The sequence below is a fragment of the Pseudonocardia sp. P1 genome, assembly GCF_000178675.2.
In the GTDB taxonomy this organism is placed as follows: Bacteria; Actinomycetota; Actinomycetes; order Mycobacteriales; family Pseudonocardiaceae; genus Pseudonocardia.
Genome location: NZ_ADUJ02000001.1, coordinates 4128516 through 4186186 on the forward strand (window position 1 = coordinate 4128516; position 57671 = coordinate 4186186).

Below are 57671 nucleotides of genomic sequence, written 5' to 3' on the forward strand. Positions count from 1 at the left end.
TCGTCTCGGGGGACGGCGGCCCCGGCCCTTTTACTGCCCGGGGTCGGTGGCGAGGCCCATGGCCTGCTGCCCGCCGTCCCGCGCGCTGCACCGCGCGCGTCGTCGAGCGGTCGATGGTGCCAGGCGCCCGGCCCGCAGAACGGTAGGGGGTCGTCCCGGCGTGTCCGGTCGTCCCGCCGGTCGTGCACGTCCGGTGCCCGCGTAGCGTGGCGATCCCCAACCGGAGCACCAGGAGCCGACGACCCGCCATGGCCGAAGGAACCGGCACCTCGCCGACCCACATCGCCCGACTGGTCCGGGACGCGATCCCGCCGATGCACCCCGGCGGGCGTCCGATCGTCGCGGGGGTCGCCCTCGCCGCCGCCGGTGTCCGCGCGCTCAGCGGCCGGGGAGCGCTCCCCGGGCTGCTGGCGACCGCGGCCACGGCGCTGTTCTTCCGGGAGCCGGCACGGACCCCGCCGCTGCGTACCGACGCCGTGCTCGCCCCGGCGGACGGCACGGTCGCGACCGTCGCCGAGGTCGTCCCGCCCGCGGAGCTGGACCTGCCGCGCGAGCCGCACACCCGGGTGTCGGTCTTCCTGACCGTGCTCGACGTCCACGTCCAGTGGGTGCCGGTGAACGGGCGCGTCGCCGCCGTCACGTACCTGCCGGGGAAGTTCCTCTCCGCTGACCTGGACAAGGCCAGCGAGGACAACGAGCGCAACGCGATCACCTTCGTCCGGGCCGACGGCACCGGGGTCGGGGTCGTGCAGATCGCCGGCCTGCTGGCCCGCCGGATCGTCTGCCCGCTGACCGGGGGCGAGGAGGTCGCGGCCGGCGAGCGCTTCGGCCTGATCCGGTTCGGGTCGCGGGTGGACACCTACCTGCCGCCGGGGACCGAGCCGCTCGTCCGGCCCGGCCAGCGCACCGTCGGCGCCGAGACGGTGCTGGGGTACGTGCCGGTGGAGGGCTGAGATGGGGATCGGGCGTCCGGCCAACGGGTATCCCGCCGGGGTCCGGCTCCTGCCCAACGCGGTCACCGTCCTCAACCTGTGCGCGGGCCTCTCGGCCGTCTACTTCGCGCTGGGGAACCGGTTCGACCTGGCCATCGGCGCCGTGCTCGCGGCCGCCCTGTGCGACGCGCTGGACGGCGGGCTGGCCCGGCTGCTCGACGCGTCCAGCCGGATCGGTGCCGAGCTCGACTCGCTGGCCGACCTGGTGTCGTTCGGTGTCGCCCCGGCGCTGGTGATCTACATCTGGGCGTTCGAGGACACCCGGGCCGGGTGGATCGTCGCCCTGGTGTTCGCGGTCTGCATGGCGCTGCGGCTGGCCCGGTTCAACACCCTGATCGACGACGACAGCGCCCCGCCGTTCGCCCGGGAGTTCTTCGTCGGCGTCCCGGCCCCGGCCGCCGCGATGACCGCCGGGATCCCCCTCTACCTCTGGCTCCACTTCGGCGACGGCTGGTGGTCGGCCGAGCCGCTGGTCGCGGGCTGGGCGCTGGTCACCGCCGGGCTCATGGTGAGCCGGATCCCGACCGTCTCGCTGAAGACGGTCAGGGTGCCACCGCGGGCGATCGCCCCGCTGCTGGTCGGGGTGACGGTGATCGTCGCCGTGCTGCTCACGGTGCCGTTCCTGGGCATCACGATCGCCGGCCTCGGCTATCTCCTGCTGCTGCCCTACACGGCCTACCGCTACCGCTGGCTGGCCCGCCACCCCGAGGCGTGGGACGTCCCGGTCCGCCAGCGCCGCGCCGTCGCCCGGGCGGCGCGTTCCGCCCGCCAGCTCGGTCTGCGCCCGCCGCTGCGCCGCCGGGTCGCCGGGCGGGCCGGGGCGGTCGCCCGCGGCGTGCGCCGCCGGCTGGACCCGGAGGGTGCCGCCCGCCGGGAGAACGGCACCGACCGCCGCGCCGCCGCCCGCGGCCCGGGGGTGGCCCCGGCCCCGCGCGGCTCCGGCCGCCGTCTCGGCCTGCGCCGCCGCTGACCCCGCTCCCGCCGGCCGGTGCCCGCCGACGGGATAGCGTGGCGGCGTGGGAGATCCCTCGCTGACCCTGGTCGCCCGCCTGGCCCCCGCGGCCACCGACGCCCGGCGCGGGGTGATCCGGCTGCACCCCGAGGTGCTGGCCGGGCTCGGCCTCCGCTCCTGGGACGCGGTGACGCTCACGGGGTCCCGGGTGACGGCTGCGCTGGCCGTCGCCGGTGACGCCGCAGGCCCGCACGGCCAGGCCCGGCTCGACGACGTGACGCTGTCCAACGCCGGACTCACCGACGGGGCCCAGGTCGTCGTCGCCCCGGCCACGGTGACCGCGGCCCGGGAGGTGCGGCTGCTCGGCTCGCGGCTCGCGACCGCCACGGTGAGCCCGGCGACGCTGCGGCTGGCGCTGATGGGGAAGATCGTGGTCCGTGGCGACGCGGTGTCGTTGCTGCCGCAGGACATCGAGCCGCCGCCCGGGTCCGACGTCGGGTCGGTGCGCCGCGCGCTGGCCGCCGCCGTCGGCGGGGCGTGGACCTCGGAGCTGCTCACCGTGGCCGTCGCCGGCCCGGACGGGGGACCGGTCGTCGTCGTGCCGTCGACCGTCGTCGGCTGGGAGGGCGGCGCCGACACCGGCACCGTGACCGTCTCGCCGGCACCGGGCACCGCCGTCGGCCGTCCCGCCCTGACGACGGCCGGTGGGCCCACCGCGACCGGGCGGTCCGGCGGGCCGGGCCCGGCCGGGCCCGCCGGCGGGTTCGTGGGCTCCCCCGGCGGACCGGCAGGCGGGACGGGCGACCGTGGCGCCCGCGACGGCGGTGCCGGCGCGGACACAGCGGCCCGGGACGGTGCCGCCCCGGACACAGCGGCCCGGGACGGTGCCGCCCTGGACACCGACCCGACGCCGTCGATCGACGACCTCGCGGCGAACGAGGCGGTCGCGCGGCGGCTGCTGGACTGGCTGGAGCTGATGTTCCGCCGCCCCGAGCTGCTCACCCGGCTCGGCGGGGACGCCCGGCTGGGGGTGCTCGTCTCCGGCCCGGAGGGCTCGGGCAAGGCCACGCTGGTGCGCAGCGCCGCCGCGGCCGCCGGGGCCCGCTGTGTCGAGCTCGTCGGGCCCGCCGTCGCCGCCGTCGAGCCCGCGGCCGCGGCCGAGCGGGTCCGCGCCGCGATCGCCGACGCCCGCAGCACCCCGGACGATCCCGCGGTCCTGCTGGTGCACGACGCACACGCCCTGCTGCCCGCCTCGTCACCACCGCCGCTGGCCACGCTGGTACTCGACGAGCTGCGGGCGGCGACCCGGCCCGGCGGGCCCGCGCTCGTCGTCACCAGCGCGGAGCCGGAGGGGCTCGACCCTCGGCTGCGCGCCCCGGACCTCGTCGACCGCGAGCTCGCCGTCGCGCTCCCGGACACGGCGACGCGGCGGGCGCTGCTGGAACGGCTGCTGTCCGGGGTGCCGCGGGCGGGTGACGTCGACCTGGGCGTGATCGCGGCGCGGACCCCCGGGTTCGTGGTGGCCGACCTGGCGGCCGTCCGGCGGGAGGCCGCCATCGCGGCCGCCCTGCACGGCGGCGCGGACGACGCCGAGGAGGTCCGCCAGCAGGACCTGCTCGACGCCGTCGGCTCGGTCCGGCCGATCTCGCTCTCCGACGGCGGCACGCTGAGCGCGGGGGGCCTGACCCTCGACGACGTCGGCGACATGACCGAGGTGAAGCGGTCCCTGACCGAGGCGGTCCTCTGGCCGCTGCGGCACCCGGACTCGTTCGCCCGGCTCGGGGTCGAGGCCCCGCGCGGTGTGCTCCTCTACGGTCCGCCCGGTGGAGGGAAGACCTTCCTGCTGCGGGCGCTGGCCGGGTCCGGGGATCTCAACGTGTTCGCGGTGAAGGGCGCCGAGCTGCTCGACAAGTACGTCGGCGAGTCCGAGCGGGCGGTCCGGGAGCTGTTCCGGCGGGCCGCGGAGGCCGCTCCGGCGCTGATCTTCCTGGACGAGGTGGACGCGCTCGCGCCGCGCCGTGGCGGGTCCACCGATGCGGGCGTCGCCGACCGGGTGGTGGCGGCGTTGCTCACCGAGCTGGACGGGGCGACGCCGCTGCGGGAGGTCGTCGTCGTGGGGGCGACGAACCGCCCGGAGCTGATCGACCCGGCCCTGCTGCGCCCGGGCCGGCTGGAGCGGCTGGTGTTCGTCCCGCCCCCGGACGCCGAGGCGCGGGCCGACATCCTGCGCGCGTCCGGCCGGGACGTCCCGCTGGCCGACGACGTGGACCTGGACGCGCTCGCGTCCGACCTGGACGGCTACTCGGCCGCGGACTGTGCGGCGCTGCTGCGCGAGGCGGCGCTCACCGCGATGCGGGAGTCGCTGGAGGCCGGCGAGGTGACGGCGGCGCACGTCGCGACCGCACGGGAGACCGTCCGGCCGTCGCTGGACCCCGCGCAGGTCGCCGACCTGGAGGCCTACGCCGAGCGCCGCAGCGGCTGACCACACACGACGGTCCCGGACGAGCGACTCGTCCGGGACCGTCCGTGCTGGGGAGCGGAAAGCCGGTGTCAGGCGGCCGAGAAGTCCCGGGTGACGATCACGATCACGCCGGGCGTCGCGTCCTGGATGCCGTCGAAGCGGGGCTCGGTACGCATGCCGAACTTCTGCGCGATCTCCTCCGCGGCGGCCTTCTCGCCCGTGCCCTGCCGGTAGTAGACCGTCGTCGTCGGGATGACGCCCTCGGAGTAGTTCTGGACCTGGGCGACGTCCCAGCCGTTGGTCCGGAACTGGCCGGCGGCCTTCTCGGCGAGCCCGCGGATCGTGGAGTTGTTGTAGATCCGCACGGCGGGCCGGGCCGCGGCGGACGATCCCTCGCCGGCCGCGGCGCCACCACCACCGGCGCCGCCGGCGCCACCGGCCGCGGCGGGCGGCGGGGCGACGGCCGGGCCGGGCCCGTCGTAGCCGGGGGAACCCGGCGTGCCGGGAGCGCCCGGGGTGAGCGGCGACGTGCCGCCGGGCGCGCCGGGGGCTCCGGGCCCGCCGGGGGTGCCCGGAGCTCCGGCGCCGTCGGCGCCGGGTGCGGCGCCGTCCTGGCCGGGGGCCGGTGCGCCGCCCTCCTCACCGGGTGCGGGTGCGGCGCCGTCGCCGCCCGGGGCGGGTTCGGCGCTCGCCGACGGCGGCGGGGCGGCCTGAGGGTTCTCCTCGCCACCTCCGCCGAGGCCGAACAGGCCGACCACCCCGGCGACCACACCGACACCGATCAGTGCGATTCCGGCGATCTTCAGCGGCGACTGCCCGCCGGACGCGGGTGCGGTCATGGTGACCTCCGGTCAGTGTCGATCACGGCTGTCGTCTGCGCCGCCGGCTCAGGGCTCGAGGCCGAGACGACGGGCGGCGCGGGTGCGCTGCCGGCTGGAGCGCAGCCGGCGCAGGCGCTTGACCAGCAGCGGGTCGACAGCCAGTGCCTCGGGCTTGTCGACCAGCGCGTTCAGCACCTGGTAGTAGCGGGTGGCGGACATGTCGAAGAGCTCGCGGATCGCCTGCTCCTTGGCTCCCGCGTACTTCCACCACTGGCCCTCGAACGCGAGGATCTCGCGCTCGCGGCGGTCGAGGTCGCGGGAGGGGGCGGCGGGGCGGCGGTGCGCTCCGCGGCTTTCCGGCAGGGACCCAGCGGACTCCATCACGCTCCTCGAGCGGCTGACGAACTCGGTCGGCGACGGCTCCGGAGAGACGCCGCCGGCACGAATGACACGTCTGTCATTCGCGGTCCGGATTGAACCACACGGCACCGACGCCGACCGGTCACGACGCGCCCCGCGGCGCGGAAACCCCCCGGTCGGGTCCACGGCGGGAGCAGGCGCGGAGGGGAGATCGCCGGACCGTACCCTGCGACGGTGACGGTTCTGCGCATCCGCATGGTCGGCGACCCCGTCCTGCACCGGCCCACCCGGCCCGTCGAGCAGGTGGACGACGGGATCCGGACGCTCGTCGACGACATGTTCGAGACGATGGCCGCCGCGAACGGGGTCGGCCTCGCCGCGAACCAGGTCGGGGTGGACCTGCGGCTGTTCGTCTACGACTGCCCGGACGAGGAGACGCGCACGATGCGGCGCGGCCTCGTCGTCAACCCGGTGCTCGAGACCAGCGAACGCCCGCAGGTCATGCCGGATCCGGACGACGACGAGGAGGGCTGCCTCTCGGTGCCGGGCGAGAGCTACCCGACCGGCCGGGCCGACTGGGCCCGGGTCACCGGCACCGACCTCGACGGCGAGCCGGTCGACGTCGAGGGCCGGGGCTTCTTCGCCCGCTGCCTGCAGCACGAGACGGACCACCTCGACGGCCACCTGTACCTGGACCGGCTGATGGGCCGGAACCAGAAGGCCGCGAAGAAGATGCTCAAGCAGAACGGGTGGGGCGCGCCCGACGACTCCTGGGACCCGGCGACGACCCCCGCCGAGGACGTTCCCCGCGGTTGAGGCGAGCCGGGCCTCCTCCCGTGGTCCGACTCCCGACCTGCGAGAACCGTACCTCCGGCCGATGCCGGGGGCGGCGTCCCGGGAGCACTGTGGAGCCATGGTGCTGACGATCCTGGCCGTGGCCCCCGTCCTCGCAGTCCTGCTCGTGATGGCGGCCCAGCCGCTGTTCGAACTCCTCGACGCCCGCGCGTCCGAACGCGACCGGGCGGCCGGTCGCACGGCGCCCGAGAGCTCGCCGGCGGCGCTGCCCGAGGACTACCCGCTGCCGCACGCGCCGGTCGCGTTCCCCGAAGCGCTCGGCGACGTCACGCCCGGCGTCCGGATCCCCGTGCAGCGCGGGCCGCTCCCGCGGGTCCACGCCGCCGGGTGAGCGGGGCTCAGCCGACCAGCCGGTTCTCCCAGGCCCACGCGGCGATCTCGACCCGGTTCCGGGCGTCCAGCTTGGACCCGATGTTGGTCAGGTGGGTCTTCACCGTGGACAGCGAGACGAACAGGTCGCCCGCGATCTCGTGGTTGGTCCGGCCGCGGGCGACCGCCCGGACGACGTCGAGCTCCCGCGCCGACAGCGCGACCGCAGGTTCCGCGCGGGGCGGCGGGGGCTCGGTGAGCTGCTCCAGCAGGCGCACCGTGACCGATGGCGACACCAGCGCGTCCCCGGCCGCTGCCGCCCGCACCGCCTCCACGAGCAGGCGCGGCCCGGCGTCCTTCAGCAGGAACCCGCACGCACCGGACCGCAGCGCACCGTAGACGTACTCGTCCAGGTCGAACGTCGTCACCACGACGATGCGCGGCGGTGCCGGGTCCGCGGCGAGCGTCCGGGTGGCCGCGATGCCGTCGATGCCGGGCATCCGGATGTCCATCAGGACCACGTCCGGGCGCAGCTCTCGGGCGACCGCGACGGCGTCGTCGCCGGTCCCGGCCTCGCCCAGCACCTCGATGTCGCTCTCCGCGGAGAGGATCAGCCGGAACCCGGTGCGCACCATCTCCTGGTCGTCGGCCAGGACGACGCCGATGCTCACCGGGCACCGTCCAGCGGCAGCTCGACCAGCACGGTCCAGGCCCCGGGTCCGTCCGGCCCGACCCGCAGCGTCCCGCCCAGCACCCCGACCCGCTCCGCCATCCCGGCCAGACCGAAACCGCCGCGTCCGAGCGCCTGCTGCGTGCGGTCGGGGGCGCCGCCGTCGTTGCGGACGGTCACCTCCAGCGACCCGTCGCGTCTCAGCAGCGCGACCCGGACTGACGTCGCGTCCGGCGCGTGCCGGTGCACGTTGGTCAGCGACTCCTGCACCACCCGGTACGCGGTCGCGCCGACGCCCGGGGGCAGCGCGCCGAGCGCGGCGTCGCGTTCCAGCACGGTGCGCGTGCGGTCCGGGTCGAACCGGTCGACGAGCTCGTCCACGTCGGACGGGCCGTGGGCGACGGTGCGGCCGGCGTCCTCGCCGCCGCGCAGCACCCCGACCATGCGCCGCATCCCGGCCAGCGCTTCGGCGCCGGCCCGCTCGATCGACTCCAGCGCCGGGCCTGCCTCCTCGGGCCGGGTCCTGGCGACCGTGACGGCGGCCTGCGCGGCCACCACGATCCCGGTGACGTGGTGCGCGACGACGTCGTGCAGTTCGCGGGCCAGCTCCAGCCGTTCCCCGGTGCGGGCCTCGGCCAGCCGGGCCTCGCGCCGCACCCGGACCTCGCGCAGCACGGCGGCGACCGCGACCGTGCTCGCCCAGCCCAGCCCGGTGACCGCCACGCTCATGTTCCAGTCGACACCGTCCGTGGCGAACCGCAGGGCCGGCATTCCGACGATCACCAGGAACGCGCCGGCGGCGGTCAGGACGGCCACCCCGCCCGCGGCGACGCGGACCGTCGAGACGGTGACGACCGCCAGCGCGAAGAGCTCGGCCAGCGACACCTCGGGGGGCCCACCGGTGACCACCGCCGCCAGCGAGAGCAGGGCGGAGAGCACCATCGCGACCGCCGCCGCAGCACTCCGGGACCAGCGGTACCGGGAGAGGGTGGCGGCGGCCACCAGCGCACCGGCGACCGGGCCCGAGTACGCGAAGGTCCCGGGGTCCGACAGGCGGGGGGAGGCGAGCACGTCGATCCCGAGCCAGAACAGGTAGGCGAACGCCTCGCACGTGAACAGCAGCGTCCGCGACCGGGCGCCGGGCCGGGCCGCGGGCGCCCCGTCCCGCGGGATGACGGCGGTCGGTCCGGACATGGCGCTCACCCTAGGGCGGAGATCGGCGGCCCGCCCTCGGCCGGAAGTACGACGCGCGGACGGCCGGAGACCGTCCCGTGGTCCGACGCGCCGGCCCCCTCCCGCACGGCACCGTCGTGACCATGCTCGACGTCCTGATGAACACCGCCGCCGTGATCGGCGGCGTCGTCCTGTTCCTGATGTTGCTGACCGTCGCGGCGCTGCCGTTCCTGCAGGAGTGGGGTGAGCAGCGGTGACGGCCCCACGGGCCGCCGCTGCGGCCATCGGCCTGGTCCGCGCCTACGGCGAGGGCCGCGGCGCCGTCCGGGCCCTGGACGGGATCACGATGTGGCTCCCGGCGGGCCGGTTCACCGCGGTGATGGGCCCGTCGGGATCCGGCAAGTCGACGCTCCTGCACTGCCTGGCCGGCCTCGACCGGCCGAGCGCCGGGCAGGTCCTGCTGGGCGACACCGACCTCGGTGCACTCGGCGACGCCGCCCTCACCGCCGTGCGGCGGGACCGGATCGGGTTCGTCTTCCAGGACGGCAACCTGCTGCCGCACCTCACCGCCGGGGAGAACATCGATCTCGCGGCGTCGCTGGCCGGTCGTCGCCCGGAGCGCGGGTGGCGGGCGGAGCTGGTGGAGCGGCTCGGGATCGGCGACCGGCTGCGGCACCTGCCCGCGGAGCTGTCCGGCGGGCAGCGCCAGCGCGTCGCGGTCGCGCGGGCCCTGCTCGGACGCCCCGAGCTCGTCGTGGCCGACGAGCCGACCGGCGCGCTGGACACCACGTCCGGGCGGGAGCTGCTGGGCCTGCTGCGCGGGTGCGTCGACGAGTACGGGCAGACCGTCGTCATGGTCACCCACGATCCGCTCGCCGCGTCGGTGTCGGACCAGGTGCTGCTGCTGCGGGACGGCGACGCGGCCGGACGCATCGACGACCCGACACCGGACGCCGTCCTCACCGCGCTCGGCGGGCTGTCGGCGCCGGCCGGGCCGACCGGGCCGATCCCCCGGACCGGTCCGGCACCGTGGCCGCGCCGCCGGTCCGCGGCGGTGGGGTCGTGACGGCGATCGGGAACCCGGCGACCCGCGCGGCCGTCGCCGGGATCCGCCGCAGTCCACGCCAGGCCCTGCTCACCGGGCTCGCGGTGCTGGTCGCGACGGTGTTCGCGGCCGCGTCGGTGCTGTTCACCGGGACCATGCGGGACGCGCTGCTGGGCGACGCGGTGCAGACCCCGCCCGCGGCGGCGTTCGTCGTCGACCGGCCCGCCGAGCCCGACAAGGGGGCGGCGGCGTTCGTCGACCGGATCGCGGGCGTGCCCGGGGTCACCGGTGTCGTGCCGGTGTACGAGGGGGCGTTGCCGGTGACCACCGGGGCGACGACGGCGCGGTGGCGGGTCGGCACCGACCCTGGCCCCGGCCCGATGTCGGTGCGGCCCGCGCCGGTGCGCGGGCACGTGCCCGGCCCGGGCGAGGTGCTGCTGGGCACCGCGACCGCGGACCGGGCGGGGCTCGTCCCCGGTGCCCCGATCACGGTCGGGGACCGGGCGTTCACCGTCGGCGGGATCGCGCCGCTCGGCACGGAGGCGACGGACACCGTCCTGCTCACCCCGGTCGACGCCACCGCGCTCGGTGCCGATCTCGGACTGTCCAGGATCGACGTCGCGGGCACCCCGGACCGGGCCGCGCTGGACGCCGCGGCGGGCGACGCCGCGGTCCTCACCGGCGACGAGGCGCGGGCCGCGGAGAGCGATGCCGCCTCCGCGTCGGTGACCGCCGTACTCGCCGGGCTGTCGGTGTTCGTCGGGATCGCCCTGGTCGCAGCCGTGATCGTGGTCGGTTCGACGTTCCGGATCGTGCTCGGCCGCCGGACCCGGGAGCTGGCGTTGCTGCGCTGCGTCGGGGCCGGGCGCGGGCAGCTGGTCCGCTCGGTGCTGGCCGAGGCCGCGGTGACCGGGCTCGTCGCGGGCCTCGCCGGGACCGCACTCGCCGCCGGGGGCGCCTCCGCGACGCTGGCCGTGCTGCGGGCGTCCGGCACGGAGGTCCCGGGGCTCGTGCTGCCGTGGTCACAGCTGGCCGGGTGCGTGCTGCTGGCGGTCGCCGCGACCGTGGCGGCGGCGGTGCCGCCCGCACTCACGGCCGGCCGGGTGCCGCCGGTGGTGGCCCTGGGCGCCGCGGACAGCACCGAGGCGCACGCGCCGCGCGCCGCGCGCCGGCTGCCCGCGGTGGCGGTGCTCGTCGTGCTCGCCGCGGGTGTCGCGGTGCTCGGCCTGTCCACGGGAGACTCCCTCGGCGCGCTGGCACTGGTCGCGCTGAGCGGGCTGATGCTGTTCGCCGCGCTGGTGGCAGCGGGCCCGTTCCTGGTCGCGGGCGCCGCCGCCGCGGTACGTCCGCTCGCCGGGCGGTCCGGCCCGGCCCGGCTGGCCGTCGCGAACGCCCGCCGCGTGTCACGCCGCACCGCGGCGACGACGACGGTGCTCGCGCTCGGTGTCGGGCTCACGGCCGCGCTGCTGGTCGGTATCGACGGCGCGTCGGCCGACGCCCGTGCCTCGATCGAGCGCAACTTCCCGGCCGAGGTACAGGTGGTGCCCGGCGACGACGGCCGGGACCCCGTGGCGGCCCGGCAGCTCGCCGAGCGGCCGGAGCTGCAGGTTCGCACCGACGGCACCGACGTGCTCGTCGACGGCGCGCCGGGTGCCGCCCCGGAGGCGGTGCGCACCGCGGTCGCCGAGGCCACGGGCGGCACCGGGGCGACGGTGATCTGGGCGGCCGACGTGCGCGCCGAGACCGAGGAGGTGTTCGGGACCGTGCGTGCCGTGGGAGCGGGCCTGGTCGGGGTGACGCTCGTCGTCGCGGTGGTCGGGGTCGGCGTCACGCTCGCGCTGTCGGTCGCCGAGCGGACCCGCGAGATCGCGCTGCAGCGGACGCTGGGCCTGACCCGGTCCGGGGCGCGGCGCACGGTCGCCGCGGAGGCGGCGCTGGCCGGGGCCGTGGGGGCGGTGCTCGGTGTCGCGCTCGGCGCGCTCTACGGGGCGCTCGGCCTGCAGGCCATGGACATGGACATGCCGGTGTCGGCGGTGCCGGCGGGCGAGCTGGCCGGGCTCGGTGCGGGCGTCGTCGCGGTGGCGGTGCTGGCGTCCGCGGCCTCGATGCGCCGCGCCGGACGGGTGGCACCCGCCCACGGCGTCGCCGCGGGCTGACCCCGGGGCCCGGTGGTCCGCCGCCCGGCCCCGCGGGGCCGGCGCGGCTCCGGACCGGTGCGCGCCCGCACGAGGGGGCGGGCGCGCACCGGAGCCGGTGTGCCGGGGATCAGCCCTTCGGCTCGAGCACGAACACCGGGATGACCCGGGAGGTCTTCTCCTGGTACTCGGCGTACGGCGGGTACGCCGCGACGGAGCGGTCCCACCACTCCTGGCGCTCGGTGCCGGACACCTCGCGCGCGACGAACGTCCCGGTCGCGGTGCCGTCCTGCACGGTGACCTCGGGGTTCGCCACCACGTTGTGGTACCAGGCCGGGTGCTCCGGGGTGCCGCCCTTCGAGGCGATCATCGCGTAGGACCCGTCGTGCTCGACGCGCATCACGGGGACGTAGCGCTGCTTCCCGGACTTCGCGCCGGTCGTCGTGACCAGGACGATCGGCCGGTCCATGACCGTCACGCCCTCGGTGGTGCCCTGCTCCAGGATCTTCTGGGTCTGTTCGCGGACCCAGTCGGTCGGGCTCAGCTCGGCATTCTGCGTCATACCGGTGGTGAACCCGGCACCCGTCGTGATCATTCCTCGCGGGCGGGTGAGAAGCGCCCGGGGGCTGGCCTTCCGCGCCGGACGGTGCCTACGGTGCCCGGGCACGATCAACTGAACACGCGGGAGCTCCGTCGCGCGGGGCTGAGAGGGCGACACACCGATCCACGGTCGCCGACCGCAGAACCAGCCGGGTAATGCCGGCGAGGGAGGACTGTCGTTCATGACGGCTGCACCGGAACACGCGCGTCCGCAGGTCACCACCGGCCCGATCACCGGGTCGGCCAAGGCCTGGGTCGAGGGCCCGGACGGGATCTCCGTCCCGGTCCGGCGGATCGCGCTCAGCAACGGCGAGCACCACGACGTCTACGACACCTCCGGCCCCTACACCGATCCGACGGCGGTGATCGACGTCGGCGCGGGACTCCCCGCGCTGCGCGCGCCGTGGATCGGGGGCCGGGAGGACGGCGGGACCCAGCTGTCGTACGCACGGGCGGGGGTGGTCACCGAGGAGATGCGCTGGATCGCGGTCCGCGAGCGGTGTGACGCCGAGCTGGTCCGCTCCGAGGTCGCCCGCGGCCGCGCGGTGATCCCGGCGAACGTGAACCATCCCGAGTCCGAGCCGATGATCATCGGGAAGCGTTTCCTCACGAAGGTCAACGCCAACATCGGCAACTCCGCGGTGTCGTCGTCGATCGCCGACGAGGTGGAGAAGATGGTGTGGGCGACCCGGTGGGGTGCCGACACCGTGATGGACCTGTCCACCGGCCGCGACATCCACACCACCCGCGAGCGGATCCTGCGCAACTCGCCGGTCCCGATCGGCACCGTCCCGATCTACCAGGCGCTGGAGAAGGTCGACTCGGACCCGGCGGAGCTGTCCTGGGAGGTCTACCGGGACACCGTGATCGAGCAGTGCGAGCAGGGCGTCGACTACATGACGGTGCACGCAGGCGTGCTGCTCCGGTACGTGCCGCTGACCGCGAAGCGGGTCACCGGGATCGTCTCCCGCGGGGGTTCGATCATGGCCGCGTGGTGCCTGGCCCACCACCGCGAGTCGTTCCTCTACACGCACTTCTCCGAGCTCTGCGAGATCCTGCGCCGCTACGACGTCACCTTCTCCCTCGGTGACGGCCTGCGCCCCGGCTCGATCGCCGACGCCAACGACACCGCGCAGCTCGCCGAGCTGGAGACCCTGGGCGAGCTGACCCGGATCGCGAAGAGCCACGACGTGCAGGTGATGATCGAGGGCCCCGGCCACGTCCCGATGGACAAGATCGTCGAGAACGTGCGGCTGGAGGAGGAGTGGTGCGACGAGGCGCCCTTCTACACGCTCGGCCCGCTGGCCACCGACATCGCGCCCGGCTACGACCACATCACCTCGGCGATCGGCGCCGCCCGGATCGCCGAGGCCGGTACCGCGATGCTCTGCTACGTCACGCCCAAGGAGCACCTGGGCCTGCCGAACCGCGACGACGTCAAGGTCGGGGTGATCAGCTACAAGATCGCCGCGCACGCCGCGGACCTGGCCAAGGGGCACCCACACGCCCAGGCCCGTGACGACGCCCTGTCCCAGGCCCGGTTCGAGTTCCGCTGGCGCGACCAGTTCGCGCTCTCGCTCGACCCGGACACCGCGCAGGCGTACCACGACGAGACGCTGCCGGCCGAGCCCGCGAAGTCGGCGCACTTCTGCTCGATGTGCGGCCCGAAGTTCTGCTCGATGAAGATCACCCAGGACGTCAGGGACTACGCCGAGGCGCACGGCCTGACCAGTGTCGAGGCGATCGAGGCCGGGATGGAGGAGAAGTCCGGGGAGTTCCGGGACGAGGGCGGCCGGGTGTACCTGCCGATCGCGTCGGCGGGGGACTGAGGAGTGGGTGCCCGGGGGACGGCGACCGTCCCCCGGGCGTCACGACACCCTGTGGGGTGAGCGACTACCGTCGTCGTCCGAGGAGCACGAGAAGTACGAGCACGATGCGGGAGCTCGCGGTGCGAGCGGGCTGAGAGGGCGGCTGGGTCCGGGACGGGCCGGCGCCGCCGACCGCGGGACCGGCCGGGTAATGCCGGCCAGGGAGGACCACGCCATGCCCGAGCCCACCGTCGGCACCACACCGCCGCGCGCCCTCACGATCGCCGGCACCGACTCCGGCGGCGGTGCCGGGATCGCCGCCGACCTGCGGACCTTCGCCGCGTGCGGGGTGCACGGCTGCCTCGCCGTCTGCGCGGTGACGGTGCAGAACACGGTCGGCGTCACCGGGGTGCACACGATCCCGCTCGACACGATCGCCGGGCAGGTCACCACCGTCGCGTCCGACATCGGGCTGCAGGCCGCGAAGACCGGGATGCTCGCGAACGCCGAGATCATCGAGGCCGTCGCGGCGGCCTGCGACGGCAACGGCATCGGGGCCGGGCGCGCGACACCGCTGGTCGTCGATCCGGTCGCCGCCTCCATGCACGGCGACCCGCTGCTCGCCGCCGAGGCCCTCGACGCCTACCGGCACACGCTGTTCCCGCGGGCCACGCTGGTCACGCCGAACCTGGACGAGATCCGGCTGCTGGTCGAGCACGACGTGCACGACCGCGACGGCCAGTACGCGGCGGCGAAGGCACTGCACGACCTCGGCCCGCGAGCGGTGCTGGTCAAGGGCGGGCATCTCGCCGGCGACACCGACGGCTGCCTCGACCTGCTCTACGACGGCGAGGTGTTCGTCGAGCTGCCCGGCCCGCGGTTCGACACCGGCGACACGCACGGTGGCGGGGACTCCCTCGCGGCGGCCGTCGCGTCCGGGCTGGCCCGCGGCCACGACGTCGAGGCGGCCGTCCGGTTCGGGAAGCGCTACATCGTCGAGGCGGTCCGGCACTCCTACCCGCTGGGCGCCGGGCACGGCCCGGTCTCGCCACTGTGGACGGTCCGGCCCTGGTGGGACGACCCGGCCTGATCCCCGCGGGGTCGGGCCGAGCCCGGGCGCCGTCCCCGGGACCCGGTCGCAAAAGTCGGGGAGCGACCCGCCGCGGCCGTCGCCGAGTGCCGGACACCGATGATCGGACGCCCGACCGTCGTGGCTCCGCAGATGCGGTGCCGCGCCCGCGCGTCGCTCCGCGAAGGGTACCCTGACCTGCAAAGAATCGGTCTTCGGCGCGTCGCACGCCGGCCCCGTTCCTGTATACGCTCGGCCGCGATGAGCATCTTGGGCACCCGCGTCGTCCGCACCGAGGATCCGGTCTTCCTCACGCGGGGCGCGACCTACACCGACGATCTGATCGACGAGCGGCTGACCGGAGCGTTGCACCTGACGCTCGTCCGCTCGCCGCTGGCCCACGCGACGATCACGTCGATCGACACCTCGGCGGCGCTCGACTCGCCCGGTGTCGTCGCGGTGATCACCGGCGCGGACCTCGACATCGAGCCGGCGCTGCTGTTCCCGGGCGCGAACAAGGCGATGACCCGCCCGTTCCTCGCGACCGACCGGGTCCGGTTCGTCGGCGAGCCGGTGGCCGCCGTGCTGACCGAGGACTTCTACCAGGGCGAGGACGCCGCCGAGCTGGTCGACGTGGAGTACGAGCCGCTGGACGCGGTGATCGACCCGCTGGCCGCGGTGCAGGACGAGATCCTGCTGTTCCCGGAGGCCGGCACCAACACGGCCGCCGCGTACGGGTACGACTCCGAGCCCGACCCGGACTACTTCGCCGGCTGCGAGGTCGTCGTCACCCGGGACCTGGTGAACCAGCGCCTGGCCGCGGCCCCGCTGGAGACCCGGGCCGCCAGCGCGTTCTGGGACGGCGACCGCTGCACGCTCTACATGTCCAACCAGAACGCCCAGGGCGGCCGGGACGAGGTCGCGGGCTGGCTGGGCATGGACAAGGAGAACCTGCGGGTCATCCTGCCCGACGTCGGTGGCGGGTTCGGCGCGAAGATCGGCTCCGACCCGGAGTTCGCGATCGTGGCGTGGCTCGCCCGCCGGCAGGGCCGTCCGGTCCGCTGGAACGAGTCGCGGTCGGAGAACATGACCGGGATGGTGCAGGGCCGCGCCCAGCGCCAGACGATCACGATCGGCGGCACCCGGGCGGGCAAGGTCACCCACTACCGGCTCGACGTCGTGCAGGACCTCGGCGCCTACCCGCGCCTGGGCACCTTCCTGTCGGTGTTCACCCGGATGATGGCGCCGGGCACCTACGACATCGAGAACGTCGACTCGCGTGCCCGCGCCGTCGTCACCAACACCACCTCGATCGCCGCCTACCGCGGCGCAGGCCGCCCCGAGGCGACCGCCGCGATCGAGCGGGCGATGGACCTGTTCGCGCACGAGATCGGGATGGACCCGGCGGAGGTGCGCAAACTCAACGTCGTCGCCCCGGACCGGTTCCCGTTCCAGACCAAGGGCGGGGTCGAGTACGACTCCGGCGAGTACGCCAAGGCGATCGACCTGGCGCTGGAGAAGTCCGGCTACGACCGCCTGCGCGCCGAGCAGAGGGCCCGCCGCGAGCGCGGCGACGCCCGCCAGCTCGGCATCGGCGTCTCGTCCTACGTGGAGATCACCGGTGGTGGTGCGTTCGCCGAGGACGCGTCGGTCGAGGTGCACCCCGACGGCGCCGTGACAGTGCTGACCGGCACGTCGCCGCACGGGCAGGGGCACGCGACGGCCTGGGCGATGCTCGCGTCCGACCAGCTGGGCGTCCCGATCGAGAAGATCACGGTCAAGCACGGCGACACCGACCTCGTCCCGCGCGGTGGCGGCACCATGGGGTCGCGGTCGCTGCAGACCGGTGGCGTCGCGGTGCACCAGGCGTCGGCGGAGCTGATCGACCTCGCCAAGCAGCGGGCCGCGGACCTCCTCGAGGCGAGCGTCGACGACCTGGAGCTCGACCCGGCCAACGCCGCGATCACCGTCCGCGGGGTGCCGTCGGCGAAGAGCGTCACCCTCGCCGAGCTGGCCGCGGCCGAGCAGCTCAAGGTCGACACCACCTGGGACGGCGAGAAGCCGACCTTCCCGTTCGGCGCGCACGTCTGCGTCGTCGAGGTCGACACCGAGTCCGGCAAGGTCACCGTCGAGAAGATCGTCGCGGTGGACGACGCCGGCCCGATCCTCAACCCGCTGCTCTGCGAGGGGCAGCGGCACGGCGGCATCGCGCAGGGCATCGCGCAGGCGCTGCTGGAGGAGGTCGTCTTCGACGAGGAGGGCCAGCCGCTGACCGGCACCTTCGCCGACTACGGCATCCCCTCGGCCGCCGAGCTGCCGAGCTTCGACCTCGTCGAGATGACCACGCCGACCCCGGTGAACCCGATGGGCTACAAGGGCATCGGCGAGGCCGGGACGATCGGGTCCACCCCCGCGACCCAGAGTGCGGTCATCGACGCGCTGTCCCACCTCGGCGTGACCCACATCGACATGCCCCTGACCCCGCTGCGGGTCTGGGAGGCCGTCCACTCCGCTTCGGAGGGAAGCAAGTGAAGGTAGACATCACCGTCAACGGCGAGTCGACGACCGCCGACGTCGAGCCCCGGCAGCTGCTCGCGCACTACCTGCGCGACACCGTCGGGCTGAAGGCCACCAACATCGGCTGCGACACGACCTCCTGCGGCGCCTGCACGGTGCTGCTCGACGGCGAGGCCGTGAAGTCCTGCACCGTGCTGTCGGTCCAGGCCGACCAGCAGTCCGTCACCACGATGGAGGGCCTCGACGGGGCCTCCGAGGGCCGCCCGGAGCACCCGGTCACCGCCGCGTTCCGCTCCGAGCACGGCCTGCAGTGCGGGTTCTGCACCCCGGGCATGGTCATGTCCGCGGTGTCGCTGATCAGCCACGACGACGACCTGGACGAGCGCAAGGTGCGGGAGGGGCTGGAGGGCAACCTCTGCCGCTGCACCGGCTACCACAACATCGTCCGTGCGGTGCTCGTCGCGGCCGGCAAGGACCCGGACGCCGAGCAGAAGGCCGAGGCCGAGTCCGACGCGCTGCGCACCGCGCCCGCCTTCTCCCGCGGTGAGGGGGCCGGCGCATGATCCCGCTGCAGTTCGACTACGCCCGCCCCGACACCCTCGACGACGCCATCGCGCTGCTCGCCGAGAAGGGCGAGGACGCCAGCGTCCTCGCCGGCGGCCACTCGCTCATCCCGGTGATGAAGGTCCGGCTCGGCGCCCCCGAGTTCCTGATCGACATCGGCCGGCTGCCCGAGCTGTCGTACATCCGCGTCGAGGGCGACGAGGTCGCGATCGGTGCCGGCACCAAGCACCGCGACGTCGTGGACTCACCCGAGCTGGCGGCCGAGGTGCCGCTGCTCCCGGCCGTCGCCCGCACCGTCGGGGACCCGCAGATCCGGGCCCGCGGCACCCTCGGCGGCACCCTGGCGCACGGCGACCCGGCGGCCGACCTCCCCGCGGCGGTGCTCGCACTGGACGGCACGATCGTCCTGCAGGGCCCGCGCGGGCGGCGCACCGTCCCGATCGGCGAGTTCTACACCGGGGTGTTCACCACGGTCCGCGAGCCCGACGAGCTGATCGTCGAGATCCGGATCCCGCGCTGCGGCGACCGGGGCTGGGCGTACGAGAAGTTCACCCGCCGGTCCAACGACTGGGCGATCGTCGCCGTCGCGGTGTCGGGTGACCGGATCGGCCTGGTCAACATGGGCTCGACGTCGCTGCGGGCCACGGCGACGGAGCAGGCGCTGAAGGACGGGAAGTCGATCGCCGAGGCGGCCGCGCTGGCCGCCGAGGGCACCGAGCCCCCGTCGGACACGCACGGCACCCCGGCCTACCGCACCCACCTGGTGCAGGTGCTGGTCCGGCGGGCCCTGGAGACCTCGCACGCCTGACCCGCACCACCCGCGCCGCCCCACCTGCCAGGTGGGGCGGCACCGGGTGGAGCCTCAGACGAGGCCGGCGTCCTGCGCGGCGATCGCGGCCTGGGTGCGGGAGCGCAGGCCGAGCTTGGCGAGGACGCGGGAGACGTGCGTCTTCGTCGTCCCCTCGGAGATCACGAGCTCCGCGGACAGCTCCGCGTTCGACAGCCCCCGGCCGAGCCCGGCGAGGACGTCGCGCTCGCGGGCCGTGAGCGCGCCCAGCCCGGGCACACTCCCGGGACGCGGCGCGCCCGCGTAGCGGGAGATCACCCGGCGGGTGATCTCCGGTGCGAGCACACCGTCCCCGCGAGCGACGGCGCGGACCCCGTCGGTCAGCCGGGGCGCGTCCACCGACTTGAGCAGGAACCCGGCCGCCCCGGCGGCGAGCGCCCCGTCGACGAGCTCGTCGAGGTCGAACGTCGTCAGCACGAGCACCTGCGCGGACGCCCCGGCCAGGATGCGCCGGGTCGCCTCGATCCCGTCGATGCCGGGCATCCGGATGTCCATGAGGACGACGTCGGGCCGGTGCTCGGCCGCCGCGCGGACCGCGGCGAGCCCGTCCCCCGCCTCGGCGACCACCTCGATGTCCGGTGCCGATCCGAGGATCAGCACCAGCCCGGTCCGGACGGCCTCCTGGTCGTCGGCGACCACCACCCGGATGCTCACCGCGGCACCTCCTCCGTCGCCAGTGGCAGCAGGGCGCGCACCAGCCAGCCGTCGCCGTCCGGGCCCGCGTCGAACGAGCCGCCGACGGCCCGGGCCCGCTCGCGCAGGCCGTCGAGACCGGTCCCGCCGTGCAGGCCGGGGCCCTCTGTGGCCCGCTCACCCGGCCCGTTGCCGACCTCGATCAGCAGCACCGCCGGCCGGCACACCATGCCCGTTGCCGGAGACCCGGCAGGTGCAGGAGGTGCCACTCGGCGGGGTGCGGGGCCCGGATCGAGACCGAGGCGCACCGTCACCGTGGATCCGGGTGCGTGCTTGGCCGCGTTGGTCAGCGACTCCTGCACGATGCGGTAGCCCGCGAGGTCGACGGGGGCGGGCAGCGCGACGGAGCCGCGGTCGTCGTCGATCCGGGGGTGCAGGCCCGCGGCCCGGGCCTCGTCCAGCAGGGCGTCCACCTCGGACAGGCGGGCCGGCGCGCCGCGCGGGTCGGTTGCGGCACCGTCGCCGTCGCGGAGCAGCCCGATCATCGCGCGCATCTCCCCGAGCGCGGCGACCCCGGACTCGCGCACCGTGCCGAGCACACGGCGGACCAGCGCCGGGTCCGCGCCCGGCTGCAGCGCGGCCGCGGACTGCAGCGCGATCGCCGAGAGCCGCCCGGCGACGACGTCGTGCAGGTCCCGCGCCATCCGCGCCCGCTCCGCGGCGACCGCGGCGTCCCGCTCCCGGGCCACCGCACGTTCCGCCTCGGCCGCCCGGGCGCGCTCGGCCCGGGCGAGGTCCCGGAACCGGCGCACCTCCAACCCCCAGACCAGCGGGACGCCGACGACCAGAGCCAGGTTCAGCACGCTGTAGGCCGCGGTGCGGGTCCCCGCGGTCACCAGCGTGACCAGGGCCAGGACGGTGGCGAGGACGCCGGCCGCGACGGCGACCGCCCGTGCGGTGCGGCGGGACGGGTACAGCACGGCGCAGTAGAGCAGGTCGGTGAACACGAGCACGGTGCCGATCTCGGTGCGCCCGCCGACCACCGGGCCGGCGACCAGCGCCGCCGTCGCCACCAGCAGACCGGCCGGTACCGCGATCCGCCGGACGGCCGCCGCCGCGCACGCGACCGCCATCGTGAGGACCGACGCCGTCGTCGTCCCGGTGTCCGGGCCCCACCACACGATCCCCGCCTCGGGGAGCCCCCACACGAACAGCAGGCCGACCGCGAACCAGACGGCCCCGGTCCCGGCGTCCCGCAGGACCGACGGACGACCGCCGTCCCGGTTCGCCAGGTACGAGATCACCGGCCCATCCCAGCACGTCCGGCGACCGTGCGGCGTCCGTCGAAGGTGGTACGCCGGGATCGGTCGCACGCCGGACGCGGCGGGCGGCGCGGGTCGGCACGATCGTCGGCCATGGGGGAGTCGCTGTTCGCCGAGCCGTTGCTGTGGCTGATCGTCGGTGCCGAGATCGGGTTCTGGGTGTTCCTGCTGTCCGGGCTCGCCGCCCGCTACCTGCTGCGCCGCCGGGGGGTCGGCGCCGTCCTGCTGCTCGGTGTCCCGGCGATGGACGTCGTGCTGGTCACCGCCTCGACGCTGGACCTGGCGACCGGCGGCGAGCCGTCCCGGGTGCACGGGCTCGCCGCCCTCTACCTCGGGGTGACCGTCGCGTTCGGCCACTCGCTTGTCCGCTGGGCCGACGTGCGGTTCGCGCACCGGTTCGCCGGCGGCCCGGCTCCGGTGCGGCCGCCGCGCGGCGGGGCGGCCCGGATGCGGTACGAGTGGGGCGAGTTCCGCAAGGTCGTCGCCGCCTGGGTGATCACGACCGGGGTGCTGGCGCTGCTCACCGTCGCCGGGGGCCTCGCGTTCCCGGCGCCGGCGGCCTGGCCGGACGACCCGATGTGGTCCTGGCTCGCGACGGCGTCGCTGGTCGCCGGCATCTGGTTCGTCGCCGGTCCGTTGTGGGCGACGGTCTTCCCGGGCACCGACGACCGGGAGCGGTCCGGTGTCCGGTGACCGCCTGACCGCGCCGGACGTCCTGCGCGGGCTCGCGATCGCGGGAACCTTCGCGACCAACGTGTGGGTGCTCGCCGATCCCGCCGGTCCGGCCGGGATCCTCACCGGGACCGGCGTGGGCTGGTGGCCCGACGACGTCCTCCTCGCGGTGGCGAACGGGAAGTTCCTCGGCCTGCTCACCCTGCTGTTCGGCATCGGGATGGAGCTGCAGTACCGCTCCGCGGTCCGGCGCGGGCTGCCGTGGCCCGGCCGATATCTGGCCCGGGCCGGGATCCTGTTCACCGAGGGACTGCTGCACTACGTGCTCGTCTTCGAGTTCGACGTGCTGATGGGCTACGCGATCGCGTCGGTGCTGGTGGCCTGGCTGGTGGGCCGCTCGGCGACCGTGCGGATCGTCGCCGCCGCGCTCGCCGGCGGGTTCGTCGTGCTGGTCACCGGCGGGCTGACGGCCGGCGCGCTGCTCGCCCGCGACGGCGGCGAGCTGCCTCCGCTGCCGCCGTACCCGGCCACCTGGACCGGGCAGGTCTGGGCCCGGCTGACCGAGGTGTGGCTCTTCCGGATCGAGCTGGTGCTGATCGTCCCGTCGGCCGTCGTGCTGTTCCTCGCCGGATCGGCGCTGCTGCGTGCCGGGGTGTTCGACGCGGGCGGCACCCGGGTGCGCCGCCGGCTGATCGCCGCCGGTGCCGCCGGTGTGGTGCTGAACGTCGCCACCACCCTCGCCGGGGCGGACTGGTTCGCGGTGGAGCGCTACCTGGTCGCGCCGCTGGTCTCGGCGGGCCTGCTCGGGCTGGTCCCGGAGGTCCTGGCACGGCTGCGCGGACCCGCCGGACGGGTGCGGCGCGGGCTCACCGCCGTCGGCCGGACCGCGATGACCTGCTACGTCGGGCAGAACGTCGTCGCCGGGGTGCTGTTCCACGCCTGGGGAGCCGGTCTCGCGGGCTCGCTCGCCGCGGTCCCCGCCCCGGCCCGCACCGCCGCCGTCGTCGCGGTGTGGGCGACGGTGGTGGTGTCGTCCGCCGTGGCCGCGTCGTGGTGGTTGCGCCGGTACGAGCGCGGCCCGCTGGAGACACTCACCCACGCACTCCTCACAGGTCGATCACCAGCCAGCCGCCGTGGTGCTCCGACACCGTGAAGGTGCGGCCGGTGCGCTCCCCGATCCGCTGCAGGACGTCGGTGTCGAACACCCGGACGTGTCCCCACGCCGGGTTCGGTGCGTCCTCGAACGGGACGGCGACGACCACCCGGCGGCGCGCGAGCCGCAGCATCTCCGCGACCACCTCGTCGCCCTCGGCCTCGGACAGGTGCTCGATGAGGTGCACCGCGAACACCGTGTCGGCGCAGCCGTCGGGCAGCGCGACGGCACGGGCGTCGGCGACGTGCGTCTCGACGTCCGCGCCCAGCTGCGGTGCGACCCGGGTCAGCAGGTCGACGGTCCCGCCGGTGAGGTCGGTGGCGGTCACCCGGTGGCCGTCGCGGGCCAGCTGCAGGGACAGGAACCCGAAGCAGCAGCCCAGCTCCAGGACGTCGTCGCCGACCACCAGCGACCGGGCCCGCGCGTGCACGGGTGCCATCTCCGCGTTCGTCCCGCCCGGCTCCGGCTCGCCGGCCAGCGCGTCGAGGGTGTTGCGGTAGAAGGCGAGCCAGGCGTCGTCCGGGGCCTCGGGATCCTTGGCGGCGCTCGTCACGCAGGCGACGAACGCGTCCTCGAACCGCTCCGGTGGGAGCAGGCCGGGGCGGACGAGGGTGCGGTCCAGCCAGCCGGCGAGGTCGTTGCTGAGCCGGTCGGTTCCGATCATCGGGGCGCTCCAGTGCGGTTCGGGTACCCCCGACGCTAGGCGGCCCCCGCCCGGTCGCACCACGGCCGGTGGTCGGGATCCTGCCCGTCCGGACGGTGGGGCCCGCGTGCCGCGCGGGCCACGCGGGCCGGCGTTAGCGTCGGGCCATGGCTACCGTTCCCGCCGTCGTCGCACCGCGCCCGCTCCCGATCGACGATCCCGGGGCGCTGGTCGACTCGGAGACCGAGGTCGGTGCGCCCGGCCCGCACGACCTGCTCGTGGACGTCCGCGCGGTCTCTGTGAACCCGGTCGACGGCAAGGTGCGGTCGTCGTTCGACCCGTCCGGCGGGCCGAAGGTGCTCGGGTTCGACGCCGCCGGCGTCGTGGTCGAGGTCGGACCGCAGGTGGAGGGCTACGCACCCGGCGACGAGGTCTACTACGCCGGCGCGATCGACCGTCCGGGCAGCAACGCGCACCGCCAGCTCGTCGACTCCCGGATCGTGGGCCGCAAGCCGTCCACCCTGGACTTCGCCGCCGCGGCCGCACTGCCGCTGACCTCGCTGACCGCGTGGGAGTGCCTGCACGACCACCTGCGGGTCGGCGACGGTGCGACGGGCACCCTGCTCGTCGTCTCGGCGGCGGGCGGCGTCGGGTCGATGGTGCTGCAGCTGGGCAGGCGGCTCGGCCTCACCCTGGTCGGCACCGCCTCCCGCCCGGAGTCGGCGGACTGGGCCCGGAGCATGGGCGCGCACGAGATCGCCGACCACCACGATCTCGTCGGATCGGTGCGCCGGGTCGCCCCGGACGGCGTGCAGTACGTGTTCTCCCCGGTCTCGGCGGGCAACGTCGAGGCCTACGCCGAGCTGCTGACCCCGCGCGGCGCCGTCGTCGCGATCGACGAGCCGGAGGGGCTGGACACGCTGCCGCTCAAGGCGAAGAGCCAGTCGTGGCACTGGGAGCTGATGTTCACCCGGCCGCTGTCGGAGCCGGGGTCGACCGTGCAGCGGGAGATCCTCGACGAAGTCGCCCGGCTGGTCGACGCCGGTGAGCTCCGGACGACGGAGACCCGGCGCCTGCAGGGCCTGACCGCGGAGTCCGTGCGCGAGGCGCACCGGCTGGTCGAGTCCGGCCGCACCGTCGGGAAGATCGTGGTCGAGCTCTGAGCGGCCGTCCCACCCCGCACCACAGGTGCGGGGTGGGTGCGGGTCAGCGGCCGATGAGCTCGCCGGACATCTCGTTCGTCGTCGTCTCCAGGCCGGACAGGTCCCGGACGACGCGGACCCGGTCGCAGTACTCGGCGTAGGCGGGCAGGTCGCACCGGCCCAGGCCCCACGAGTACCGCGGTTCCGGGGTCAGCCAGATCGTCTCCCTGGCCCGCCGGGTGATCTCGACGAACGCCTCCATGTTCGGGTCGTTCCCGTTGCCGCGGCCGTCGCCGAGGACCAGCACCGTCGTCCGGCGGGTCACGGCGGAGCCGTGGTCCTCCAGGAACTGCCCGAACGCCAGCCCGTAGTGCGAGTTGGCGTCGACGTCGAGCTGGTCGCCGCCGAAGATCAGCCCGAGGGCGTGCTCGACGGGGTGGTCGGCGAACAGGTCGGTCACCTCGACGAGGTCGGCCACGAACGCGAACGAGCGCACCTGGCCGAACAGGTCCTGCAGGCCGTGCACCAGGTGCAGGGTGAACCGGGCGGTGGCCCGCACCGACAGCGAGACGTCGGCCAGCACCACCAGCCGCGGCTTGTCCTCCTGGCGCTGCACGGTGACGGGGGTGAAGGGGACGCCGTCGTAGCGCATGTTCTTGCGCATCGTGCGGGCCGAGTCGATCCGGCCGCGCGGCGACACCCGGCGCCGGTGGGTGAGCGCGCCGTGCAGCGACTTCGCGAGGCGGCGGAGCGAGTCCTCCAGCTGCATCCGCTCGGTCTCGGTCGCCCGGTCGACCTCGGCGGCCTTCTCGGAGTCGTCGTGCCCCTCGACGATCCGCTGCTCGATCTCGAGGAGCTTCTCCAGGTGCGCCTTGAGCAGCTCCGGCAGGTTGTCGAGCACGCCGGTGAGCCGGCGGCGCAGGGCCGCCGCGTCGTCCTCGGTGCCCTGCTCGGCCTCGCTGAGCGCGTCCTCCTCGGAGTTCAGCCAGCCGAGCAGGGCGTCCTGCTGGGCGACGGACAGGTCGGCGTCGACCTGCGTCCCCGCCTGCTGGGAGATGTCGCCCGGGATGCCGCCGCCGGAGAACCGGTCGGTCTCGATCTGGACGCGCTGGCCCTCGGTGATGTCGTTCGCCTGCTCCTTGGACAGCACGATCTCGTCCGTCATGGAGGCCATGTCGATCTTGTTGGCCTCCTGGTGCAGGTTGTACTGCTCGGCCAGGTCCTCCGGGTCGAAGAACTCCTTGATGTCGACCGGGGCACCGTGGTCGTGACCCTCCTGCGGGGTCTCCGAGGGCTCCTCGGACAGCGTGAAGTCGTCCAGCGGCGTGTCGTCGGTCATGTCGCCGTGGCCGTGCCCGTGGCCGTGGCCTGTCTCGCTCTCACCGACCTTGACCAGCGAGAAGAACAGGTCGAAGACCTGGTCGTAGGTCTCCTCGTCGCGCCGGTCCTTGATCAGGGCGACGCGCAGCGCCTCCTTGAGCACCGACTTGTCGGCGAGCACCCCGGGCTGGGCGGCGCAGGCCATGGCGTCCAGTGCCTCGGAGACGGAGATGCGTACCGCCCGGATCCGCAGCAGCCGGACGAAGCGGTGGATGCTGGCTTCCACTCCCGCCCCCGGCTCAGACCGGACGCCTGCGGGACCCGCCGAACGAGCGGGACCCCTGGCCGGAGCTCACGTTCCGGGGCTTCGTGCTGCCACCACCGGAGGTGATGCCGCCGTAGATCGGGTGCCGGCCCGGCTCGTCCTTCGCCGCGCGCTTCGCCCGGCCGTCGACGTCGCCGTCGTCGGGGTCGTCCGACGCGGCGGGACGTGCGGCCGGGGCCGCCGGCGCGTCGTCGTGGGAGTGGTCGCCGTCGTGGCCGTGCCCGTGACCATGGCCGTGCCCGTGGCCGTGGCCGTGCTCGGGGACCGTCTGGTTCGGGTCGACCAGGCGCGGGATGGCGTCGAGCGCCTTCTTGACGTCCTTGTCGTACTTCACGACGACCGAGACGGTGTCGGAGAGGATCTGCGAGTTGAGCTCGTCCACCCCCAGGACGGCCAGCGTCCGGGCCCAGTCGATCGTCTCCGAGATCGAGGGCGATTTGCGCAGCTCCAGCTCGCGCAGCCCGCGCACCACGTTGACGAGCTCCTCGGCCAGCTGGTCGCCCAGCCCGGTCTTCTTCGACCGGACGATGTCGAGCTCGCGCTGCGCGGAGGGGTAGTCGAGGAACAGGTGCAGGCAGCGGCGCTTCAGGGCTGCGGCCAGGTCGCGGGTGTTGTTCGAGGTCAGGAGCACGTAGGGGCGGTGGTTCGCGGTGAACGTCCCCACCTCGGGCACCGAGATCTGGTACTCGCCCAGGGTCTCCAGGAGCACGGCCTCGAGCGCCTCGTCGGCGCGGTCGACCTCGTCGATCAGCAGCACGCACGGCTGCTCCGAGCGGATCGCCTCGAGCAGCGGGCGCGGGGCGAGGAACCGCTCGGAGAAGAAGACGCTCTCCTGCGACCCGATGCGCTCGACGGCCGAGGCCAGGTCGGGGGCGTCCTCGACGACCTGCCCGATCTTCTCGCGCAGGATCTGGGTGTACATGAGCTGCTTGCCGTAGTCCCACTCGTACAGGGCCTTGGTCTCGTCCTGGCCCTCGTAGCACTGCAGGCGCAGCAGCCGGCGTCCGGTGGCGAGCGCGAGCATCTTCGCGAGCTCGGTCTTGCCGACGCCGGCGGGTCCCTCCAGCAACAGCGGCTTGTCCAGCCGGGTCAGGAGGAAGACGGTGGTCGCCAGCCGGGTGTCGGCGATGTAGCCCTGCTCGCGCAGGGCCTCGACGACCTGGTCGACGGATTCGAACGGGGCGCCTGCGCCGATCGCGGCAGCAGCCTCGGGCGCAGAGGGGACGACAGCCTCGGTCACGTTGGGTTTCTCCTTCGCAGGCCGCACCGGCGGTGGTGCAGCGGGCCCCGCAGCCAGCGGGCCCACCCGTCACGAGTATCACTCGCGCGGCGTGGGCCCGCTGGTGCGAAATTCTCGACGGACTGACCGGACGATCAGGTCAGGAGGTCGTCCAGGTCGCCGTTGATGGAGTGGTCGACGACCGGGCGGACGGTCTCGAAGGTGCACTCCTTGGGGTTGCCCGGGGTGCAGGCGTCACCCAGGACGTGGTTGGTGATCCGGTCGACGTCCGCCGCGTCACCGACGATGGTCGGCGAGTTCTCGTAGAACTTGGTCGGGCCCTGGCCCAGCCGGTTCTTCGAGTAGGTGTCCTGCTTGACGTCGGCGAACTTCTCCGGGATGCCCACGTCGCGCAGCAGCCGGATCGAGGCGGCCAGCGCGGCGTCGGCGGCCTGCGGCTTGGTCATGCCGCGGGTGTCGATGCCCATGGCCTCCGCGATGTCCGCGAAGCGCTCGTAGGCGACCGGCATGTTGAACGCCCACACGCGGGGGAGCGCGATCGCGTTGTTCAGGCCGTGGTGGGTGTCGTAGAACGCCGACACCGCGTGCGAGATCGAGTGGATGATGCCGAGGCCGCCCGAGTTGAACGCCTGGGCCGCGATGTACTGCGCGTACATCATGCCCTCGCGGCCGGGAAGGTCCTGCCCGTTCCACACGGCCGCCCGCAGGTTCTGCGAGGTCAGCTTGATCGCGTGCAGCGCGTTGCCCAGCGACGGCTGGAAGTTCAGCCGCGACACGTAGGGCTCGGAGGCGTGCGCGAGCACGTCGAAGCCGCACTGCGCGGTGTAGTCGACCGGGCAGTCGTAGTAGAGCACCGGGTCGTCGATCGCGAGGGTGGTGACCGACGCGTCGTCGAACGCCACGTACTTGTGCGGGTTGTCCGGGTCGGTCGTGGTGTCGGTGATCACGTACGCCCACGAGGTCTCCGAGCCGGTGCCGGCCGTGGTGGAGACCGCGATGTGCGGCGGGTTGGCCGGGTTCTCGGACTTGTTGAAGCCCTCGAACTCGTTGACGTTGCGGCCGTCGTGGGCGACCGAGATGCGGGCGCCCTTGCAGGCGTCGTGCGAGGACCCGCCGCCGATGGAGACGAACGAGTCGCAGTTGTTCTCCTGGTACAACGCGACGGCATCCATCGAGTTGTAGTCCTTGGGGTTCGACTCGACCTTGTCGTACACGACGACCTCGAGGCCGTGGTACTTCATCGACTCGACGATCTTGTGGACGATGTCGGTGCCGCGCAGGCCCGACGTCATGACCAGGGTCTTCTTGAAGCCCAGCTTGAGCGCTTCCGGCCCGATCAGCTCGTGGGAGCCGGGACCCATGAGTGCCCGCGGGAACGGGTGGAACTCCTTGATGGGGAACGGCTTGAGCAGCTCGTCTACCTGCATGTCAGCCCTTTCTGAGGCAGGCGGATGGGTCGATTCCGCACGCTAGGGGGGCTGTGGCCGTGAGCACAGGGGTGATCGCGATTACCCGTCGGGCGTCCGGGCAGGACGCCCCTCCGAACGGAGGGGGCAGGGATAGGTCGCCCTGGAGCTCGGGTGGGAGCGGGCGAGCGTGTTGCCACTGTATGGCAACAAGCACCGTCCGGCAATGCCTGGCCTGGCCCCGTCCGGATCCCTGATCTATGGTCGGTCCCGCCGACGGTTCGCCGGCGCGGTCCCGGGAGGGGCCGGGCGGGCGAGGCAAGAGGGAACCCGGTGCGACTCCGGGACTGCCCCGCAGCGGTGAGTGGGAACGACCGCCGTCATGAGCACTGGGAGCGATCCCGGGAAGCGACGGCCAGTAGGACGTGCACCCGTGCACGACGCCCGCGAGTCCGAAGACCTGCCGACGGTGCGTGTGCCGGCCGGTGCACGCGATCCGTGGTCCCGAGGGAGGGCCGAGCGGACGACCGGGCATCGCCGTGCCCGCCGGACAGGGTCCGGTGTGGACGGCCGAGCCGTCCCGGTCGTGACGTCGCCCTCCCGCGAGGCCCGGGTCACCCCCACCGCGCTCGCGAGGAGAGAGGGCCGTGACGACTTCGTCCGAATCGGGCACCGCAAGCACCGTTCTGGGATACCCCCGGATCGGGCCGTACCGGGAGCTCAAGCGCGCGACCGAGGCGTTCTGGGCCGGGAGGTCCGGCGCTTCGGCGCTGCACGACGTGGCAGGCGGACTGCGACGGGACACCTGGACCGGATTGCGCGACGCCGGCCTGGGGCAGGTCCCGGGCAACACGTTCTCGTTCTACGACCACGTGCTCGACACCGCGCTCGCCGTCGGGGCCGTGCCGGAACGGTTCGCCGGCATCGAGGATCCGCTGGAGCGGCTGTTCGCGATGGCCCGCGGCCGCACCGGCGCCCCGGCCTGCGAGATGACCAAGTGGTTCGACACGAACTACCACTACCTCGTCCCCGAGATCGGGCCGTCGACGCGACTGGCCCCGGGGAGCCGCAAGGCGCTCGACGAGTTCCGGGAGGCGCTGCGCTCCGACGTCCTGACCCGCCCGGTGCTGGTCGGGCCGGTGACCTTCCTGCTGCTGTCCAAGCCTGCCGAGGGGTCGCCGGAGGACTTCCGGCCGCTGGACCTGCTCGGCCCGCTCGTCGAGGTCTACCGGGATCTGCTCGCCGAGCTCGCCGACGCCGGTGCCGAGTGGGTCCAGCTCGACGAGCCGGCCTTCGCCGCCGACCGCACCGACCCCGAGGTCGCGGCGCTGCGGAAGGCGTACGACCGGCTCGCGTCGGCGCCACGCCGACCGAAGATCCTGGTCGCGTCGTACTTCGGTGAGCTCGGCCGGGCGCTGCCGGTGCTCGCGTCGACCGCTGTCGAGGGGCTCGCCCTGGACCTCGTCGCGGGCCGGGCGGACCTCGACGGGATCGACTCGGTCGAGGGGCTGGGCCGCAAGCGGGTGCTGGCCGGCGTCGTCGACGGCCGCAACGTCTGGCGCACCGACCTCGACGCCGCGCTGTCCGACGCGACCCGGCTGACCGGCGTCGCGGGGCGGGTGGAGGTCTCGACGTCGTGCTCGCTGCTGCACGTCCCGTACGACCTGGAGGCGGAGACGGCACTGCCCGTCGACGTCGTCGACATGCTGGCCTTCGCCCGCCAGAAGGTCGACGAGGTCGTGCTGCTCGGGCGTGCGCTGCACGAGGGCCGGGCCGCGGTGGCCGACGCGTTCGACGCCGCGAAGGCCACCCGGGAGCGGGTGGCCGCGGCGTCCCGGCGCGACGAGGGCGTGCGCAGCCGGCTCGCCGAGCTGGGCGCCGACCACTACCGGCGGCCCGCGGGTGACGTGCGGGCCAAGGCGCAGCGCGAGGCGCTCGGCCTGCCCGACGTGCCGACGACGACGATCGGGTCGTTCCCGCAGACCGCGGAGATCCGCACGGACCGCGCCGCGCACCGGCGCGGCGACATCACCGACGACGAGTACACCGGGCGGATGCGCCGGGAGATCGAGCGCGTGGTGCGGCTCCAGGAGGACATCGGCCTGGACGTGCTCGTGCACGGTGAGCCCGAGCGCAACGACATGGTCCAGTACTTCGCCGAGAACCTCGACGGGTTCGCCACGACCGAGCTCGGCTGGGTGCAGTCCTACGGCTCGCGCTGCGTGCGGCCGCCGATCCTGCACTCGGACGTCTCCCGCGCGGAGCCGATCACGGTCGGCTGGGCGACCTACGCGCAGTCGCTGTCGGACCGGTACGTGAAGGGCATGCTGACCGGGCCCGTCACCATCCTGGCCTGGTCGTTCGTCCGCGACGACCAGCCGCTCGGCGACACCGCCCGGCAGGTCGGGCTGGCGCTGCGCGACGAGGTCGTCGACCTCGAGGCGGCCGGGATCCGGATCATCCAGGTCGACGAGCCCGCGCTGCGCGAGCTGCTGCCGCTGCACGAGCGCGACCGGCAGTCCTATCTGGACTGGGCGGTGGACTCGTTCCGGATGTCCGTCGGCGGGGTCGCGGACACCACGCAGATCCACACGCACCTCTGCTACTCCGAGTTCGGCGAGGTCGTCGGGGCCATCGACGGCCTGGACGCCGACGTCACCACGGTCGAGGCGGCCCGGTCCCGGATGGAGGTCCTCGGCGACCTCGGGCCCGGGGTGCCGCGCGGGCTCGGCCCGGGCGTCTACGACGTCCACTCGCCCGAGGTCCCGGACACCGACGAGCTCGCCGGGCAGCTCACCGCGGCGCTGCACCACATCGGTGCCGAGCGGCTGTGGGCCAACCCGGACTGCGGGCTCAAGACGCGCGGTGAGCCCGAGACCGTCGCCGCCCTGACCAACCTGGTCGCGGCCGCCCGCCGGGTCCGCTCCGGCGGGGTACCGACCACCGGCTGACGCCGGTGCGCTCCCGTGGCGCCGGTCGGTACCGGCCGTCCCGTCCGGCGCCGCGGGGGCATCTCATCGGTCGCGTTCGATCCTCTCGAAGATGTCGGCATCGGTCTCCTGCTGCCACCCGGGAAGATCGGCCCAGTCGGCGACGTAGCCGGGCTTCGGGTCGGGCACGTGCCGGTGGATCTGGGCGATCCAGCAGGTGGCGACGAAGCGGCCCTTCTGCTCGCGTGTGAGCTTCACGGTGTGGCCGTCGCTGGCGTCGACGAAGGCGCGGACCTGCTGCTCGACGGCGGCGGCGCTCGCGCGTTCCCAGCCGGGGGTGTCGTCCCACGGCGTGACGTAACCGGGCTTGGGCTCGCCGGGGAAGTGGGCGCGGACTCCGGCGATCCAGGCGTCACGGAAGGTACGGCCGGGCTCTGACGGCATGATCGGCTCCTCGGGTGGGTCAGGTGCTGGTCAGCAGGGAGATCTGGTGGTCGAGGTGACGGACGTGCCGGTCACCGAGTAGTGCTCGGAGATGAGGTCGGAGAGTGTGCAGCCTGCGGCCGACGTAACCGGTCGACGCGCTCCGCCTGCTCGCGTCGACCGCCGCGCTGCCGTACAGGACGGTGTACTCGGCGTCTCCGCGTTGCGCGCCGACCATGGCGAGATCGGACAGGAGTGCACCGCGCCGCCGGATCGAGACCGATCGGCGTAAGGCGTCGAGCAGCGCGGGCTCGGCCCGGTCCGGCAGGCCGAGCCGGACGAAGCAGCTCCCCCGCTCCTCGGCGAGCCGGTCGGAGGAGAACCGCAGCCATCCCGTGGTTGCGGCAGGGTCGCGATCCCGCACCAGCGCCGCGTCGTCGAGCGAGCCCTGGCAGCGGTACTCGTCACCCAGCTCGGCGTAGGCCTGCGCCTGGACGGCCGCCACCCAGTGCCGGGTGGGCAGCGACGGATCTCCTCGCCGGGCGAGCCCCGCTGCACCCTCGAGCAGCGGCCGCGCGTCGCCGGGACGGTGTTCGTAGACGTCGACGAACGCGTGCCGGACCATGGCGCACGCCCAGAGATCGAACTCCTCGGCTTCCCGGCCCGCCCCGGCCGCGAGGGCGTAGCTCTGCGCAGCGTCGCCGTAGGCGCCGAGATCGAAGAAGATCTCGCCGCAGAGCTGGAACAGGTCGGCGGTGAGCGCGCACAGCCTCCGTTGGATCGGGGCGCTCCGGGGCTCGCGGAGCAGTCCTGTGAGGACGTCGAGCCGGCGGCGGACCGCGGGTAGGACGTCACTCTTCGCGGACGCCTGGGAGAACTCGCGCCAGAGCCGGTCGTTCAGCCGGCCGAACTCGTCCAGTGTCGCCGAGCCGAGCGCGCCGGTGTGCGGGGTGGTCAGCCGCTCGACGTCCAGGTCGCTCCCGCCCGGAAGGGTCAGGAGCGCACCGGCGAGGCTCATGATCCGGAGGGCCTCGCGGCGGTTCACGTCGCCGTCCGGCAGCCGGTCGAACGCCGGAGCCGTCGACGACGCCCCGGGCGCGGCCCCGGTGGGGAGTGCGAACCACAGCAGCTGTGCAGGCACGCGGAGGGCACGAGCCCACTGTATGAGCCTGGCGAGGTCCTGAGGCGCCGCGCCGTTCTCGATCCGGCTGAGCTGGGCCTGGGTGAGCCCGATCCACGCCGCGACGGTGCTCTGCGACAACGGTCGCGGATGCCAGGGGTGGTGGCGGTAGGCATGGAGGACGCGGCCGAGATGGCGGCCGGCGAGAGCGTCACGCATCCGGTCGTTGTGCCAGAAGCCGGCCGGGACGAGCGGGGCCTCGGCGAGCAGCAGCCGAGCCCGCCGTCGGCACGCCCCGCACATGGAGGAGCGGTTGTCGGTGGCCAGCCGGGTCCCGCAGGCGCAGTACGGAGAACCTGTCCGCTCGTGCATGCTCGCGGGCCGCCCCGTCCGGTGGGTCACGCCGGCTCCTGCCGGTCGCGCGCGACGCTATCCGAGTCCGGGTGTGACGCCCATGCATCTCGCGCATGATCGGCATCCGCACGTCGTCCTTCCACAGTGGTGGGCGGGCCGGAAGGTTCGGTACCCGTCACAGCTCGATGAGCAGCACGAACGAGGGAGGACGGCATGCCGGAGATCCGAGCGCAGTGGGTCACCTCCACCTGTGACGGCGTCGATCATCTGGTCCCGGACGGCCCGACCGGCGAACGTCCGGACAGCGGTCTGCTCCGGACGTTGTGCGGCCGTCTGAGCGTGCCCGCGGCGATGAGCTGTCCGCCCCTCCCGAGCTGCCCGGAGTGCAGGCAGTTCCTCGTCCCGCCGTCCGGCCGTGCGGAGCTTCCCGCGCGCCGGGCGGGCGTGTGGGGACTGCTGGTCCGTTCCGAGGCACGGCGGCGGTTCCCGGCACCCCGGGAGTGAGAGGAGCGCGCCGAAGCCCGTGGGCAGGACGTTGCTCACGTCCAGGTTGTCTGAACAGTTCGTCAGATGTAGCTGTATGTCGTGATCGCACGACGACGTGGCCGGTACGCCCTGGCCGCACTGGCCACCGCGACCGCCCTGCTCCTCGCCGGCTGCGGCGGCGGTACCGGTGGCAGCCCCGATCCCGCCGGTGAGCTGACGGTGGCGCTCCAGTTCCCGCCCCGCTCGGACTACGCCTTCGACGCGGACGACGGGGCCCGCCTCCAGTCCCTCGGCGTCGCCGAGACGCTGACCACAGTGGACGACCAGGCACAGCCCGCACCGATGCTGGCCACCGCGTGGGAGCAGGAGGGCGACTCCTGGCGGTTCACCCTGCGTCCGGGCGTCACCTTCCACGACGGCACCCCGCTCACGCCGGACGCCGTCGTCACGGCACTGAGCTACGTCGCCGGGGTCGACGCCCCGCCGCGGGCGATCCGCGACATCGGGTTCACGGTCGCGGCGGACGGCCCCGACGCCGTGCGGATCACCACGGCCGAGCCCGACCCGGTCATGCCGCTACGCATGTCGAGCGGCAACCTCGGGATCCTCGCCCCCGCCGCGTACGCCGACGGTGGTGCGCCCGCGTACCTGCGGAACGCGACCGGCCCGTTCGTGCTGGACCAGGTGGACGGTGCCCAGTCGGCGCAGCTCGTCCGCAACGAGCAGTACTGGGGCGAGAAGGCGGGCGCGGCCCGCATCACCGTCCGCTACGTGGAGGACCCGCAGGCCCGCGCGCTCGCCGTCCAGGCCGGTGACGTGCAGTTCGCCGAGGGCCTCCCGCAGGCCCAGGTCGAGCAGGTCCGCTCGTCGGGCGCCGAGGTCGTCGAGTACCCGAACGCTCGCACGGTCCCGTTGCAGCTCAACCAGTCCCGCGCGCCGTTCGACGACGTCCGGGTGCGGCAGGCCGTGACCGCGGCGATCGACCGCCCGGTGCTGGCGCAGCAGGTGCTCGGCGGCGGTGCGGCCCCGGCCGCGGACCTCTTCGGTGCGGCGGTGCCGTGGGGCGAGACCGATCCGCCGCCCGCGGCCGACCCCGAGCGTGCGAGGCAGCTGCTCGCCGAGGCAGGGTTCGGGCCGGAGAACCCGCTGACCGTGCAGCTGTGGACGTTCCCGAACCGCCCCGAGCTGCCGACGCTCGCGAACGCGCTCCAGGCGATGCTCGCCGAGGCCGGGGTGCGGGTCGAGATCACCGTCGGGAACTACGAGGCGCAGGAGCCCGAGGTCCTCGCCGGGAACTACGACATGTTCCTCAACTCGCGCAGCTACCTCTCCGACTTCCCGGACGCGGCGAGCACGCTGACCTCGGACTACACGTGCGAGGGCAGCTACGCCATCGACCAGTACTGCAGCCCGGCCTACGACGCGGTCGTCGCCCGGCTGAACACGACCGTCGACCCGGCCCAGCGGCAGCAGCTGTTCGCCGAGGCCGCCGGCCTGCTCACCACCGACGCCGTCGGCGTGATGCTGGTGCACCCGCTGAACACCGCCGTGCTGCGCGGCGCGACCGGGTTCACCCCGGACCCGCTGCAGATCGAGCCGATCCTGCCCCAGCTGACGCCGACGGGGTGATCGGGCTGGTCCTGCGCCGGCTGCTGGTCGTCCCGCCGGTCCTGCTCGCCGCGACGGTGCTGGTGTTCGCGCTGCCGCGGCTGGCGGACGTGGACCCGGCCCGCGCGGTGCTGCGGGCCCGCTCCGCCGAGGCGGTGCCGGACCCGGCGACCGAGGCGCGGGTGCGGGCGTCGCTCGGGCTGGACGCCTCACCGGTCGAGCAGTACCTGCGCTGGCTCGGCGCGCTGCTGCGCGGTGACCTCGGGTACGGGTACGTCTCGCGGACCCCGGTCCTGGAACAGGTCGGTGGGGCGGCCGCGGTGTCCGGCCTGCTGGCGGTGCTGGCACTCGCGCTCGCCGCGGCCGTCGGGATCCCGGCCGGGGCCTACGCGGCGCGCCGGCCGGGCGGCCGGCTGGACCGGTTCCTCGGGGCGGGGACGATCGCCGGGGTCGCCGTGCCCGAGTTCGTCCTGGCGCCCTGGCTGGTGCTGGTCTTCGCGGTCGGGCTCGGTGCCCTGCCCGCCGTGGGCTGGGGCGGGCCGCAGCACCTGGTGCTGCCGGTGCTGACCCTGGCCGCGTACCCGGGCGCACTCGCCGCCCAGCTCGTCCGCGCGGAGACCGCGATGGTGCTCACCCGGCCGCACGTGCTCGTCGCCCGGGCGAAGGGCCTGGGCGAGCACTCGGTGCTGTGGCGGCACGGCGCCCGGCTCGCGACGACGTCGGTGACGGCGCTCGCCGGGCTGTTCGTCGCTGGGCTGCTCGGCGGGTCCGTCGTGGTGGAGGTCGTGTTCGGCATCCCCGGCCTCGGGCGGCTGCTGCACCAGGCCGTGCCCGCCCAGGACCTCCCGGTGATCCAGGCCGGGACGCTGCTCGTGGTGACGGTCGCGGTCGTCGCCGGCGTGCTCGTCGAGATCGTCGCGACGCTGCTCGACCCGGTCCTGCGCTCGGCGGTGGACGCGTGACGAGCGTGCGGGAACGGGCCGGTGCCCGCCCCGGGCCCGTCCGTGCCGGCGGCCCGGGGCGGTCGCGCGCTCCGCGACGCCGGTGGCCGGTCGTGGCCGCCGGGTGCCTCGCCGTCGCGTTCGTCGCGTGCGCCCCGCTGCTGCTGCCCGACCCCGAGCGCGCCGACTTCGCGGGCCTGCTCGCCGGACCGTCGGCGGCGCACCCGCTGGGGACCGACCAGCTGGGCCGGGACCTGCTCTCCCGCACCCTCCACGGCGGACGCCTGACCCTCGGGCTGAGCCTGTTCGCCGTCGCCGTGACCGGGGCGTTCGGGACGGCGGTCGGTGCGGCCGCCGCCGTCACCGGTGCGTTCGGACGGCTGGTGATGCGGCTCGTCGACGTCCTCGCCGCGATCCCGGTCGTCCTCTTCGGACTCGTCGCGGCGGTGACGCTCGGACCGGGGACCACGTCGCTCCTGGTGGCCGTGACGGCGATCGCGTGGACGCCGTTCGCCCGGCAGGCGCACCTGCTGGTGCTCGCCGAGCGGGAGCGCGAGTACGTGACGGCCGCGGTCGCGCTGGGTGCGGGCCCGGTCCGGGTGCTGGTGCGGCACGTGGGCCGGAACCTGGTGCCGCCGCTGGGCGCGCACGCCTGCGTGCGGTTCTCGAGCACCCTGCTGACGATCTCGGGACTGTCGTTCCTCGGGCTGGGCGTGCAGCCGCCGACCGCCGAGTGGGGCGCGATGGTGGCGGAGGGCCGCGAGTACCTGTTCACCGCGCCGCAGGTGGTGCTCGTGCCCTCGGCCGCCGTCGTGCTGACCGCCGGGGTGGCCCTGTGGTGGGGACGGCGGTTCGACCGGGTGGGAGCCCGGTGACCGGCGGGGGTGGGGGTTCCGGCCCACGAGACGAGCGGGCAGGGTGGACGGGCATGGACGCCACGGGCACGAGCACGGTCGCGGAGCTGCTGCACGCGTACCTGTCCGATCCCGACGCCGGCTGGAGCGCGGGCGCGCCGGGCGCGATCGCCGAGTTCGTCCGGCTGCCCGACGAGCCCGCCGCGACCCCGGAGCCGGGGGCGGTCGTGACCGGCCGCGGCGGGATCCGGCTCGCTGCGCCGCCGGGCACCCGGCCGGTCGCCTACCGCACCCCGGTCGGGCCGGCCGAGCACTGGAACCACGCCGTCGCGCTGTGCCTGCCCGCCGCGGACGCCCGGTGTGCGGCCCGGACCACCGTCACCGTGCTCGGGCCGGACCGCGACGCGCTGCGCGACACCGACCGCGCGGACGTCCTCGTCGACCTCGGTCTCGGCACCCCCACGGTCGACGCCTGCGTGCGGACCGGGGACCCGGAGCTGCTCGCCGCGCTGCGGGCGGCCGAGGGGCGCCCGCTCGACGGCGACCTCGTCGCCACCCTGGTCGCGGCCGGACCGCACCGGGTGTTCGTGACGGCCGTCGGCCGGGTCGAGGTGTTCGCCGCGATCCCGCCGCCGGACGGCCGCTCGCCGGACGGCCCGCACACCCACCTGCTCCCGCAGCTCCTGCGGGCGGGGCGCACGCACGCCGCGACCGTCCCGGTGCCGGACGGGTACCTGCCGTGCGCCCACCTGTACCCGGCGCACCCGCTGACGGACCTGACCGGACGTCCGCGGCCGTTCGACGCGGACCGCCTGGCCGCGTTCGACCGCCTGCTGGCGAGGTTCGGCGACCCGGCGCAGCGGGACGTCACCGCCGAGGTGCTCCGTGCCGTCGCCGCGGGGGAGCCGCCGGGCGACCGTCCCGTGGACCCGCCGGGCCGGGCCGCGCAGGCGGTCGCACTGCGGGTGCTCGCCCGGACCGGCACCGCCGATCCCGCCGTGCTCGACGCCTGGCGCGGCCGGGTGGCCCCGGAGCCGGACCTGCTCGACCCCGACGGCGACCGCAACAGCGGCTGAGCCGGCGCTCACCGGATCCCGGCGTACCCCTCGCGTCCGGCGGCGCGGCGCAGCTCGACGCCGTCGAGGAGCAGCGCGACCTTGTCCAGCACGTGGTCCCGCGGGCCGGTCATGATGCCCCGGACCTGCTCGCGGACGGCGCCGTCGAGCGAGTCGAGGTAGGCCCGCGCCGGGTCGGACAGGTCGCCGGGGCCGCCACCCGGACCCCGTACCCAGCGGGTCTGGTGCGCGCCGTCGGCGACGACGTCGAGCACCGCGTCGGCGACCCGTACGGCGGCGGTCGGGCCGAACCCGGCGTCGTGCAGCGCGCCGACGATCCTCCGCAGCCGGTCGCCCGCCACCGCGCTGAGGTCGGCGCCGAGGTCCTGGATCAGGCCGGAGTACCGCAGCAGCAGGTCGAACGCGAGCTCCGCCTCCTCCTCCAGGAAGGGGCGCCAGCCGTGCGCCGGGTCGGGGAGCGGGGTGCGCGCGAACACCAGCGCGACCGCCGCCGCGGCGATCTCCTCCAGCCCGTCGACGTAGCGGTAGAGGGTGCCGGGTGCGACGCCCAGACGCTCGGCGACCGCACCGACCGACAGTCGTTCGACGCCCACCTCGACGGCGGCCTCGACGATCTCCTCCCGGGTCAGGCGCGGTTTCGGTCCCGGCCGGTTCCCCGCCCGCACTCCCGGTGTGATCGGCACCGCCGAACCGTACGGCACCCGGGATTGCAAATGCTATTCAGAGATAGCTAAGGTTTGCCTAATCAAGGCGCTGCGCCGCCCGCCCTGCGATCTCTGTCGGGAGACCCCGTGACCGCTCTCACCGAGGAGGCGACCGCGCCGCCGGTCGCGCCACCGGACCCACGGGCCCGTGCCCGGGCCGAGTCCGCGGCCCTCACCGCGCTGCTGCGCCCGGTCGCCGTCCGGATCCGGGTCGCGCAGGTCCTCGCGGCCGTCGGTGCCGCGGCGGGCCTGGTCCCGTTCGTCGCGCTCGCGCAGCTGGCGGACACACTGCTCGCACCCGGCCCGGTCGATCCCGGCGCGGTGACGGGCACCGTGTGGCTGGTCGTCGCCGGGCTCGGGGCCCGCGGTGGCATCACCGGCCTCGCACTCGCGATCACCCACTTCGCCGACGTCCGGCTGCAGGCGGTGCTGCGCCGCCGGATGGCCGCCCACCTGGGACGGGTGCCGCTCGGCTGGTTCTCCGAGCGTTCGTCCGGGCTGGTCCGCAAGGCCGCCCAGGACGACGTGCACGAGCTCCACCAGGTCGTCGCGCACCACCCGGTGGAGTGGGTCGCGGCCTGGGTGCTGCCGCTCGCCGGACTCGGCTACCTGACCTGGCTGGACTGGCGGCTCGCCCTCCTCGCGGTGGCCACCGTGCCGTTCTACGCAGCGGCCTACGCGTACATGATGAGCGGCTACACCGAGAAGGTCGACGAGATGCACGCCGGCCACGCCCGGATCAGCGCCGCCGTCGTCGAGTTCGTGTCGGGCATCGCCGTCGTCAAGACGTTCGGCCAGGCGCGGCGCGCGCACCGCGGCTACGCCGAGGCCGCCCGCGACTTCGGCCGGTTCTACGCCGCGTGGGTCCGCCCCATGCTGCGGATCGAGGCCGTCAGCACGATGGCGATCTCGGCGCCGGTGGTGCTCCTCGTGTCGTGTGCGGGGGTCGTCTGGTTCGCCGGTGCCGGCTGGGTGACCCCGGTCGAGGGGATGACGGGGATCCTCATCGCCCTCGTCGTCCCGACGACGATCACCGCGCTCGGGTTCGGCGCGCAGAACCGGCGCACCGCCGCCGCGGCCGCGTTGCGGATCCACGAGCTGCTGGATACCCCTGTCCTGCCGGTGCCGGACGTGCCGCGGGTGCCCGAGGGGCACCGGGTGGAGCTGTCCGGGGTCCGCTTCGCCTACCCGGGCGGCGCCGAGGTGCTGCGCGGGATCGACCTGGACTGTCCGGAAGGGACGGTCACGGCGCTGGTCGGGCCGTCCGGCGCGGGCAAGAGCACCCTGGCGACCCTGGTGGCCCGGTTCCACGACGTCACCGGCGGCACGGTCCGGATCGGCGGGACCGACGTCCGGGAGATCGACCCCGAGGTGCTCTACCGGCACGTCGGCTTCGTGCTGCAGGACGTGCAGCTGCTGCACGGGACGGTCGCCGGCAACGTGCGGCTCGGCCGCCCCGGCGCGTCCGACGAGGACCTGCACGCCGCCTGCCGGGCCGCCCGCATCGACGACCGGGTCCGGGCGCTGCCACGTGGCTACGACTCGGTCGTCGGGGAGGACGCGCTGCTCTCCGGCGGTGAGGCGCAGCGGGTGTCGATCGCCCGCGCGCTGCTCGCCGACACCCCGGTCCTGGTGCTCGACGAGGCGACCGCCTTCGCCGATCCCGAGTCGGAGGCCGAGATCCAGGACGCGCTCTCCGAGCTCGCCCGCGGGCGCACCGTGATCGTCGTGGCGCACCGGCTGTCGACGATCACCGGTGCCGACCGGATCGCCGTGGTCGACACCGGCCGCATCGTCGAGTCCGGCACGCACGACGAGCTGGTCGCCCGCGGCGGGCGCTACGCCGCGATGTGGGCCGCCCACCGGGCGGGGGAGGACGTCCGATGATCGCCGACCTGCTGCTGATCCTGGGCCCGGAGCACCGCCGCCGGCTGTTCGCCTACCTGGCCTGGGTCACCGGGTTCGGGGTGCTCCAGGGCGTCGCGACGGTCCTGCTGGTGCCCTTCCTGGAGGCCCTGCTCGCCGGGGACACCGCCGCCGCGCTCGCCTGGACCGGCGTGCTGCTCGTCGCGGTCGCCGGCGCGTGCGTCGTGTACTACGTGCAGGCCATGGCGGGGTTCGGCGTCGCGCTCGTCGTCCTCACGACGATGCACGAGCGGCTCGGTGACCACGTGTCGTCGCTGCCGCTGGGGTGGTTCTCCTCCGAGCGGGTCGGGCGGCTGTCCCGGATCGCCACCGGCGGCACGACGATGGTGGCCGGCCTGTTCGCACACCTGCTCACCCCGCTGGTCGTGGCGATCGTGACCCCGGCGACGATCGTGCTCGCGATGCTGCTGTTCGACTGGCGGCTCGCGCTGGCGGCCCTGGTCTGCGTCCCGCTGCTGTGGCTCGCGTTCCGGCTCGCCGCGACCTGGGTCGGCCGCGGCGACGCGCTCGACGACGCGGCGGCCGTCGACGCCGGGAACCGGGTCGTCGAGTTCGCGCGGGCCCAGCGTGTGCTCCGGGCGTTCGGCCGCGGCGCGGCCGGGTACCGGCCGCTGGAGGACGCGATCGAGGCCCAGCGGCGCGCCGGGCACCGGTCGGTCTGGCTGGCGACCGGCGGCATCGTCGCCGGCGGGTTCGCCGTCCAGGTCGCGTTCAGCGCGCTGATCCTCACCGGCGCCTACCTGGTGCTCGGTGGCTCGCTCGACGCCGTCCGGATGGTCGCGCTGGTGGCGCTGGCCGCCCGGTTCACCGGGCCGCTCGCCGAGGTCGGGGACTACGCGGGCGTCGTCCGGATCGCCCGCAACGACCTCGCCCGGCTGGTCGCGGTGCTGACCGAGGAACCGCTGCCCGAACCGGAGGTCCCGGCGGGCCGCCCCGAGCGCGGCGCGGTCGAGCTGGACCGGGTGAGCTTCGGCTACGACCCCGCGCACCCGGTCCTGCGGGAGGTGTCGCTGCGGATCCCGCCCCGCTCGACCGTCGCGCTGGTCGGTGCCTCCGGCTCCGGGAAGACGACGGTGACCCGGCTGATCGCCCGGTTCTGGGACACCGGCTCGGGCACCGTCCGGGTCGGCGGGGCCGACGTGCGCGACCAGACCACCGAGGACCTGATGGCCCAGCTGGCGCTGGTCTTCCAGGACGTCTACCTGTTCGACGGGACGCTGGAGGACAACGTCCGGCTCGGCCGGCCCGGCGCGAGCACTGCGGACCTCGCCGAGGCGGCCCGCCTCGCCGGGGTCACCGAGATCGTCGAGCGGCTGCCGGACGGCTGGGCGACCCGGGTCGGGGAGGGCGGCACCTCGCTGTCCGGCGGCGAGCGCCAGCGCGTGTCGATCGCGCGGGCGCTGCTGAAGGACGCCGACGTCGTCCTGCTCGACGAGGCCACGGCCGCGCTGGACCCGGAGAACGAGCGGTTCTTCACCGGGTCGATGCGGGTCCTGGCGGAGCGCAGCACGGTGCTGGTGATCGCCCACCGGCTCCCGACCGTCGTCGCCGCGGACCGGATCGTCGTGCTCCACGACGGCGGCGTCGCCGAGTCGGGGACGCACGCCGAACTGCTCGCCCGCGGTGGCCGCTACGCCGCGTTCTGGGAGTCCCGCCGCCGCGCCCGTGGCTGGCGGCTCGTCTCGACGGAGGAGAACCCGTGACCCAGCCCCTCCCGCCCTACGTGCTCGGCCGCGTGACCGGCGTCGAGCCCCTGACCCCGCGGATGCGGCGCATCACGCTGTCCGCCGACGACTGGCTGGGCGCCCGCGAGGTCGCGCCGGACCAGCAGGTGAAGCTCTTCCTCGCCCGCGACGGCGGCGTCCCCGAGATCCCCGGAGCCCCGGAGGACGGCAGCGGCGTGGCGGGCTGGTACGCGCGCTACCTCGCCGTCCCCGAGGAGCGGCGGCCCTGGATGCGGTCCTACACGGTGCGCACGCTGGACCCGGAGCACGGCCGGATGGTGATCGACTTCGTGCTGCACGACGACGGCACGCACGGTCCGCACGGCACGGACGACGCCGGGCCGGCGAGCCGGTGGGCGGCCCGCGCCTCGATCGGCGACGTCGTCGGGGTGCTCGGACCGGCCGTCGCCGGCTACCGGACGCCGTCGGAGCAGCCGGTCCGGCTGTTCGCCGGGGACGAGACCGCGCTGCCGGCGATCGCGGCCTCGCTGGAGGCGCTGCCCGCGGGTGTGCGCGCGGTCGCCGTCGTCGAGGTCGCGGGCCCGGCCGAGGAACAGCGGCTGGACTCGCCCGCCGAGCTGGCCGTGCACTGGGTGCACCGGCCGTCGTCGCTGCTCGACGCGGTGCGCGCGGCCGAGCTGCCCGACGGCGAGGTCTTCGCCTGGGTGGCGGGGGAGGCGTCGTCGGTGCGGGCGGTGCGCAGGCACCTCGTCGGTGATCGCGGGCTGGACAAGCGGGCGGTCGCCTTCACCGGCTACTGGCGTCGCGACCTCACCCAGGACGACGCCCCGACGGCGCAGGACGTCGCCGACGCGAACGAGCAGATGGGGGAATCGAGTCACCCCGCGTAATGATCGCCAGGTGAGATCCGTCATCAATTCAGATGACGCTATCTCTTGTTAAGGCCAGGCTAACTTCATAAGTTCGTCGCATCAGCGAAGAATGCGAAGGAGGCCCGAAGATGCCGGGTTCATCGACTGCGCGCGCGCTCGCGGCAGCGTCGCTCGCCGTCCTGCTGGGACTGGTGGCGGGATGCGGGTCCGGTGGCGGGGGCGGCGACGCCGAGGCATCCGGGCCCCGGACCATCACGACCGACCGGGGGCCGCTGGAGGTCCCGTCGGCGCCGCAGCGCGTCGTCAACCTCAACGGCGGCCTCGCGAGCTACCTGTACGCGCTCGACGTCCCGCCGGTCGCGACCGACACCCGGGTCCTCGGTGTCACGAACTTCGACGGCGGGTTCCCGCCGGCCTGGGCCGACCGGGCCCGTGAGGCGGGCACCGAGCAGCTGCCCGCCGGGGACTCGCTCAGCATCGAGGCCGTCGCGGCCGCCCAGCCGGACCTGATCATCGGTGGTGGCCAGGGCATCACCGCGGTTCAGGCCATGCAGGCCTACGACCAGCTCGCGGCGATCGCGCCGACCGTGCTGGTGCCGCGCACCCTGACCGGCTGGCAGGACCAGCTGGACGCCGTCGCCGACGCGGTGAACAAGGCGGACGCCGTCCCGGCCCTGCTGGACCAGTACCAGGCCAAGCTGGACGAGGTGAAGGGCCAGGTCACGCCCCCGGCCGGCGAGACCGTCTACATCGGGTCGTTCGCCTCGGAGAAGCTCTACCTGATCCCGTCGACCGCGGCGCTGCCCGCACTCGGCCAGGACCTCGGCGTGACCCCGTCCGACGTCGTCGCGAAGGTGCCGGACGCCCGGCTCGCCAGCACCGGCGACTCGATGGAGGTCAGCCCCGAGCTCCTGAGCGAGGTCGCGAACGCGCCGAACGCCATCGTGGTCGACAGCGGCGGGAGGTCGCTCGAGGAGCTGAAGCAGGACCCGAACTTCGCCCAGCTGCCCGCATTCCGGTCCGGCAACGTCTGGGAGCTCCCGGCGACCAGCTACCGCCCCGACTTCGACGGCGTGCTGTCCACCCTGGACGAGTTCGGGCAGATCTTCCCGCGGCAGGGCGGCTGACCGTGGCCGCGTCCGCAGCACTCGTGACCGGCGGGGCCCGGGGCATCGGTGCGGCCGTGGCGGCCGCGCTGGCCGCCGACGGACGTCCGGTGGCCCTGCTCGACCGTGATCCCGCGGTGCGGGACACCGCGGCCGGGCTCACCGGCCCGGCCGCGCTCGGCCTGGTCGCCGACGTCGCCGACGCCGGCGCCGTCGACCGCGCCGTCGGCGAGGCGGAGCGCGAGCTCGGCCCGCTCGGCGTGCTGGTCAACGCCGCCGGTGTGCTGCGGACCGGGACGGTGCTCGACGCGGACGCCGACGACCTCGCGACCTGCCTGGCGGTCAACACCACCGGGGTGTGGAACACCGGGCGGGCCGCGGGCCGGCGGATGTACGGCCGCGGGTCCGGGTCGATCGTCACGGTCGCCTCGGACGCCTCCCGTACCCCGCGGACCGGGATGGCCGCCTACGCGGCGTCCAAGGCCGCGTCGGTGTCCCTGACCCGCACCCTGGGTCTCGAGCTGGCGCCGCACGTCCGCTGCAACGTCGTGTGTCCCGGTGCCACGGACACGGCCATGCAGCGGGCCCTCTGGCCGGACCCGTCCGACGACGGCGGGGCCACCGCCGTCGTCGCGGGTGCACCGGAGCGCTACCGCCTCGGCATCCCGCTCGGCCGCATCGCCGACCCCGGCGACGTCGCGGCCGCCGTGCTGTTCCTCGCGGGCGACGGCGCCCGGCACGTCACCATGCAGTCCCTGACCGTCGACGGCGGCGCGAGCCTCGGTCTCTGAGCCACGAGACGGGCCGGTACCCGGCCCCGACGAGACGCCACCCTCCGCCGCCCGGCGACGACCGGAAGGAAACGTCAGTTGTCCAGCCCCGCCCCCGCGCGTCCGCTCCCGGAGCACGACAGCGGTGACCTGCTCGCCGCGTACCTGCCCGGGTCGTTCTTCCACCGGTCACCACGCGGGACCCTGCTCGCCGACGGCGTGCACACCGTCGTCCCGGAGTCCCCGGGCTCCCCCGGGGACGCGGTCGCCGGGACGCTCGCCGCCGTCGCCGACGCCGGTCACCCCGACCCGGTGGTGGTCGGTGCGATCGGGTTCGCCCCCGGCGCGCCGCGCAGCCTCCACGTCCCCGCCCTGGTGCGCCGCGCCGCCCCGTCCCCGGCGGCGTCCGGCCCGGTCCGGGTCCCGGAACCGCCGGGCTCGCGCTGGTCGATGCGTCACGAACCGGCCCCCGAGACCTACGCCGACGGGGTGCGCCGGGCGCTCGGCCTGATCGGGGAGGGCCGGCTGGAGAAGGTCGTCCTGGCGCGGGCGCTGGAGCTGACCTCGCAGACCCCGGTCCCGGTGCGGGACCTGCTCACCCGGCTCGCGCTGGCCGACCCGGCCGCGTTCGCGTTCGCCGCGGACGTCACCGCCCCCGGCGACCCCGCGCTGCGCACGCTCGTCGGGGCGAGCCCGGAGCTGCTGGTGTCCCGCGAGGGCGGCACCGTGGTGACCAACCCGCTCGCCGGGTCGATCCCGCGGTCCGACGACCCGGCCGAGAACGAGGCCCGGATCGCGGCGCTGAAGGTGTCGGGGAAGGACCTCGCCGAGCACGCGCTCGTCGCCGACCGGGTCGTCGCCGTGCTGCGCGGGTTCTGCACCGAGGTCGACGCGCCCACCGAGCCCGAGGTCATCGGCACCGCCACCATGTGGCACCTGTCCAGCCGGATCTCCGGGCGGCTCGCCGACCCGTCGGTGAGCGCGCTGCACCTGGCGCACGCGCTGCACCCGACCCCCGCCGTGTGCGGGGTGCCGGTGCCCGCCGCCCGGGAGGCGATCGGCGAGCTCGAACCGTCGGACCGCGGCTACTACAGCGGCATGACCGGTTGGGTCGACGCCGACGGCGACGGCGAGTGGGTCCTGGCCATCCGCAGCGCCGAGGTGTGCGACCGGACCGTGCGGCTGTACGCCGGGGCGGGCATCGTCGCCGGGTCGGACCCGGACTCCGAGGTCGCCGAGACCCGCGCGAAGTTCCGCACGATGTTGCGGGCCATCGGGGTCGAGGCCGTCGCATGACCGGGCCCGACCACGTCGCCTGGCCGCCGGAGGTCGCCGCGCGGTACCGCGCGGCCGGGTACTGGCACGGCCGCTCCTTCGGGGCCTGGCTGTCGCTGCTGGCCGCGGCGCACCCGGAGCGCACCGCCGTCGTCGGGCGGACCGGTGGCACCGAGCACCGCTGGACCTTCGCCGACCTCGACCGCCGCGCGCACCGGCTGGCCGCGGGCCTGCACGGGCTCGGGATCCGGCCCGGCGAGAACGTCGTGCTCCAGCTGCCGAACGTCCCCGAGTTCCTGCCGGTCGTGTTCGCGCTGTTCCGGGTGGGTGCCCGGCCGGTGTTCGCGCTGCCGGCGCACCGGGAGACCGAGCTGCGCCACGTCGCGGAGTGGTCGGAGGCCGCGGCGGTGCTCACCGTCGACGCGCACGCCCGGTACGACCACGGCGCGCTCGCCCGCGCCACCGCCGGCGCCGTCGGCTCCGTCCGGGAGACGATCGTGCTGGACACCGGCGCCGGCGGCACCACGGACGGGACGGTCCCGCTGGCCGGCCTGGACGCCGAGCCGGTCGCGCTGCCCGACCCGGACCCGGAGGGCGTGGCGTTCCTGCAGCTCTCCGGCGGGTCCACCGGGCTGCCGAAGCTGATCCCGCGGACCCACGACGACTACCTCCACAGCGTCCGGGAGAGCGCCCGGATCTGCGGTCTGCGGCCGGACAGCGTCTACCTCGCCGCGCTGCCCGCGGCGCACAACTTCCCGCTCAGCTCGCCCGGTGTCCTCGGCGCGCTGCACGCGGGCGCGGCCTCGGTGTTCGCCCCGGCCCCCGATCCGTCGACGGCGTTCGCGCTGGTCGAGCGGGAACGGGTGACGATCACCGGGCTGGTCCCGCCGCTCGCGGCGGCCTGGGCCGACGCGGCCGCCCGCACCTCGCACGACCTGTCCAGCCTGGAGGTCGTCCTCGTCGGCGGGGCGAAGTGCGGGCCGGAGCTGGCAGGACGGATCGGCCCGGCGCTGGGCTGCCGGTTGCAGCAGGTCTTCGGGATGGCCGAGGGCCTGGTCAACTACACCCGCCTCGACGACCCCGACGAGCTCGTCCTGACCACCCAGGGCCGGCCGATCTCGGCCGACGACGAGATCCGGGTCGTCGACCCGGACGACCCGGCGGCGCCGTCGACGGCCGAGGTGGAGCCGGGCCGGGCCGGCGCGCTGCTCACCCGCGGGCCGTACACGATCCGCGGCTACTTCCGCGCCGCCGAGCACAACGCGACCGCTTTCACCGACGACGGCTTCTACCGGACCGGTGACCTGGTCCGCCGCACCCCGACCGGGCACCTGGAGGTCGTGGGCCGGGTGAAGGAGCAGGTCAACCGGGGCGGGGAGAAGGTCGCGCCGACCGAGGTGGAGGACCACCTCATGGCGCACCCCGACGTGCTGGACGCCGCCGTCATCGGCGTCCCGGACGGCTACCTCGGCGAGCGGACCTGCGCCTACGTCGTGCCCCGGCCGGGCACCGACGCACCGGCCGGGTCGGTGCTGCGCCGGTTCGTCCGCGAGCGCGGGGTGGCCGCGTTCAAGGTGCCGGACCTGATCGAGATCGTTCCCGGCTTCCCGGTGACGGGGGTCGGCAAGACCAGCAAGCGCGAGCTGCGCGAGGCGCTGCGCGCACGCGCCGCGGCACCCGCCGCGGCCGACACCGGCGGGGCGGACCCCTCGTCGGCCGACGAGGAGAGGTGAGCGAGATGTCCCTGCCCCGGATCGAGCCCTACCCGCTGCCGGCCCCGGCCGAGCGCCCGGCCGGACGGGTCGCGTGGCAGCCGGACGCGTCCCGGGCCGCACTGCTGGTCCACGACATGCAGCGCTACTTCCTCGCGCCCTACGCCGGCTCCCCGGTCCCGGAGGTCGTCGCGAACATCGCGGCCCTGCTGGCCGCCTGCCGGGAGCGCGGCGTGCCGGTGTTCTACACCGCCCAGCCGGGCCGGCAGGACCCCGCCGACCGCGGGCTGCTCACCGACTTCTGGGGTGACGGGATCGGCGCGGTGATCGACGACGACCCGGCCGCCGCCGACGTGGTCGACGAGCTCGCGCCGCAGCCCGGCGACGAGGTCCTCACCAAGTGGCGCTACAGCGCGTTCCAGCGCAGCACGTTCGCCGAGCGCCTCGCCGAGGGCGGCCGGGACCAGCTGCTCGTCACCGGGATCTACGCGCACATCGGCTGCCAGGCGACCGCCGTCGAGGCGTTCATGCGCGACGTCGCCCCGTTCCTGGTGGCCGACGCCGTCGCCGACTTCTCCCGCCGCCACCACGACGCCGCGTGCGAGTACGTCGCCCAGCGCTGTGGCGTGGTGACCGGCACCGCCGACGTCCTCGGGGCGTTCGCCGCCACCCCGGCCGGGGTGGGCGGATGAGCGCGCCGACCGCGGAGCGGATCCGGTCCGACGTCGCCGAGCTGCTGGGCGTCGCGCCGGAGGGGATCGACCCCGAGGAGGACCTCCTCGACCGGGGCCTCGACTCGATGCGGATCATGACGCTCGTCGAGCGCTGGCGCGACGGCGGCGCCCCGGCACTGGAGTTCCCGGACCTGGCCGAGGAGCCCGTCCTGAGCCGCTGGATCGAGATCGTCCGGGGTGCGGCGTGAAGCGGGCGGACCGCGGCGACGTCGCCGGGAACCTCGCGACGGCCTACGGCCGGGAGACCGGGGCGACGAAGGTGCCGTACCCGATCCTGCTGCGCGAGCTGGAGGTGCTGCGGACCGCGCCGGTCGGCCCGTCGATGGTGCGGCTCACCCTGGGCGGTCCCGGGCTCGCGGGGTTCCACAGCCACTGCGACGAGGAGCACGTGCGGCTGGTGTTCCCCGGCGAGGACGGCGTGCTGCGCCTGCCCGAGCAGGACGGCGACATGCTGAACTGGCCGCGCCCGCGGCCGGTGTCGCGCGAGTACACCGTGCGCCGGCACGACCCGGACGCCGGTGAGCTGGACATCGACCTGGTGGTGCACGACGGCGGCCTCGCCTCGGACTGGGTGCGCACCGTGGCGCCGGGCGAGCGGATCCCGGTGGCCGGCCCGCCCGGCGGACTCGCGATCCCGCACGGCTACGACCACTACCTGCTGGCCGGCGACCTGACCGCGCAGCCCGCGATCGCCCGGATCCTCGAACGGCTCCCCGCCGACGCTCGCGGACGGGCGTTCGTCGAGGTCACCGACGCCGCCGACGAGCTCCCGATGTCGGCGCCGGACGGCGTCGAGGTGCGCTGGGTGCACCGCGGCGACGTGCCCGCCGGGACGTCGGACGCCCTGGAGAAGGCGGTGACGGCGGTGCGCCCGCCCGCGGACGCGCGCGTCTTCGCCTGGGTGGCGGGGGAGACGACGGCGATCAAGCCGCTGCGCCGCTTCCTGCGCGACGAGCTGGGCCTCGACGCGGCGGACCGCGACGTCACCGGCTACTGGAAGCGCGGCGTCACCGACTTCGACGACCACGGCGACGACGAGGACGAGCACGGCCACGGCCACTGAGGACCGGCCGCCCGCGCCGCGGGTGCCGGACACCGCGAGCGAGGGAGATCTGTTGAGCACGGCGACCGTCCGGACCGACGTGGACACGGGGAGCACCGCCGGGGACGGCCTGCTGGAACTCACCGGCGCCCAGCTGGGGATCTGGAACGCCCAGCGCCTGGAGCCGGACTCGCCGTACTACGTGGTCGGCGACGTCCTGCAGATCTCCGGTGACGCCCCGGTCGACGTCCCGGCACTGGTCGAGGCGGTCCGGGCGACCGTGGAGGAGGCGGAGACGCTGCGCCTGCGGCTGGTGACCACACCGGACGGCCCGCGGCAGTACGTCGACCCGGACCCGGTCCCGCCGCCACCCGTCGTCGACCTGCGGGACGACCCCGACCCGCACGCCGCGGCCCGCGACCTCGTCGCCGCCGAGCGGGCCCGGATCGCCGCCGGCTGCCGGGACATGACCGGCCGGTCGCTGTTCCGGCCGTCGGTCGCGGTGCTCGGCGACACCGAGGTCCACTACCTGCAACTCGGCCACCACCTGGTGTTCGACGGCTACTCCGCCACCCAGCTCTGCCGCCGGATCGGGGCCCGCTACACCGCCGCCGTCCGCGGGGAGGAGCCGCCGCGATGCCCGTTCCGGCCGTTCGCGGACCTCGTCGCCGCCGACCTGGAGTACCGGGCGGGCGAGCAGGCCGGGCAGGACCGGGCGTTCTGGCGGGACCTGCTGACCCCGCTGCCCGAGGCCCCGGGCGGCCCGCCGCCCCCGGACGGCCCGGCCGCGGCGACCGTGACCGCGCACCGCGAGCTCGGCCCGGACACGATCGCCCGCCTGAAGGAGGTCGCCGACGGCGCCGGCGTCACCTGGGGTGAGCTGGTCATCGCCGGGTACGCCGCGTTCCTGCACCGGCTGGAGAGCCGCACCGACGTGGTGTTCGCGCTCCCGCTGATGTGCCGCACCGGGTCCGCGGCGCTGCGCACCCCGGCGATGATGGTCAACGTCCTGCCGCTCCGGCTCGCGGTGCGCCCCGGGGACCGGCTCGACGAGCTGGGCCGCCGCACCGCCGCGGCGTTGCGCGACGTCCGCGCGCACCAGCGGTTCCGTGGCGAGGACCTGCCCCGGGAGCTGCCCGGGTCGGGCGAGCTGCTGCACGGGCGCGGGATCAACCTGAAGGCGTCGTTCGACTTCGGTGTCCGGCTGGGCGGGTCGACCGGCGTGCTCGTGAACGTGGCGGGCGGCCCGCCGGAGGACCTCGGCCTGACCGCCACCCCCACCGCGGCCGGCGGCCTGCTCCTCGGCTTCGAGGCCGACGCCCGCACCAACGACGAACCGGTGCTGCGCCGCCGTCTCGACGCGCTGGCCGACCTGCTCACCGCGCTCGCAGGGCCCGGTCTGCCCCCGGTCGGCGCGGTGCGGCTGCTCGCGCCCGACGAGCGGGACCGGGCCCTCGCCGCGCTCGACCGCCCGGCCCCGGCCGGCACGCCGAAGGACCTGCCGGAGCTGCTCGACGACCTCGCCGCGGACCCGGACCGGCCCGCGCTCGTGCACGGGGGCGTCCGCCTCACCGCGGGGGAGCTGGTCGGGCGGGTGCGGGAGCTGTCCGCCGCGCTGCGCGGGCGGGGGCTCGGACCGGGCGACGTGGTCGCGGTGTCGCTGCCCCGCGAACCCGCGCTCGTCGTGGCACTGCTCGCCGTGCTCGACGCCGGGGCCGCGTTCCTGGTGCTCGATCCGGCGCACCCGCCGCAGCGGCGCCGTGACCTGCTCGACGACGCTCGCCCGGCCCTGCTGCTGGCCACCCCGGAGACCGTCGCCGACCTGCCGGCGCCCGCCTGCGCCGTCCTCGACCCGACCGGACCGCTCCCGGCCGGGACCGCGGCGACCGGGCCGCTCGACCCGGACCGCCCGGCCTACGTGCTCTACACGTCCGGCTCCACCGGCCGCCCCAAGGGCGTCCTCGCCCGGGCCGGCGGCCTCGCCGGGCTGGTGCACCACCACCGCGGCACCCTCGTCGCGGAGGCGGAACGCGCGGTAGGGCGTGGCCTGCGCGCCGCGCACACCTACTCGTTCGCCTTCGACGCGGCGCTGGACCAGCTGACCTGGCTGCTGACCGGGCACGAGCTGCACCTCTACGGCACCGACCTGGTCCGCGACGGCGAGGCACTCGCAGCGGCGCTGCGTGCCGACCGGATCGACGTCGTCGACACCACGCCGTCGCTGGCGGGGCCGCTGCTCGACGCCGGCCTGCTGGACGGCGAGCACCGCCCCGTGCTGCTGGTCCTCGGCGGCGAGGCCACCCCGGCGCCGCTGTGGCGCCGGGTCGCCGAGTCCGGGGTCACCGCCTACAACCTCTACGGCCCGACCGAGGCCACGGTGGACGCGACCCTCGCGCCCGTCACCGGTGGGCACCCGACGATCGGCCTCCCGCTGGCGGGCACCCGTGCCCACCTGCTCGACGCCGCGCTGGAGCCGGTCGCGGCGGGCGAGCCCGGCGAGCTCTACCTGGCCGGTCCGCACCTCGCGCTCGGCTACCTGGACCGGCCCGGCACGACCGCGGAACGGTTCGTCGCGAACCCGTTCGGGCCGGGGCGGATGTACCGCACCGGTGACCGGGCCCGGCTCACCGGCGCGGGCCTGGAGTTCCTCGGCCGCGACGACGGCCAGGTCAAGATCCGCGGCTACCGGGTCGAGCTCGGCGAGGTCGAGGCCGAGCTGGCCGCGGTGCCCGGGGTCGGCGCCGCCGCCGTGACGGTCCGCGCCGACGCCGGCCGTGACCGGCTCGTCGGCTACGTGACCGGCGACCTCACCCCGGACGCCGTACGCGACGCGCTCGCCGCGCGCCTGCCCGAGCACCTCGTGCCGTCCGCGGTGCTGGTCCTCGACGCCCTCCCGACCACGGTCAACGGCAAGCTCGACCGGGCGGCGCTGCCCGCACCGGCGCCGTCGGCCGCCTCCCGGGCCCCCGCGACCGACGCCGAGCGGTCGCTGCACGACGTCGTCGCCGGGGTGCTGGGCACCGAGCGGGTCGACGTGGACGACGACTTCCTCGCCCTCGGCGGCGACTCGATCTCCGCGATCGCCGTCGGCAGCAGGCTGCGTGAGGCCGGGCTGGAGCTCCGCCCGCGGGACCTGCTGGCCCGGCGCAGCCTGGCGGCCCTCGCCGCCATGAGCAGTGCCGCCACCCCGGCCGCCACCGGCCCGGACGTGGTCCCGGACGAGCCGGCCGGCCCGGTCCCGGCGCCCCCCATCGTCCGCGGGCTGCTCGCCCCGAACCGCGACCCGGCGTCGATCGCCGGGTACGCCCAGTGGACCGCGCTGCGGATCGACGTCCCGGCCCGCACCCCGGACCTGGCCGCCGCCGTCGGCGCGGTGCTGGACCGGCACGACGCGCTGCGCCTGCGCTGCGTGGACGGGGTGCCGGCCGTGCTCCCGGCCGGTGCCGTCGACGCCGCCCGGGCGTTCCGGGAGGCCGCGACCGGGCCGCTCACCGACGACCGGGTCGCCGACCTCGCCGGGCTGCTGGCCGGAGAGCTCGATCCCGCCGCGGCGGACCTGGTCCGGGTGCTGCTGGCCCGGACCGGCGAGGGCACCCCGGACCGGCTGCTCGTCGTCGTCCACCATCTCGCCGCCGACGGCGTCTCCTGGCGGGTGCTGCTGCCCGACCTGCACCGCGCGTGGACCGCCGCGGCCCGCGGGGACGATCCCGCGCTGCCCCGCACCGGCGCGTCCTGGCGGCGGCACGCGGCCGTGCTCGCCGAGCAGGGCGAGAGCGGGGCCCGCCGCGACGAGCTGCCGTACTGGCGGTCCGCCGCCGCCGCGACCGTCCGGATCGGGGACCGTCCGCTGGACCCGCGTCGCGACACCGTCGCCACCGCACGCCACGACCGGACCGTGCTCGACGCCGGGCAGACCGCCGCGCTGGTCGAGCGGCTGCCGGCCGCCTACCGGGCCGGTGTCGACGAGGTGCTGCTGGCCGCGCTCGCCCTCACCCTGCGCACCGTCACGGGAGCGACCGACGCCGTCACGGTCGGCACCGAGGGCCACGGCCGCGAGTCCGCCCGTCTGGACCTGGCCGGGACGGTCGGCTGGTTCACCGTCGAGCACCCGGTCCGGCTCCCGCTCGGGGAGGTCGCCTGCCCGGACGCGCTGCGCGAGGCGCTCGCCGGCGGGCCCGCCGCCGGCCGCCTGCTTCGCGCGGCGAAGGAAGCCGCCCGCGCCGTCCCCGGTGACGGCTCGGGACACGGCGTGCTCCGGTGGCTCGACCCGCGCACCCGCGCGGAGCTCGGCGACGACGCCCCGCCGGACGTGCTGGTCAACTACCTGGGACGGTTCGCCGCGTCGCCGGGGGCGGGCTGGCGGATGCCGGAGGGCTCGGCGTTCGCGGTGACGGAGCCGCCCGGCAAGGCCCTCGAGCAGCTGCTCGCGCTGAACTGCTTCCTGACCGGCGGAGCCGGCGGTGAGTGCCTCTCCGTCGAGTGGACCGCCGCCGGTGCCGCACTCGGCCCGGACCGGGTCGCGGAGGTGCAGCGCGCCTTCGCCGCCGCCGTCGCCGGGCTGGCCGCGCACGCCGCCGGGCTCGGCACCGGCGACGGCGGGCTCACCCCGTCCGACCTGCCGCTGGTCGGGCTCGACCAGGCCACGATCGACGAGCTCCAGCAGGAGCGCCCGGTCGCCGACGTGCTCCCGGCGACCGCGCTGCAGGCCGGGCTGTCGTTCCACAGCATGGCGCTCGCCGACGGCGACACCGACGTCTACGTGGTGCAGGCCGTCGTCACCCTGGCCGGGGACCTCGACCCGGACCGGATGCGCGCGGCGGCGGCGGAGCTGCTGCGCCGGCACCCGCCGCTGCGGATCCACCTGGCCGCGCTCGACGACGGCCGGGTCGTCCAGGTCGTCCCGGCCGGTGTCGACCTCGACTGGCGGTTCGCCGACCTGACCGGGGACGACGACCCGGCCGCCGCGTTCGCCCGGGTGGCCGCGGCCGAGCAGGCCCGGCCCTTCGACCCGGCCCGCCCGCCGCTGATCCGGTTCCTGCTGGCCCGGCTCGGGCCCGGCGACCACCGGCTGGCGATCACGAACCACCACGCGCTGCTCGACGGCTGGTCGATGCCGCTGGTCGGGAAGGCCCTGCTCGCGATCCACGACGAGCTGGGCGGCGGCCCGGCCGTCCCGCCCCCGCCGCCGGTCGCCGACCACTTCGCCTGGCTCGCCGCCCGTGACCACGACGCAGGCCGCCGGGCCTGGCGTGAGCTCCTCGACGGCGTCGACGAGGGCACCCGGATCGCGCCGGGCGCGACCGGCACGACGGTCGCCCGGCCCGAGCGGCACCCCGTCGCGCTCGGCGCGGGGTTCAGCGCGTCGCTGCGCCGGTTCGCCCGGGAGCGCGGCGTCACCCTGACCGCGGTGCTGCACACCGCATGGGGGATCGTCCTCGGCCGGGCGACCGGCCGCCGCGACGTCCTGTTCGGACAGCCGGTCTCCGGTCGCCCGGCCGAGGTCCCCGGCGTCGAGCGGATGGTCGGGCAGCTCGGCAACACCGTCCCGGTGCGGGTCCGCTGGGCACCGGGGGACACGGCGGCCGCGGTGCTCGGGGCGGTGCACGACCGGTCCGTCGCGATGTCCGAGCACCATCACGTGGGGCTGCCGGACGTGCAGCGCGACGCCGGTGCCGGCGACCTGTTCGACACGATGCTGGTGATGGAGAACTTCCCGGCCGCCGAGCGCCGTCCGGCCGCCGGCCCCGGCCCGGGCCCCGTCCTGGCCGGGGTCGAGATCGCCGACGCGACGCACTACCCGCTGACCGTCGTCGTGATCCCGGACGACGAGATCGTGATCGGCCTCGGGTACCAGCCCGCGGCCCTGAGCGGTGGCGCGGTCCGCGCGCTGGGCCACGCCCTGCACACCGTGCTCCACGAGCTGGTCGCCGACCCCGAGCGTCCGGCGACGGCGCTGCCGCTGCTCGATCCCGCGGCCCGCGCCGAGGCCCTCCGCGTCGCCGACGGCGGCCCGGGTGCGACCTTCACCCTCGCCGAACGGTTCGCCGGCTGGGTCGCCTCCCGGCCGGACCACCCGGCGGTGCAGTGCCGGGACCGGGTGCTCACCTACGCCGAGCTGGACGCCCGGGCCGACGCGCTGGCCCGCGAGCTGGTGCGCCGCGGGGTGCGGCCCGAGCAGCCGGTCGCGGTGCTGCTCGACCGGGACGTCGAGATGCCGCTGGCGATCATCGGCATCCTCCGCGCCGGTGCGGTCTACCTGCCGCTCGATCCGGCCTACCCGCAGGCCCGGCTGGAGACGATGGTGTCCGACGCGGCCCCGGTCGCGGCGCTCACCGTCGGTGCCACGACCGGCGGCGACGCGGAACGCCTGCTCGCCGAGCGTGGCGTGCCGCGGATCCGGCTGGACGAGGTGCTCGTGGGCGGCGACGGCCCGCCATTGCCGCCCTACGACCCGGACCGGCTCGCGTACGTCATCTTCACCTCGGGCACGACCGGTCGTCCGAAGCCGGTCGGCGTGCCGCACCGCGGCCTGGCCGACCTGGTCCTGCTGTCCGAGGGCACGTTCGGGGCCACGCCCGACGACCGCGTGCTGCAGTTCGCCTCCACCAGCTTCGACGTCGCCTTCTTCCAGACGGTGATCGCGCTCGCCTCGGGCGGGACCTCGGTCGTCGCACCGGCCGAGGTCCGTGACTCGGCGGACGCGCTGCTCGACCACATCGCCGCCCAGCGGATCACGCTGGCGAACCTGCTGCCGTCGTTCCTCGCCGCGATGCCCGACGACCGCACGCTCCCGCCGGACATCACCCTGCTCGTCGGGGCAGAGCGGCTCGACCCGGCGCTCGCGCGACGCTGGGGCGCCCGCCGCGGGCTGGTCAACTGCTACGGCCCCACCGAGGTCTCGATCAACGCGGTGGCCTGGGCGTACGACCCGGACGACCCGGGGCCGCTGCCCATCGGCGTGCCCGACCCGGGCATCCGCGCCTACGTCCTCGACGGCGGCCTGCAGCCGGTCGGCCCGG

46 protein-coding genes and 1 riboswitch (1 of these 47 only partly in view) are annotated in these 57671 nt (G+C 75.2%); of the genes, 32 read left to right on the forward strand and 14 right to left on the reverse strand.

Annotated features, from left to right (window positions below; genetic code table 11):
* Positions 1-248 precede the first annotated feature (248 nt).
* The 3 genes from PP1_RS19040 to PP1_RS19050 are packed head-to-tail and all read left to right on the forward strand — an operon-like array spanning position 249 to position 4426.
* Positions 249-953 carry a phosphatidylserine decarboxylase gene (locus PP1_RS19040; RefSeq protein ID WP_010243531.1) on the forward strand — a complete coding sequence of 235 codons (705 nt, stop codon included), beginning with the start codon at positions 249-251 and terminating at the stop codon, positions 951-953.
* 1 nt (position 954) lies between these two features.
* Positions 955-1962 carry a CDP-diacylglycerol--serine O-phosphatidyltransferase gene (gene pssA / locus PP1_RS19045; RefSeq protein WP_060574679.1) on the forward strand — a complete coding sequence of 336 codons (1008 nt, stop codon included), beginning with the start codon at positions 955-957 and terminating at the stop codon, positions 1960-1962.
* Between the two features lie 46 nt (positions 1963-2008).
* Positions 2009-4426, forward strand: coding sequence for an AAA family ATPase (locus PP1_RS19050; protein ID WP_075314786.1), 2418 nt, complete (start codon positions 2009-2011; stop codon positions 4424-4426).
* A 68-nt stretch (positions 4427-4494) separates the two neighbouring features.
* Here PP1_RS19050 and PP1_RS19055 read toward each other — a convergent pair whose 3' ends face one another.
* Together PP1_RS19055 and PP1_RS19060 are read right to left on the reverse strand one after the other, a co-directional pair.
* A complete protein-coding gene (locus PP1_RS19055; protein ID WP_060721803.1) occupies positions 4495-5244 on the reverse strand; it encodes a LytR C-terminal domain-containing protein in 750 nt (249 codons plus the stop codon).
* 48 nt (positions 5245-5292) lie between these two features.
* The gene (locus PP1_RS19060; protein WP_010224083.1) at positions 5293-5607 is read right to left on the reverse strand and encodes a DUF3263 domain-containing protein; all 315 of its coding nucleotides are present in this window, start codon (positions 5605-5607) and stop codon (positions 5293-5295) included.
* 213 nt (positions 5608-5820) lie between these two features.
* Between PP1_RS19060 and PP1_RS19065 the strand changes: the two genes are divergently transcribed.
* Together PP1_RS19065 and PP1_RS19070 are read left to right on the forward strand one after the other, a co-directional pair.
* Positions 5821-6402 carry a peptide deformylase gene (locus tag PP1_RS19065; RefSeq protein ID WP_010224081.1) on the forward strand — a complete coding sequence of 194 codons (582 nt, stop codon included), beginning with the start codon at positions 5821-5823 and terminating at the stop codon, positions 6400-6402.
* Positions 6403-6499: 97 nt separating this feature from the next.
* On the forward strand, positions 6500-6772 hold the full coding sequence (locus tag PP1_RS19070; RefSeq protein ID WP_010224079.1) for a hypothetical protein: 273 nt from the start codon (positions 6500-6502) through the stop codon (positions 6770-6772).
* A 7-nt stretch (positions 6773-6779) separates the two neighbouring features.
* Here PP1_RS19070 and PP1_RS19075 read toward each other — a convergent pair whose 3' ends face one another.
* The gene (locus PP1_RS19075; protein WP_010224077.1) at positions 6780-7421 is read right to left on the reverse strand and encodes a response regulator transcription factor; all 642 of its coding nucleotides are present in this window, start codon (positions 7419-7421) and stop codon (positions 6780-6782) included.
* A complete protein-coding gene (locus PP1_RS19080; RefSeq protein ID WP_010224076.1) occupies positions 7418-8614 on the reverse strand; it encodes a sensor histidine kinase in 1197 nt (398 codons plus the stop codon). Before PP1_RS19080 ends, PP1_RS19075 begins: the two co-directional genes overlap by 4 nt.
* A 232-nt stretch (positions 8615-8846) precedes the next feature.
* On the opposite strand from PP1_RS19080, the gene PP1_RS19085 reads away from it, so the two are divergent.
* Together PP1_RS19085 and PP1_RS19090 are read left to right on the forward strand one after the other, a co-directional pair.
* Positions 8847-9659: an ABC transporter ATP-binding protein gene (locus PP1_RS19085; RefSeq protein ID WP_010224072.1), complete on the forward strand. Its 813-nt coding sequence runs from the start codon at positions 8847-8849 to the stop codon at positions 9657-9659.
* Positions 9656-11794: an FtsX-like permease family protein gene (locus PP1_RS19090; protein WP_139323981.1), complete on the forward strand. Its 2139-nt coding sequence runs from the start codon at positions 9656-9658 to the stop codon at positions 11792-11794. The genes PP1_RS19085 and PP1_RS19090 overlap by 4 nt, the downstream gene beginning before the upstream one ends.
* Before the next feature lie 109 nt (positions 11795-11903).
* Here the strand turns inward: PP1_RS19090 and PP1_RS19095 are convergent, their stop codons facing one another.
* Positions 11904-12335 carry a nitroreductase family deazaflavin-dependent oxidoreductase gene (locus tag PP1_RS19095; protein ID WP_060576426.1) on the reverse strand — a complete coding sequence of 144 codons (432 nt, stop codon included), beginning with the start codon at positions 12333-12335 and terminating at the stop codon, positions 11904-11906.
* Positions 12336-12555: 220 nt separating this feature from the next.
* Between PP1_RS19095 and thiC the strand changes: the two genes are divergently transcribed.
* From thiC to PP1_RS19120, 5 genes are all read left to right on the forward strand, one after another.
* A complete protein-coding gene (gene thiC / locus PP1_RS19100; RefSeq protein ID WP_010242033.1) occupies positions 12556-14202 on the forward strand; it encodes a phosphomethylpyrimidine synthase ThiC in 1647 nt (548 codons plus the stop codon).
* Positions 14203-14416: 214 nt separating this feature from the next.
* Positions 14417-15271 (forward strand): bifunctional hydroxymethylpyrimidine kinase/phosphomethylpyrimidine kinase, encoded by an 855-nt coding sequence (gene thiD, locus PP1_RS19105; RefSeq protein WP_010242030.1) that lies wholly within the window; start codon positions 14417-14419, stop codon positions 15269-15271.
* 240 nt (positions 15272-15511) lie between these two features.
* The gene (locus PP1_RS19110; RefSeq protein ID WP_010242028.1) at positions 15512-17782 is read left to right on the forward strand and encodes a xanthine dehydrogenase family protein molybdopterin-binding subunit; all 2271 of its coding nucleotides are present in this window, start codon (positions 15512-15514) and stop codon (positions 17780-17782) included.
* A complete protein-coding gene (locus PP1_RS19115; RefSeq protein ID WP_010242027.1) occupies positions 17779-18330 on the forward strand; it encodes a (2Fe-2S)-binding protein in 552 nt (183 codons plus the stop codon). The genes PP1_RS19110 and PP1_RS19115 overlap by 4 nt, the downstream gene beginning before the upstream one ends.
* Positions 18327-19139: an FAD binding domain-containing protein gene (locus tag PP1_RS19120; RefSeq protein WP_010242024.1), complete on the forward strand. Its 813-nt coding sequence runs from the start codon at positions 18327-18329 to the stop codon at positions 19137-19139. Before PP1_RS19115 ends, PP1_RS19120 begins: the two co-directional genes overlap by 4 nt.
* A 54-nt stretch (positions 19140-19193) precedes the next feature.
* Here the strand turns inward: PP1_RS19120 and PP1_RS19125 are convergent, their stop codons facing one another.
* Entirely contained in the window at positions 19194-19832 is a 639-nt protein-coding gene (locus tag PP1_RS19125; RefSeq protein WP_010242021.1) for a response regulator transcription factor, read from the reverse strand.
* Positions 19829-21115: a sensor histidine kinase gene (locus tag PP1_RS19130; RefSeq protein WP_083697259.1), complete on the reverse strand. Its 1287-nt coding sequence runs from the start codon at positions 21113-21115 to the stop codon at positions 19829-19831. Before PP1_RS19130 ends, PP1_RS19125 begins: the two co-directional genes overlap by 4 nt.
* Before the next feature lie 111 nt (positions 21116-21226).
* On the opposite strand from PP1_RS19130, the gene PP1_RS19135 reads away from it, so the two are divergent.
* The gene (locus tag PP1_RS19135; RefSeq protein ID WP_010242014.1) at positions 21227-21826 is read left to right on the forward strand and encodes a hypothetical protein; all 600 of its coding nucleotides are present in this window, start codon (positions 21227-21229) and stop codon (positions 21824-21826) included.
* On the forward strand, positions 21816-22958 hold the full coding sequence (locus PP1_RS19140; protein ID WP_010242012.1) for a DUF418 domain-containing protein: 1143 nt from the start codon (positions 21816-21818) through the stop codon (positions 22956-22958). Before PP1_RS19135 ends, PP1_RS19140 begins: the two co-directional genes overlap by 11 nt.
* On the opposite strand, the gene mftM is transcribed toward PP1_RS19140, so the two are convergent.
* A complete protein-coding gene (mftM, locus tag PP1_RS19145) occupies positions 22912-23622 on the reverse strand; it encodes a mycofactocin oligosaccharide methyltransferase MftM (protein WP_010242010.1) in 711 nt (236 codons plus the stop codon). The two genes, PP1_RS19140 and mftM, sit on opposite strands and share 47 nt — an antisense overlap.
* A gap of 146 nt (positions 23623-23768) precedes the next feature.
* On the opposite strand from mftM, the gene PP1_RS19150 reads away from it, so the two are divergent.
* A complete protein-coding gene (locus PP1_RS19150) occupies positions 23769-24764 on the forward strand; it encodes a zinc-binding alcohol dehydrogenase family protein (RefSeq protein WP_010242007.1) in 996 nt (331 codons plus the stop codon).
* A gap of 43 nt (positions 24765-24807) precedes the next feature.
* On the opposite strand, the gene PP1_RS19155 is transcribed toward PP1_RS19150, so the two are convergent.
* The 3 genes from PP1_RS19155 to mdo all read right to left on the reverse strand — a co-directional run bounded on the left by PP1_RS19155 (position 24808) and on the right by mdo (position 29055).
* Entirely contained in the window at positions 24808-26349 is a 1542-nt protein-coding gene (locus PP1_RS19155) for a VWA domain-containing protein (protein WP_010242005.1), read from the reverse strand.
* A 13-nt stretch (positions 26350-26362) separates the two neighbouring features.
* Entirely contained in the window at positions 26363-27628 is a 1266-nt protein-coding gene (locus PP1_RS19160) for an AAA family ATPase (RefSeq protein WP_010242004.1), read from the reverse strand.
* 134 nt (positions 27629-27762) lie between these two features.
* The gene (gene mdo / locus PP1_RS19165) at positions 27763-29055 is read right to left on the reverse strand and encodes an NDMA-dependent methanol dehydrogenase (RefSeq protein ID WP_010242003.1); all 1293 of its coding nucleotides are present in this window, start codon (positions 29053-29055) and stop codon (positions 27763-27765) included.
* 239 nt (positions 29056-29294) lie between these two features.
* A riboswitch (cobalamin riboswitch) is annotated at positions 29295-29516 on the forward strand.
* Between the two features lie 165 nt (positions 29517-29681).
* Between mdo and metE the strand changes: the two genes are divergently transcribed.
* Positions 29682-31985, forward strand: a complete 2304-nt coding sequence (gene metE, locus PP1_RS19170; RefSeq protein WP_010242001.1) for a 5-methyltetrahydropteroyltriglutamate--homocysteine S-methyltransferase — start codon at positions 29682-29684, stop codon at positions 31983-31985.
* 63 nt (positions 31986-32048) lie between these two features.
* On the opposite strand, the gene PP1_RS19175 is transcribed toward metE, so the two are convergent.
* Both PP1_RS19175 and PP1_RS19180 read right to left on the reverse strand, forming a co-directional pair.
* Positions 32049-32408 (reverse strand): hypothetical protein, encoded by a 360-nt coding sequence (locus PP1_RS19175; protein WP_010242000.1) that lies wholly within the window; start codon positions 32406-32408, stop codon positions 32049-32051.
* A gap of 19 nt (positions 32409-32427) precedes the next feature.
* Positions 32428-33909, reverse strand: a complete 1482-nt coding sequence (locus PP1_RS19180) for a helix-turn-helix domain-containing protein (RefSeq protein ID WP_010241999.1) — start codon at positions 33907-33909, stop codon at positions 32428-32430.
* Between the two features lie 165 nt (positions 33910-34074).
* Between PP1_RS19180 and PP1_RS19185 the strand changes: the two genes are divergently transcribed.
* The 5 genes from PP1_RS19185 (at position 34075) to PP1_RS19205 (ending at position 38826) form a co-directional block, all read left to right on the forward strand.
* Complete coding sequence (locus PP1_RS19185) at positions 34075-34365, forward strand: hypothetical protein (protein WP_010241998.1); 291 nt, start codon at positions 34075-34077, stop codon at positions 34363-34365.
* 81 nt (positions 34366-34446) lie between these two features.
* Positions 34447-35976, forward strand: a complete 1530-nt coding sequence (locus PP1_RS19190) for an ABC transporter substrate-binding protein (RefSeq protein WP_010241997.1) — start codon at positions 34447-34449, stop codon at positions 35974-35976.
* Entirely contained in the window at positions 35973-36917 is a 945-nt protein-coding gene (locus PP1_RS19195; protein ID WP_010241996.1) for an ABC transporter permease, read from the forward strand. The genes PP1_RS19190 and PP1_RS19195 overlap by 4 nt, the downstream gene beginning before the upstream one ends.
* A 92-nt stretch (positions 36918-37009) precedes the next feature.
* The gene (locus tag PP1_RS19200; protein ID WP_075314782.1) at positions 37010-37771 is read left to right on the forward strand and encodes an ABC transporter permease; all 762 of its coding nucleotides are present in this window, start codon (positions 37010-37012) and stop codon (positions 37769-37771) included.
* 53 nt (positions 37772-37824) lie between these two features.
* The gene (locus PP1_RS19205; protein WP_075314780.1) at positions 37825-38826 is read left to right on the forward strand and encodes a DUF6925 family protein; all 1002 of its coding nucleotides are present in this window, start codon (positions 37825-37827) and stop codon (positions 38824-38826) included.
* Positions 38827-38834: 8 nt separating this feature from the next.
* On the opposite strand, the gene PP1_RS19210 is transcribed toward PP1_RS19205, so the two are convergent.
* A complete protein-coding gene (locus PP1_RS19210; protein WP_162097263.1) occupies positions 38835-39509 on the reverse strand; it encodes a TetR/AcrR family transcriptional regulator in 675 nt (224 codons plus the stop codon).
* A gap of 108 nt (positions 39510-39617) precedes the next feature.
* Here PP1_RS19210 and PP1_RS19215 point away from each other — a divergent pair, with 108 nt between their 5' ends.
* The 11 genes from PP1_RS19215 to PP1_RS19265 form a co-directional block, all read left to right on the forward strand.
* Positions 39618-41417, forward strand: a complete 1800-nt coding sequence (locus tag PP1_RS19215; protein ID WP_010224335.1) for an ABC transporter ATP-binding protein — start codon at positions 39618-39620, stop codon at positions 41415-41417.
* Positions 41414-43159 (forward strand): ABC transporter ATP-binding protein, encoded by a 1746-nt coding sequence (locus PP1_RS19220; protein WP_010224333.1) that lies wholly within the window; start codon positions 41414-41416, stop codon positions 43157-43159. Before PP1_RS19215 ends, PP1_RS19220 begins: the two co-directional genes overlap by 4 nt.
* Positions 43156-44031: a siderophore-interacting protein gene (locus PP1_RS19225; RefSeq protein ID WP_010224331.1), complete on the forward strand. Its 876-nt coding sequence runs from the start codon at positions 43156-43158 to the stop codon at positions 44029-44031. The genes PP1_RS19220 and PP1_RS19225 overlap by 4 nt, the downstream gene beginning before the upstream one ends.
* Before the next feature lie 110 nt (positions 44032-44141).
* Positions 44142-45140, forward strand: coding sequence for an ABC transporter substrate-binding protein (locus PP1_RS19230; protein ID WP_010224329.1), 999 nt, complete (start codon positions 44142-44144; stop codon positions 45138-45140).
* Positions 45141-45142: 2 nt separating this feature from the next.
* Entirely contained in the window at positions 45143-45910 is a 768-nt protein-coding gene (locus PP1_RS19235; RefSeq protein ID WP_227012758.1) for an SDR family oxidoreductase, read from the forward strand.
* Between the two features lie 78 nt (positions 45911-45988).
* Positions 45989-47185, forward strand: a complete 1197-nt coding sequence (locus PP1_RS19240; RefSeq protein WP_075314778.1) for an isochorismate synthase — start codon at positions 45989-45991, stop codon at positions 47183-47185.
* Positions 47182-48897: a (2,3-dihydroxybenzoyl)adenylate synthase gene (locus PP1_RS19245; protein ID WP_010231493.1), complete on the forward strand. Its 1716-nt coding sequence runs from the start codon at positions 47182-47184 to the stop codon at positions 48895-48897. Before PP1_RS19240 ends, PP1_RS19245 begins: the two co-directional genes overlap by 4 nt.
* A gap of 5 nt (positions 48898-48902) precedes the next feature.
* Positions 48903-49568, forward strand: a complete 666-nt coding sequence (locus PP1_RS19250) for an isochorismatase family protein (RefSeq protein WP_029239603.1) — start codon at positions 48903-48905, stop codon at positions 49566-49568.
* A complete protein-coding gene (locus PP1_RS19255) occupies positions 49565-49798 on the forward strand; it encodes a phosphopantetheine-binding protein (RefSeq protein ID WP_010231489.1) in 234 nt (77 codons plus the stop codon). Before PP1_RS19250 ends, PP1_RS19255 begins: the two co-directional genes overlap by 4 nt.
* Positions 49795-50673: a siderophore-interacting protein gene (locus PP1_RS19260; protein WP_010231486.1), complete on the forward strand. Its 879-nt coding sequence runs from the start codon at positions 49795-49797 to the stop codon at positions 50671-50673. The genes PP1_RS19255 and PP1_RS19260 overlap by 4 nt, the downstream gene beginning before the upstream one ends.
* A 52-nt stretch (positions 50674-50725) precedes the next feature.
* Positions 50726-57671: the 5' portion of a non-ribosomal peptide synthetase gene (locus tag PP1_RS19265; RefSeq protein WP_249266056.1), read on the forward strand. Its footprint extends 2105 nt past the window's final position; 6946 of the gene's 9051 nt are visible here — the first part of the coding sequence; the start codon lies at positions 50726-50728; its stop codon lies off the right edge, out of view.

What these genes read in the sequence shown, in the direction of transcription:
- PP1_RS19040 (WP_010243531.1), top strand. Translation starts at nt 249, where the DNA reads ATGGCCGAAGGAACCGGCACCTCGCCGACCCACATCGCCCGACTGGTC.
- pssA (WP_060574679.1), top strand. Translation starts at nt 955, where the DNA reads ATGGGGATCGGGCGTCCGGCCAACGGGTATCCCGCCGGGGTCCGGCTC.
- PP1_RS19055 (WP_060721803.1), bottom strand. Translation starts at nt 5,244, where the DNA reads ATGACCGCACCCGCGTCCGGCGGGCAGTCGCCGCTGAAGATCGCCGGA.
- PP1_RS19060 (WP_010224083.1), bottom strand. Translation starts at nt 5,607, where the DNA reads ATGGAGTCCGCTGGGTCCCTGCCGGAAAGCCGCGGAGCGCACCGCCGC.
- PP1_RS19070 (WP_010224079.1), top strand. Translation starts at nt 6,500, where the DNA reads ATGGTGCTGACGATCCTGGCCGTGGCCCCCGTCCTCGCAGTCCTGCTC.
- PP1_RS19080 (WP_010224076.1), bottom strand. Translation starts at nt 8,614, where the DNA reads ATGTCCGGACCGACCGCCGTCATCCCGCGGGACGGGGCGCCCGCGGCC.
- PP1_RS19095 (WP_060576426.1), bottom strand. Translation starts at nt 12,335, where the DNA reads ATGACGCAGAATGCCGAGCTGAGCCCGACCGACTGGGTCCGCGAACAG.
- thiC (WP_010242033.1), top strand. Translation starts at nt 12,556, where the DNA reads ATGACGGCTGCACCGGAACACGCGCGTCCGCAGGTCACCACCGGCCCG.
- thiD (WP_010242030.1), top strand. Translation starts at nt 14,417, where the DNA reads ATGCCCGAGCCCACCGTCGGCACCACACCGCCGCGCGCCCTCACGATC.
- PP1_RS19110 (WP_010242028.1), top strand. Translation starts at nt 15,512, where the DNA reads ATGAGCATCTTGGGCACCCGCGTCGTCCGCACCGAGGATCCGGTCTTC.
- PP1_RS19120 (WP_010242024.1), top strand. Translation starts at nt 18,327, where the DNA reads ATGATCCCGCTGCAGTTCGACTACGCCCGCCCCGACACCCTCGACGAC.
- PP1_RS19135 (WP_010242014.1), top strand. Translation starts at nt 21,227, where the DNA reads ATGGGGGAGTCGCTGTTCGCCGAGCCGTTGCTGTGGCTGATCGTCGGT.
- mftM (WP_010242010.1), bottom strand. Translation starts at nt 23,622, where the DNA reads ATGATCGGAACCGACCGGCTCAGCAACGACCTCGCCGGCTGGCTGGAC.
- PP1_RS19150 (WP_010242007.1), top strand. Translation starts at nt 23,769, where the DNA reads ATGGCTACCGTTCCCGCCGTCGTCGCACCGCGCCCGCTCCCGATCGAC.
- mdo (WP_010242003.1), bottom strand. Translation starts at nt 29,055, where the DNA reads ATGCAGGTAGACGAGCTGCTCAAGCCGTTCCCCATCAAGGAGTTCCAC.
- PP1_RS19175 (WP_010242000.1), bottom strand. Translation starts at nt 32,408, where the DNA reads ATGCCGTCAGAGCCCGGCCGTACCTTCCGTGACGCCTGGATCGCCGGA.
- PP1_RS19185 (WP_010241998.1), top strand. Translation starts at nt 34,075, where the DNA reads ATGCCGGAGATCCGAGCGCAGTGGGTCACCTCCACCTGTGACGGCGTC.
- PP1_RS19205 (WP_075314780.1), top strand. Translation starts at nt 37,825, where the DNA reads ATGGACGCCACGGGCACGAGCACGGTCGCGGAGCTGCTGCACGCGTAC.
- PP1_RS19220 (WP_010224333.1), top strand. Translation starts at nt 41,414, where the DNA reads ATGATCGCCGACCTGCTGCTGATCCTGGGCCCGGAGCACCGCCGCCGG.
- PP1_RS19230 (WP_010224329.1), top strand. Translation starts at nt 44,142, where the DNA reads ATGCCGGGTTCATCGACTGCGCGCGCGCTCGCGGCAGCGTCGCTCGCC.
- PP1_RS19245 (WP_010231493.1), top strand. Translation starts at nt 47,182, where the DNA reads ATGACCGGGCCCGACCACGTCGCCTGGCCGCCGGAGGTCGCCGCGCGG.
- PP1_RS19250 (WP_029239603.1), top strand. Translation starts at nt 48,903, where the DNA reads ATGTCCCTGCCCCGGATCGAGCCCTACCCGCTGCCGGCCCCGGCCGAG.
- PP1_RS19255 (WP_010231489.1), top strand. Translation starts at nt 49,565, where the DNA reads ATGAGCGCGCCGACCGCGGAGCGGATCCGGTCCGACGTCGCCGAGCTG.